49 protein-coding genes and 1 pseudogene (2 of these 50 cut by a window edge) are annotated in these 57671 nt (G+C 42.3%); 32 read left to right on the top strand and 18 right to left on the bottom strand.

The annotated features are described in order from the left end of the window. Positions 1-1261, top strand: the 3' portion of a protein-coding gene (rtcR, locus tag CDG60_RS11870; RefSeq protein ID WP_087512466.1) for an RNA repair transcriptional activator RtcR. Its footprint begins 338 nt before the window's first position; only the last 1261 of its 1599 coding nucleotides appear in the window; its start codon lies off the left edge, out of view; the stop codon is at positions 1259-1261. Between the two features lie 221 nt (positions 1262-1482). Here rtcR and CDG60_RS11865 read toward each other — a convergent pair whose 3' ends face one another. Further along, positions 1483-2829 carry a dicarboxylate/amino acid:cation symporter gene (locus tag CDG60_RS11865; protein WP_087512467.1) on the bottom strand — a complete coding sequence of 449 codons (1347 nt, stop codon included), beginning with the start codon at positions 2827-2829 and terminating at the stop codon, positions 1483-1485. 778 nt (positions 2830-3607) lie between these two features. Next, positions 3608-4240, bottom strand: a complete 633-nt coding sequence (locus tag CDG60_RS11860) for an alpha/beta hydrolase (RefSeq protein WP_087512468.1) — start codon at positions 4238-4240, stop codon at positions 3608-3610. Between the two features lie 123 nt (positions 4241-4363). On the opposite strand from CDG60_RS11860, the gene yaaA reads away from it, so the two are divergent. Further along, positions 4364-5143, top strand: a complete 780-nt coding sequence (gene yaaA / locus CDG60_RS11855; RefSeq protein WP_087512469.1) for a peroxide stress protein YaaA — start codon at positions 4364-4366, stop codon at positions 5141-5143. Between the two features lie 30 nt (positions 5144-5173). Next, a pseudogene (locus CDG60_RS11850) lies at positions 5174-5797 on the top strand (HD domain-containing protein). A 69-nt stretch (positions 5798-5866) separates the two neighbouring features. On the opposite strand, the gene CDG60_RS11845 reads toward CDG60_RS11850, so the two are convergent. The 6 genes from CDG60_RS11845 to CDG60_RS11820 form a co-directional block, all read right to left on the bottom strand. Further along, on the bottom strand, positions 5867-8821 hold the full coding sequence (locus CDG60_RS11845; protein WP_087512470.1) for a hypothetical protein: 2955 nt from the start codon (positions 8819-8821) through the stop codon (positions 5867-5869). 71 nt (positions 8822-8892) lie between these two features. Then, a complete protein-coding gene (locus tag CDG60_RS11840; protein ID WP_087512471.1) occupies positions 8893-10323 on the bottom strand; it encodes a cryptochrome/photolyase family protein in 1431 nt (476 codons plus the stop codon). 32 nt (positions 10324-10355) lie between these two features. Continuing rightward, the gene (locus CDG60_RS11835; protein ID WP_160117038.1) at positions 10356-11387 is read right to left on the bottom strand and encodes a hypothetical protein; all 1032 of its coding nucleotides are present in this window, start codon (positions 11385-11387) and stop codon (positions 10356-10358) included. An 82-nt stretch (positions 11388-11469) separates the two neighbouring features. Then, positions 11470-11952 carry a peptidylprolyl isomerase gene (slyD, locus tag CDG60_RS11830; protein ID WP_087512473.1) on the bottom strand — a complete coding sequence of 161 codons (483 nt, stop codon included), beginning with the start codon at positions 11950-11952 and terminating at the stop codon, positions 11470-11472. A gap of 135 nt (positions 11953-12087) precedes the next feature. Then, positions 12088-13374 (bottom strand): NAD(P)/FAD-dependent oxidoreductase, encoded by a 1287-nt coding sequence (locus CDG60_RS11825; protein ID WP_087512474.1) that lies wholly within the window; start codon positions 13372-13374, stop codon positions 12088-12090. 103 nt (positions 13375-13477) lie between these two features. Continuing rightward, positions 13478-14785, bottom strand: coding sequence for a D-alanyl-D-alanine carboxypeptidase PBP6B (locus CDG60_RS11820; protein ID WP_227542873.1), 1308 nt, complete (start codon positions 14783-14785; stop codon positions 13478-13480). A gap of 175 nt (positions 14786-14960) precedes the next feature. Between CDG60_RS11820 and CDG60_RS11815 the strand changes: the two genes are divergently transcribed. The 6 genes from CDG60_RS11815 to CDG60_RS11790 all read left to right on the top strand — a co-directional run bounded on the left by CDG60_RS11815 (position 14961) and on the right by CDG60_RS11790 (position 23582). Next, positions 14961-16664, top strand: coding sequence for a M61 family metallopeptidase (locus CDG60_RS11815; protein ID WP_087512476.1), 1704 nt, complete (start codon positions 14961-14963; stop codon positions 16662-16664). A gap of 529 nt (positions 16665-17193) precedes the next feature. Next, a complete protein-coding gene (locus CDG60_RS11810) occupies positions 17194-19425 on the top strand; it encodes an NADP-dependent isocitrate dehydrogenase (protein WP_087512477.1) in 2232 nt (743 codons plus the stop codon). A 469-nt stretch (positions 19426-19894) separates the two neighbouring features. Continuing rightward, entirely contained in the window at positions 19895-20884 is a 990-nt protein-coding gene (locus CDG60_RS11805; protein ID WP_087512478.1) for a putative oxygenase MesX, read from the top strand. Positions 20885-21002: 118 nt separating this feature from the next. After that, positions 21003-22031, top strand: coding sequence for a methionine synthase (locus tag CDG60_RS11800; RefSeq protein ID WP_087512479.1), 1029 nt, complete (start codon positions 21003-21005; stop codon positions 22029-22031). A 149-nt stretch (positions 22032-22180) separates the two neighbouring features. Next, entirely contained in the window at positions 22181-22675 is a 495-nt protein-coding gene (locus tag CDG60_RS11795; protein ID WP_087512480.1) for a flavin reductase, read from the top strand. 106 nt (positions 22676-22781) lie between these two features. Further along, complete coding sequence (locus tag CDG60_RS11790; protein ID WP_087512481.1) at positions 22782-23582, top strand: sulfite exporter TauE/SafE family protein; 801 nt, start codon at positions 22782-22784, stop codon at positions 23580-23582. 166 nt (positions 23583-23748) lie between these two features. Here the strand turns inward: CDG60_RS11790 and CDG60_RS11785 are convergent, their stop codons facing one another. Beyond that, the gene (locus tag CDG60_RS11785) at positions 23749-24537 is read right to left on the bottom strand and encodes a pseudouridine synthase (protein ID WP_087512482.1); all 789 of its coding nucleotides are present in this window, start codon (positions 24535-24537) and stop codon (positions 23749-23751) included. A 200-nt stretch (positions 24538-24737) separates the two neighbouring features. Here CDG60_RS11785 and icd point away from each other — a divergent pair, with 200 nt between their 5' ends. Then, complete coding sequence (icd, locus tag CDG60_RS11780) at positions 24738-25991, top strand: NADP-dependent isocitrate dehydrogenase (protein WP_087512483.1); 1254 nt, start codon at positions 24738-24740, stop codon at positions 25989-25991. A 168-nt stretch (positions 25992-26159) separates the two neighbouring features. Next, positions 26160-26468 (top strand): hypothetical protein, encoded by a 309-nt coding sequence (locus CDG60_RS11775; RefSeq protein WP_160117036.1) that lies wholly within the window; start codon positions 26160-26162, stop codon positions 26466-26468. Positions 26469-26522: 54 nt separating this feature from the next. Here CDG60_RS11775 and CDG60_RS11770 read toward each other — a convergent pair whose 3' ends face one another. Both CDG60_RS11770 and CDG60_RS11765 read right to left on the bottom strand, forming a co-directional pair. Then, the gene (locus CDG60_RS11770) at positions 26523-27701 is read right to left on the bottom strand and encodes a YbfB/YjiJ family MFS transporter (protein WP_087512485.1); all 1179 of its coding nucleotides are present in this window, start codon (positions 27699-27701) and stop codon (positions 26523-26525) included. 154 nt (positions 27702-27855) lie between these two features. Next, the gene (locus CDG60_RS11765; RefSeq protein ID WP_087512486.1) at positions 27856-28440 is read right to left on the bottom strand and encodes a flavin reductase family protein; all 585 of its coding nucleotides are present in this window, start codon (positions 28438-28440) and stop codon (positions 27856-27858) included. A gap of 213 nt (positions 28441-28653) precedes the next feature. Between CDG60_RS11765 and CDG60_RS11760 the strand changes: the two genes are divergently transcribed. The 4 genes from CDG60_RS11760 to CDG60_RS11745 all read left to right on the top strand — a co-directional run bounded on the left by CDG60_RS11760 (position 28654) and on the right by CDG60_RS11745 (position 35340). Next, positions 28654-30045, top strand: a complete 1392-nt coding sequence (locus tag CDG60_RS11760; RefSeq protein WP_087512487.1) for an L-cystine transporter — start codon at positions 28654-28656, stop codon at positions 30043-30045. Positions 30046-30248: 203 nt separating this feature from the next. Continuing rightward, a complete protein-coding gene (locus CDG60_RS11755; protein WP_087512488.1) occupies positions 30249-31073 on the top strand; it encodes a PhzF family protein in 825 nt (274 codons plus the stop codon). Positions 31074-31254: 181 nt separating this feature from the next. Further along, a complete protein-coding gene (locus tag CDG60_RS11750; RefSeq protein ID WP_087512570.1) occupies positions 31255-32451 on the top strand; it encodes a winged helix-turn-helix domain-containing protein in 1197 nt (398 codons plus the stop codon). Positions 32452-32559: 108 nt separating this feature from the next. Continuing rightward, positions 32560-35340 (top strand): M16 family metallopeptidase, encoded by a 2781-nt coding sequence (locus CDG60_RS11745; protein ID WP_087512489.1) that lies wholly within the window; start codon positions 32560-32562, stop codon positions 35338-35340. Positions 35341-35479: 139 nt separating this feature from the next. On the opposite strand, the gene CDG60_RS11740 is transcribed toward CDG60_RS11745, so the two are convergent. The 5 genes from CDG60_RS11740 to CDG60_RS11720 form a co-directional block, all read right to left on the bottom strand. After that, entirely contained in the window at positions 35480-36556 is a 1077-nt protein-coding gene (locus tag CDG60_RS11740) for an amidohydrolase family protein (protein WP_087512490.1), read from the bottom strand. Positions 36557-36700: 144 nt separating this feature from the next. After that, the gene (locus CDG60_RS11735) at positions 36701-37996 is read right to left on the bottom strand and encodes a Y-family DNA polymerase (protein WP_087512571.1); all 1296 of its coding nucleotides are present in this window, start codon (positions 37994-37996) and stop codon (positions 36701-36703) included. A 13-nt stretch (positions 37997-38009) separates the two neighbouring features. Next, positions 38010-38657 carry a LexA family protein gene (locus CDG60_RS11730; RefSeq protein WP_087512491.1) on the bottom strand — a complete coding sequence of 216 codons (648 nt, stop codon included), beginning with the start codon at positions 38655-38657 and terminating at the stop codon, positions 38010-38012. Between the two features lie 196 nt (positions 38658-38853). Beyond that, on the bottom strand, positions 38854-39249 hold the full coding sequence (locus tag CDG60_RS11725) for a DUF3144 domain-containing protein (RefSeq protein WP_087512492.1): 396 nt from the start codon (positions 39247-39249) through the stop codon (positions 38854-38856). Between the two features lie 56 nt (positions 39250-39305). Next, complete coding sequence (locus tag CDG60_RS11720; protein WP_087512493.1) at positions 39306-39650, bottom strand: DUF3144 domain-containing protein; 345 nt, start codon at positions 39648-39650, stop codon at positions 39306-39308. Between the two features lie 95 nt (positions 39651-39745). Between CDG60_RS11720 and CDG60_RS11715 the strand changes: the two genes are divergently transcribed. Then, complete coding sequence (locus tag CDG60_RS11715) at positions 39746-40378, top strand: hypothetical protein (protein ID WP_087512494.1); 633 nt, start codon at positions 39746-39748, stop codon at positions 40376-40378. Positions 40379-40721: 343 nt separating this feature from the next. Here the strand turns inward: CDG60_RS11715 and CDG60_RS11710 are convergent, their stop codons facing one another. After that, positions 40722-42185, bottom strand: a complete 1464-nt coding sequence (locus CDG60_RS11710; RefSeq protein ID WP_087512495.1) for a CYTH domain-containing protein — start codon at positions 42183-42185, stop codon at positions 40722-40724. A gap of 279 nt (positions 42186-42464) precedes the next feature. Here CDG60_RS11710 and CDG60_RS11705 point away from each other — a divergent pair, with 279 nt between their 5' ends. The 14 genes from CDG60_RS11705 to CDG60_RS11645 all read left to right on the top strand — a co-directional run bounded on the left by CDG60_RS11705 (position 42465) and on the right by CDG60_RS11645 (position 55623). Further along, positions 42465-42848 carry an Mpo1-like protein gene (locus CDG60_RS11705; RefSeq protein ID WP_087512496.1) on the top strand — a complete coding sequence of 128 codons (384 nt, stop codon included), beginning with the start codon at positions 42465-42467 and terminating at the stop codon, positions 42846-42848. Positions 42849-43235: 387 nt separating this feature from the next. Beyond that, positions 43236-44390 carry a helix-turn-helix domain-containing protein gene (locus CDG60_RS11700; RefSeq protein WP_087512497.1) on the top strand — a complete coding sequence of 385 codons (1155 nt, stop codon included), beginning with the start codon at positions 43236-43238 and terminating at the stop codon, positions 44388-44390. 88 nt (positions 44391-44478) lie between these two features. Next, positions 44479-45165, top strand: a complete 687-nt coding sequence (locus tag CDG60_RS11695) for a hypothetical protein (protein WP_087512498.1) — start codon at positions 44479-44481, stop codon at positions 45163-45165. 18 nt (positions 45166-45183) lie between these two features. After that, entirely contained in the window at positions 45184-45498 is a 315-nt protein-coding gene (locus tag CDG60_RS11690; protein WP_087512499.1) for a hypothetical protein, read from the top strand. Positions 45499-45540: 42 nt separating this feature from the next. Further along, positions 45541-45903, top strand: coding sequence for a hypothetical protein (locus tag CDG60_RS11685; RefSeq protein ID WP_087512500.1), 363 nt, complete (start codon positions 45541-45543; stop codon positions 45901-45903). A gap of 155 nt (positions 45904-46058) precedes the next feature. Beyond that, positions 46059-46208, top strand: a complete 150-nt coding sequence (locus tag CDG60_RS18205; RefSeq protein ID WP_160117034.1) for a hypothetical protein — start codon at positions 46059-46061, stop codon at positions 46206-46208. Positions 46209-46591: 383 nt separating this feature from the next. Continuing rightward, positions 46592-47464, top strand: a complete 873-nt coding sequence (locus CDG60_RS11680) for a hypothetical protein (RefSeq protein WP_087512501.1) — start codon at positions 46592-46594, stop codon at positions 47462-47464. Positions 47465-47698: 234 nt separating this feature from the next. Continuing rightward, positions 47699-48322 carry a thiamine phosphate synthase gene (thiE, locus tag CDG60_RS11675; protein ID WP_087512502.1) on the top strand — a complete coding sequence of 208 codons (624 nt, stop codon included), beginning with the start codon at positions 47699-47701 and terminating at the stop codon, positions 48320-48322. Between the two features lie 38 nt (positions 48323-48360). Beyond that, a complete protein-coding gene (gene hemL, locus CDG60_RS11670; RefSeq protein WP_087512503.1) occupies positions 48361-49656 on the top strand; it encodes a glutamate-1-semialdehyde 2,1-aminomutase in 1296 nt (431 codons plus the stop codon). A gap of 76 nt (positions 49657-49732) precedes the next feature. Next, positions 49733-50149, top strand: a complete 417-nt coding sequence (locus CDG60_RS11665; protein ID WP_087512504.1) for a GlcG/HbpS family heme-binding protein — start codon at positions 49733-49735, stop codon at positions 50147-50149. Between the two features lie 21 nt (positions 50150-50170). Next, complete coding sequence (locus CDG60_RS11660) at positions 50171-50875, top strand: phosphopantetheine-binding protein (protein WP_087512505.1); 705 nt, start codon at positions 50171-50173, stop codon at positions 50873-50875. Between the two features lie 132 nt (positions 50876-51007). Further along, a complete protein-coding gene (locus CDG60_RS11655; RefSeq protein WP_087512506.1) occupies positions 51008-51652 on the top strand; it encodes an RluA family pseudouridine synthase in 645 nt (214 codons plus the stop codon). Positions 51653-51795: 143 nt separating this feature from the next. Further along, on the top strand, positions 51796-54633 hold the full coding sequence (rapA, locus tag CDG60_RS11650) for an RNA polymerase-associated protein RapA (RefSeq protein ID WP_087512507.1): 2838 nt from the start codon (positions 51796-51798) through the stop codon (positions 54631-54633). Between the two features lie 168 nt (positions 54634-54801). Beyond that, positions 54802-55623 carry an alpha/beta fold hydrolase gene (locus tag CDG60_RS11645; protein ID WP_087512572.1) on the top strand — a complete coding sequence of 274 codons (822 nt, stop codon included), beginning with the start codon at positions 54802-54804 and terminating at the stop codon, positions 55621-55623. 24 nt (positions 55624-55647) lie between these two features. Here CDG60_RS11645 and fabR read toward each other — a convergent pair whose 3' ends face one another. Further along, a complete protein-coding gene (fabR, locus tag CDG60_RS11640) occupies positions 55648-56340 on the bottom strand; it encodes an HTH-type transcriptional repressor FabR (protein ID WP_087512508.1) in 693 nt (230 codons plus the stop codon). A 142-nt stretch (positions 56341-56482) separates the two neighbouring features. Between fabR and CDG60_RS11635 the strand changes: the two genes are divergently transcribed. After that, positions 56483-57547, top strand: coding sequence for a ferredoxin reductase (locus CDG60_RS11635; RefSeq protein ID WP_087512509.1), 1065 nt, complete (start codon positions 56483-56485; stop codon positions 57545-57547). A 14-nt stretch (positions 57548-57561) separates the two neighbouring features. After that, positions 57562-57671, top strand: partial view of a fatty acid desaturase family protein gene (locus tag CDG60_RS11630; protein WP_087512510.1) — the 5' portion only. It continues 985 nt past the right edge of the window; the window shows 110 of its 1095 coding nt (coding positions 1-110); its start codon is at positions 57562-57564; its stop codon lies off the right edge, out of view.

The following is a 57671-nucleotide window of genomic DNA, read 5'->3' as shown; positions in this document are numbered from 1 at the left end:
CATCACGACAGGTACTCACGTTGCACAGATTTGCTGGTATCTGTTGATAGATGCGCACTATCTGCCAGCAAAAATTATTCAGAGTTCACCAACAGGAAAACAGCAACCTGAAGGGGAATATCGCATTATTGATCTGGATTTATCGCGTTATGCCGCACTGACACAGCGTTTTGAGCATGAACAGTCGGAGAACTGGCAACAGCTTAAAGCCAATATCGCCACAAAAAATAAAGGCTTTAATCAGTTGATTCAGGAGGTGGAGCAGGTCGCTACCCGTTCCACAGCACCCATTTTAATCATGGGGGCAACAGGTGTCGGGAAGTCGCAGCTGGCAAAACAGATTTATCAGCTTAAAAAAGAAAAGTTTCATTTACCTGGTCGGTTTGTGGATGTGAACTGTGCCACCCTGGTCGGTGACAGTGCTATGTCAACTTTGTTTGGTCATGTGAAAGGGGCGTTTACGGGTGCTGTAAATGTACGGACTGGATATTTAAAATCTGCCGATGGCGGGATTTTATTTCTGGATGAAATAGGTGAGCTTGGGCTGGATGAGCAGGCCATGCTGCTGAAAGCACTGGAAGATAAATACTTTTTTCCTGTTGGTAGTGATGTGGAGGTTCAGGCAGATTTTCAGCTGATTGCGGGAACAAATAAGGATTTGCGTGAAGAAGTTCAGGCAGGGCGTTTCCGTGAGGATCTATGGGCGCGTTTAAATACGTGGACATTTTTTTTACCAAGTCTCAAAGACCGCCGTGAAGATATTGCACCAAATATCGAATTTGAATTACAGCGTTTCGCTATGCAGCAACAGCGTCAGTTACGTTTCCACAGTGATGCTCTTGAGGCATATCTACAGTTCGCACAGTCTTATGAGGCGACCTGGCAGGGTAATTTTCGTGACCTGACTGCGAGCGTCACCCGGATGGCAACTCTGGCAAACGGTGAGAGAATAGGGTTGAACGATGTTGATGCTGAAATCAGGCGTTTGCAGCAGATCTGGCAAACCCGTTATCAACAGAAATCACGGTCCATACTGGATGAAATTTTGAGTACTGAACAACTGGTACAGATAGATGAATTTGATCGGCTTCAACTGGAAGGGGTGGTGGAGATCTGTCGGCAGTCAAAATCTCTGGCTGATGCGGGACGGCGTTTATTTGCAGTTTCACGAGCTGAACGTCAGTCAACCAATGACAGTGATCGGGTAAAAAAGTATCTGGCGAAGTTTGGGTTGAGCTGGAATGATGTCAGTAAAAGTTAGTTGTGTATGAGGAGTTTTTCAATATGTCTGATGATGCTGTCTGCCGAAACCCATTTTTGAAAAATGACTGTGTCAGGGATTAAAGTCACGGTGATGGATGGATTGTTGACCTGAAATTATTTTATATTCTGAGTCTTTTCGTGGTTGATCTGAATAAAAAATACCGAACAAATGACTTCGTTCGGTATTTTTATAAATAATTTAAATGTCTGAATTAAAAATTAATCTACGGGATCATTTCTGTGTAATTCAACCATTTGCTCGTTATAGCCTGCTTTTGATGGATGCGCAAAAGCTTTAGCCAGCTGTTCCTGATCCAGGGCATTATCCCATTTAGCCACAACAAGTGTCGCACATGCATTACCAACAAGGTTAGTCAGAGCGCGACACTCAGACATAAAGCGGTCAATACCTAAAATCAATGCCATACCTGCTACAGGGACGGCTGGTACAACAGATAAGGTTGCTGCCAGTGTGATAAAGCCTGCACCGGTAACACCTGCCGCACCTTTTGAGCTGATCATGGCAACAAGCAGCAACAGAATCTGATCCTGAATACTTAAGTCAATATTACATGCCTGAGCGATGAACAATGCTGCCATGGTCATATAGATGTTGGTACCATCAAGGTTAAATGAGTAACCTGTAGGAATCACCAGACCGACAACTGATTTCTCACAGCCTGCTTTTTCCATCTTGCGCATTAAAGAAGGTAATGCTGCTTCAGAAGAACTTGTGCCCAGTACCAGCCACAGTTCATCTTTAATATAGCGAATCAGATCAGTGATTTTAAATCCGTTGTATCGTGCGACCGCACCTAAAACAACCAGGACGAACAGCAGGGCTGTAATGTAGAAAGTCATGATTAGTAATAAAAGATTACCAATGCTTCCAATACCATATTTACCAATCGTGAATGCCATTGCACCAAATGCACCGATTGGAGCAAATTTCATCAGCATACCCACCAGGTGGAATACGGGTGCGGTTAAATTATTAAGTAAATCTACAATTGGTTTGCCTTTTTCACCGATGGCTGCCAGTGATAAACCAAAAATAATGGCGACGAATAAGACCTGTAGGATATCGCCACTGGTTAATGGGCTGACCAGTGTTGTCGGTAAGATGTTCATGAAGAAGTCGACGATTGAAGAATCGTGTGCTTTTTGAGCGTATTCGGCAACTTTTTCGGTTTTAAGTGTGGCAGGGTCGATGTTTAAGCCGTGCCCTGGTTTGATAATATTGGCAACAATCATGCCGATAATGAGCGCGAGGGTAGAGAATGTCAGGAAGTAAAGCATTGCTTTCCCTGTAACACGACCCACTGTACCCATGTGCTTCATCCCTGATATGCCTGTAACAACGGTCAGGAAGATGACGGGAGCAATGATCATTTTGACAAGTTTAATAAATGCATCGCCCAGAGGCTTGAGACTGGCACCGATATCAGGCCAGAAGTGACCGAGCAGAATACCCATGACGATTGCAAAAATTACTTGAACATACAGAATTTGATAGAATTTTTGTTTCTTTGGTGGTTGGTGGTCATCCATCTGTGAGATTTCCATACTCAGTCCTTGACGTGAAGAAAATTTAATCATTTATTTAATAAATGACATTTTAAAACACATTTATTTTGAAAATAATAATTCTTGTTTTAACATGCTGATTTTAAATATTTAAGTTAAAATAACAAATACGTTGTTTGGATTAAAAATGATTGATCCTGTACAATTATCATTATAATAAATAATGGGTATATAAATTTTATTATTGTTATTGTCTTTTAAATATGTTTATGTTTTTTTTGAGATTTTTAAATGTGATGTATTTTGCAGAATATTTGTTCTGAGTGATTGGTTTTGGTTTGTGGTGCAAATTTAGGCTACAGGCGAAAGATTTTTAATTTGATTAATTTTTAACTTAGACATAAAAACGATTAATTGAAGAATATAAGTAAAAGTTATCTGCTTTAAAGCAGTAAATTTGAAATGCAGGTTCATTGTGTCGAAACTGCTGTTTAAAGCGCTTATTAATGTAAAAATCCAGCTTTTATTTTTCCTGTACAGATTTTTATTATGCGTATCTGTTTTGTGATGACTGATGCGATGATGTGTCTTAAGGGATGGGATTTGAGGTGCTGATATCCAGCTCTTTTTTATATCTGTTTTCAGTCTGAGAGATAAAATCCAATGGTGATTTTTATGTTTATCAATATGACAGTATCGTCCGGGTTGCTTTGACTGACTGATCAGAAAATGATTTTGAACCTGAAGCAGGTGGTTTTTATTATATTACTAAGGTTGATCGTATGTGATGAACCTTAGTTTAGTATGGTTTTATCAGTTAAGGCACAAGCAGAAAGCGGGAAATTGCAATTCTGAGCTGTTTTAAATAACCGGTAAAGAAATGATTTGCACCAGGTAGCACTGTGATGATGTGGCGCTGGGGTTTAGCCCACTCCACCAGGTCGGACAGTCTGGTGGTTGGATCGGCTTCACCATGAACGAATAAAATGTCGCCTTTGATCGCAGGTGTTTCATAGTGACGGATGCCATCAACCGTTGCTGTCGGTAAGCCACACAGGATGACCTGTTTGGGTTGAATCTCATCCGGAAGTGCATGATAAGCCTTAGCCATCACGTGTGCGCCAAAGCTGAAACCACCAACATAGAGGGGTAGACCTTTGTGTAATAGACGGGTGTACTTAATGACCTCTAATATGTCATCAGTTTCACCGAAGCCTTCATCATGAATGCCTTCGCACTGACCTGAACCTCGGAAACTTGGACGATAAACCACGCAATCCTGTTCAACAAGAATCTGTGCAAGGAGTGCAGGAACTTTATGTTGTGGCGTACCGCCTTGTAGAGGGTGCGGATGACAAACGACAGCAAATCCTTTTACTTCGCCCTGTGGGTAATCAATAAAAACTTCAATTTTGCCCACCGGACCTTGTATGAACAATTGTTCGGACATAATTTAACCGATAATTTACAGGGAGCAGTATAGTTTACCGATTATGGTCACAGAAAACACGAATTGGAGTTAATATATTCCGACTGTTATAGTTTGATTAATTATTTTTTGATCAGGAAGCCCATGCTCGCCTTAATTTCCCCTGCTAAGACGCTCGATTACGAAACCGCATTACCGACTGATGTGCATACTTTACCAAGACTGCTGGATCAATCTCAACAGCTTATAGACCTAAGTCGTAAACTTTCAGCTTCAGATATTGCAAAACTGATGACCGTCAGTGAAAAAATCGCCAGTCTGAATGTGGAGCGTTTCCGTGACTGGAACTCAGATTTCAGTTTTGCCAATGCCCGTCAGGCAATTTTTGCATTTAAAGGTGATGTTTATACGGGTCTGGATGCCTACAGTCTGTCAGAAGATGAACTGAAATTTGCACAGGACCATTTACGCAGCTTATCGGGTCTGTATGGTTTGTTGCGTCCACTGGATCTGATGATGCCGTATCGCCTGGAAATGGGCATTCGTCTGAAAAATGCCCGTGGCACAAACCTGTATGATTTCTGGGAAGACCGCATTACCCAGCTGATTAATCAGGATCTGGAACAGACAGGCTCAAAAGTACTGGTGAATATTGCATCTGATGAATACTATAAGTCGGTAAAAGAAGCAAAAATTAATGCTGAAATTATCAAACCGGTATTTCTGGATCAGAAAAATGGCAAATATAAAGTCATCAGTTTTTATGCCAAAAAAGCCCGTGGCTTGATGGCACGTTACATTATCAAGAACAGACCTGAAAAAGCAGAAGATTTAAAATCATTCAATACTGACGGTTATTATTTTGATGCAGAAAGTTCGCTGAAAGGTGAACTGGTGTTCAAACGTGATGAGCAGGCAGCTTAACTGAATATAGTTAAATCAGGATGGTGTCCAGTGCAAAATTTTTCTGATCAGTTTTTGCAATACTGGGCACAGTTTTCTGCTCAGACAGAACTGGACAATTATCACTCCTAGCAATTATCTCAGTTACTTCTGAATGTCTATACTGAGCCACAGCGGTATTATCATACTGTGCAGCATATTGTGGAATGTCTTGAATTATTCCATCAGGTGAAAGATCAATTAGATGACCCTGTTGCTGTGGAACTGGCTATCTGGTTTCATGATGTGGTTTATGATCCTGAAGCATCTGATAATGAAGAACAAAGTGCAAAGCTCATGCAAAAGCATTGTGCTGGCTTTGTGGAAAAAGGAAAGCTGGAAAAAGTGTATCAATGGATTGTTGCCACCAAAGCACATCAACCATCAGAAGATCATGATTTAAATTATTTACTGGATATGGATCTGGCTATTCTGGGGAGCGCAGCACCACGCTTTGCCGAATATGAACGTCAGATTCAACAGGAATACGCCTGGGTCGAACCTGAATTATATAAAGTTAAAAGAGCAGAAGTATTGCAACATTTTTATCAGATGAGACCTCTGTATCAGACGGAATATTTTCAGATATTGCTGGAGCAGACTGCAAAATCGAATCTGAGTCAGGCAGTCTGGTGAGTCGTATTCTTTAAAAAACAGTGTTCGGTTATACAGGGTTCGATTTGGAACCCTGTATATTGTGGTTGATTATTTGATCAGAGCGATCAGCAGCAACAGTACAATGGCACCGATCAGAATACGGATCATCCATTGAGTCCAGTCCAGTTGCTTCTGGTTTTTACGTCGTGCAGATGCCTGATTTTTTGGATCTGTTTTTGCCGTTTTCTGTCGGGTCGCATGTTCATAATGAGTCTTCAGTTGCTGTAACCAGTGCTCAACTTCAGGATCATCATGGTCCAGATTATTTTCAGAATCCAGGTAGTACCTGAGCGCATTTCTGAATAATGTTTCACTTTTCTTTGTTTTTGCCAGTTCTGCCATATGATAAAAGGCAAGTTTACTGTTACTTTCAACATGAATCCCTTTTTCATAAAAACTAGCCATAAGTTGCAGTGCTTCAGGTTCGTTATAAATGGCCTGGGTTTTTATGCTTTCTATAGCATTGAGTTTTTCCTGGTCTGAACTGTCAGGATTATCCAAAATCTGTACAGACCGCTGTGTAATGGAAACAGTATTTCGGGTTGTATTTTCAATTTTCAGTTCTGCAGGTGTATCCTGGACAAGGCTCAGACTTGAAGTGTCTGGGGTATTTGTCTGGCTGTGGTGCGCTGTATAAGGGGTTGCACTGTCTGTATCAAAAATCTGAGAAAGTAATGGACGTAAAAAAGCACCGAATTCTCTGACATTGGACGATACCCGTGCATGCAGCTGCGTTACATTCAGCGCATAACCTGTCCCATGCGATTTTTCACCTTCTTTAATCCACTGTTCAACAAAATTCTCCTGCCAGAACAGGTAAGGAAGCACGGTGGCTTCACCTGCATATTGTTCATCATCACAGATCAGGACAGGGAAGCAGGGCAGGCTCAGCATACCGTCAGGAAGATGCAGCCTCCAGAACCAGATACTCGAAATTTTAAGCGGAACACGGCATAAACTTTGTGGATAGTCGAAATTGACAACACGGGTTTTTTCATTGGAAATATGTTGTGCATACTGGAGCTGGTCTGGCTCCAGAGATGTTGTTTCTTTCAGGCTGAACAGCTGACGGGCATATTTGATCAGATCTTCAGGAGAAGTCAGACCGGCAGGATCAAATACAATTTCACCTGGACAGTGTGGACCATGTGGTTCAAACATCAGTTTATTTGCCTGAACCAGTGCAGCCCAGACCACTCTGCCTTTTTTGTACATTGCAGGCATGGCTTTAATCTGTTTATACAGTTCATCTTTCTGCATCCACTCAGGTGGCAGAACCTGTAGGTATGCTCTGAAATCTTCAGGTAAATCATGAATAAGCTGCTGAATATTCAGGTCAAAGAAAGTTGATGATTCACTGTTCTGAGTCTGATCCTGAATCTGAGGTGTTGGTTCCGCCTGTGCTTTCAGAATATGGATAAATTTATCCTGAATCATTTTTAAATGGCTGTGCGTTGCTTCAGCTGATGAAGGAGCGGTGATGAGTTTTTCTTCAAAATACTGTTGCCACAGGCTGTCCTGACTGATCGGATCGGTAAACTGGAATGCCTGTTTATAGAACTGAGCCAGTCCTGTATCCAGAATGGTTTCGGGCAGGTCACAGGGCAGGTAGCGAACCGCAGAAAATATTTTAAAGGGCTGCGTTTCAGTTTTTTTCTGATAGGGAATAACTAAGGTTAAATCCAATGGATGCTGATCATAGACACGGATTTTTAAATACACGGCATCCGTGCGACCGGTCGGTAAATAAGCATGTATATCTTCACAGTACAGCTGAAATGGATGTCCAGCTGGGTTGCTGTCCAGTTTTGACAATGCTTCCTGTTGTGGGTTGTCATACATCAGATGAACCAGGGAGATTTTTTCCTGGTCAGGAACCAGCATGGTGGGTTGCAGGGACGTATCCTGCACCATACTGGTTGAATATGCCGCAAGAAAACCTGCCTGAGTAAATGCCTGATCCAGTATTTCTGGTAGAGGTAAATGAAAATCCTGAGTCAGTGATGATGGAAAATAATGTACCGCTGAATCAATATCTTTACAGACGTTCTGAATGTATTCAACACAGTCAGGCTGTTCCCCTGATGAGTCAAACAGGCAACCAGTGATGATGGTCATTGGAAACAGCAGTTTACTGTCTATAACCGCGACCTGATCCAGTTCAAAGCGATAGCTCTGTTGCGGGTCATCTGCAAAATTCTGTTTATAGGCTTCGAAATCATACCATTTCAGTGATGACATGCTGTGCCGTGTAATGACAGCGCCGAGATAGTAGCTCATGGCCACCAGGAAATTTAATTTTTCTTTATGCTGCATGAAATCTGAATAGTTCTGTTCGGTCAGATTTTCTTCAGAACGGATACATTTCAGTAAAACGTCCAGTTCAGCAATACTCTGAATGGAAAAATCAAATGCGATCTGGTCTGTTGCCTGCCGATAATAATTTCCGCCTGGAATATATTTTTTATGCTGCAGCGCCTCAATGTAAGTCGCATACCATTCATTAATATTACGGGTGGTCTGGCTGACAGTCTGGCAGCGTTCTTTGACATAACTGAGCAGGGTGCGTTTTGCATCAGAACCTTCATGCAGCAGTTCGGCAATAATACTGAAGGGTAAACATACCTGTTTGCGGATCATGGCAACCATGGAGCTGAAAAAATCCAATGGTAAACCGTAGTCAGACGGTAGAATCTTGATTGCCTCGTGGTAGTTATACCATTCGGTTTCAGTGTTGGTTCGCTGGTTGATGACATCACATATAAATGCCGCGATGGTCATGAGGAAATTCAGTCCTTCAGGCCGTTCGACTATATCGTTGGGACGTATTCCCTGACGATGCAGCTGGACCAGAAGCTGATTCAGTTCTTCCAGGTTTGCATCACTGTCATCTGCCCCAATTTTGAAAAGCTCTTCTGAATAGAGCAAACCATTTTCAGGCAATGTTTTCAGTTTAAAATGCTGAAGAAGCTCCATTACCTGCTGTTGTGTCTGTCTTGTCATGATCTTGTTATCATAAAGTTTTTTCAGGATTAAGGAAATTTAACACAGACAGATGAATCTGAGTAATCAATTTAACTGATTCCTTTAAAAGCTTCTATGGCACGAAGACGACTGCTTTTTAAATTCACAATGGGTTTGGGGTAGTTCAGCTTCAGGTCTGCATTTTTGGCATAGGGTTCATGGATGGTTTTTGCATCCAGATGGGCAAGTTCGGGTACCCAGTGCCTGATGTATTCTCCTGTCGGATCGAACTTCTGTGACTGACTGACAGGATTGAAAATACGGAAATAAGGTACAGAATCTGTCCCTGTGGATGCACACCATTGCCAGCCGCCGTTATTGGCAGCCAGATCGCCATCAATCAGATGCTGCATAAACCACTGTTCGCCCAGTCGCCAGTCGATCAGCAGGTTTTTACAGAGAAACATGGCTACAATCATGCGTGCTCGGTTGTGCATCCAGCCTGTTGCGAGCAGCTGGCGCATTCCTGCATCAACCACAGGGATACCGGTCTGACCCTGTTGCCAGGCTTTTAAGTCTTCAGGTGCATTTCGCCATGCAATCTTCACAGTAGCGGCTTTAAAGGGTAAATGCTTTGAAATGTACGGGAAATCAAAAAGTATGTGCGTGTAAAATTCCCGCCATAACAGTTCATCCAGCCAGCTTTGCTGACCTGTACTATCAATATGGAAATGACCTTGCTGCTGACGGAACAGTGCCTGAATACACTGACGGATCGAAAGAATGCCTGTGTTTAAGTAGGCTGAAAGCTGGCTTGTGCCGTCTATATGGGGAAAGTCGCGAGCTGTTGCATAATCTGAAAGGCGGTCTGTTATAAATTCATCCAGCTGATGCAGTGCATGCTGTTCACCAGTTTGCCACTCCAGGTCAGTTGTGGATTGCCAATCAGGATAAAACTGCTGTATCTGTGGAATCTGTTCATGATCTGAAATTTCAGTTGCCAGTTTCTGCTGAATGGAGGGAGTGGGGTAACACTGTGGCACTGAGATACTTAACTGGTCATAACAGTATTTTTTAAAAGCACCAAAGATCTGATAGGGTTTCTGGCTTTGATTCCGGATGGAGCCAACAGGGAACAGTGTCCGGTCATGATGAAGGATCAGATCTTTGCCATGCTGGTTCAGTAATTTCTGCACCTGGAAGTCGCGGCTCAGTTCATTGATACCGCATTCAATACTGGCATGAATATGCTGAGCATTGAGTTGATGGGAAAGTTTCAGTAGTTCTTGTGCGATGTTTTTCCAGAGTGGAACAGTTTTAATAACCAGTTGAATATTCAGCTCACTCAGCTGTTTTTTCAGTACTGAAAGCTGTCGCAGATAAAAATCCAGTTTTACTGGAGCATCATGATGCAGCTTCCACTGCTTAGGGGAGAGAATAACCACGGCAGTACAGTACCCACTGTTACAGGCATGCCATAAAGCAGTGTGATCAGATACCCGCAGATCCTGTCTGAACCATACCAGCGTATTTTGAGTCATATGATTACAGTCATTTGAGGTTCACATTTTAATTATTCACTTTTTAGGTTCTGTATGGAAATATTTCGCATGAAACGGGTCTCTTTCTGATCATATTTCGGCTGTTTTAACTGTTTCTGGATCAGCTGTAAAATTAAAGGGTCCCATTCTTTTGAGCGTTGATCTTTTTCTTTCCAGTGATAAGGCTCCCATTTTTTTTCTGCTGAAATCCGATTTGACTCTTTCTCCAGATTTTGCATAAACGTAAGAACAAAATGAGTTCCTCGCCATTCATTGTCCAGGAAAACTTTGGACCCTCCTACATATCTGCGTTTAAGCATATCTTCTGGTATTTCCAGGATATCACTGTCATTAATCAGAAATAACCTTCGCCAGATATGTGTATATGCTTTTCCAAAAATATCCTGATTAATTTCAGTTCTTGTCTGGGGGAGTGGTGGTAAACGTTTTGTATTGTTGGTGATGTCAATTTTCATTGCACGATCAGCCCAGTTGGCAAGGCTTTCCAGATACCAGGAGTTTTTAAACTGAGCATATCCATATTGATAAAGATGAAAGAGTTCATGAGTAACTGTTGCCCATGAGCCTGGAAAGCCTTCTAAATTGTTGGAGATGACGATGCTTATCGAACATGGCATGTCTTTTGAATTGATAGATAGATTGGGATAACGGGCAGCCCGCTCAAAAGCGACGCCATTACCTCCAGTTTTCTGTAGAAATATTGCGATGGACTCGGCACTGTTTTGATAGCGAGGTGAGTCGAGCGGTGATCGGAAGCCTGCAAGCTTGAACATATCTCGACTGTTCATGGCTTGTATTGCTATATTTTCAACATAATCAGGAATTTTATTGTTATTAATATCCGCGGTTTGGGGGAGGTTTTGTGTACTAGATTCAAGATCTGAATAATAGACACGGAACTCATCCAGCTGGTAGACCTTATTGAATTCTTTAGCCCATTTGGGGGAAGAGACTGAACACTTATATTGTGGTTTTTTTTCTGCACAGGCAACAGTCGAAACAGCACTTAACAGGGTCAGCAGTATTATTCTGGTTTTATTCATTTTAATTGTTCCGTCAGTATTATTGTTATTGTAATAAAAAAGGCAAAGTAAAAACTTTGCCTTTTTGTGATCAGAACTGATCTTAGTGGTGATGACCACCTGCACCGTGAACATGACCATGATCAAGTTCTTCCTGAGATGCTTCACGAATTTCTACGATTTCAACTTCAAAAGTCAGATCCTGACCAGCAAGCGGGAAGTTTGCATCAACAATAATGTTGTCGCCTTCAACTGCTTTAACAGTTACGATCTGAACGCCATCATCAGTCTGAGCCTGGAACTGCATGCCTGCCTGAATGTTATCAACACCCTGGAACATTTGTTTAGGTACTTCCTGAACCATGTCTGGGTTATATTCGCCGTAACCTTCAGCAGCTGGTACATTTACAGTGAATTTATCACCAACAGCTTTACCTTCAAGCGCTTTTTCAAGACCTGGGATGATGTTGCCTGCACCGTGCAAATATGCAAGTGGTTCACCCTGAGATTGATCCAGCGTTTCACCCTCAGCATTAGTCAATGTGTAGTGGAAAGAAACCACGTGGTTATTTGCAATAGCAGTCATGTTATTGATCCATTCAAATTTTTAAGGCTATATCATAAAGTGAAATGCAGTTTTTGTAGACTAATAATTTCCATAAAAAGCGCATTTCGGTTTTTAATGACGATTTTTTAATTAATAAGGGCACTTTATTAAATTTCAATGTAATTTAATTTTAGGCGTGATTTTTCGTGTAACAAAATCTTTTGCAGTCAGTAAACCTGCATGTGCATAACCATAAATTGTTGCCTGATGAATGCGGTAAAGGGAAACATACATAGATTTTGCAATAAAGCCCTGGACATTAACCTGTCCCATCAGTTCGCCGACTGCTTTATTTTTACTGAGCGAAACCAGTGAGCCTTTGTCAGAAAACAGGAACATTGGCTGACTGCGACCATTAATACGGGCTTTCATGGCATCTACAAGAAAGGCTGCCTGCTGGCTTGCAACCTGTGCCCTTGGTCCCAGAGCTGGTTCACGCGCATCCAGGATACAGTTGGCACAGTCACCAAATGCAAAAATGTCAGGATTGGATTTTGTCTGCAGCGTAGCATAGACATCCAGGCGTCCCATACGGTCTTTGCTGAAGCCTTCAAGTGATGAAATGACAGCAGGGGTTTTAATGCCTGCAGCCCATATTTTCAGATTTGCCTGAATGCTGGAGCCATCAGTAAACCAGACTTTTTCTGCATCCACTTTTTCGACTCGTTTCGCAGTCAGGACATTGATTTTCATACGTTGCAGCTGACTTTGGGCATGATCTGCAATTTTTTCTGACAGGGCTGGAAGAATCCGGTCTGCACCTTCAATCAGTGAGATGACAGCATTTTCAGGATTAATTTTATTTAATCCGTAACGGTAGAAATTCTGTTTGGCTTCAACCAGTTCAGCAGCCAGTTCGACACCGGTTGCACCAGCGCCAATGATGGCAATATTCAGTTGCTGTTCTGTCTGCTGATTTTGTGCATCCAGGTATAAATGCAGCAGATCCTGCTGAAAAATCTCAGCCTGCTGTCTGCTGTCGAGGAAATGACAGTGTTCCTGGACACCTGGGGTATTAAAGTCATTGGAAACAGAACCTACCGCCAGGATCAGTGTGTCGTATTGCAGAATCTGCTGTTCAGAGGCGGTTTCATATTTAGAGGTTCGGGACTTGCTGAGAACAATCTGTTTATCCTGTGCATTCAGTGTTTCAAAACGTCCCAGTATGAACTCATAATGATGTTTTGCTGCATGTGCATAGTAATTGGTTTCTTCTTCACCAGGATTCATAGTACCCGCCGCAATTTCATGCAGCAGTGGTTTCCAGATATGAGTCAGATTCTGATCGACAAGAATAATTCTGGCTTTTGCGGATTTACCTAAGGTATCTCCAAGCTGAGTGGCGAGTTCGAGTCCACCTGCACCACCACCCACGATGATAATCTGATGTAATTGATTCATTTTTTGCCTGTTTTTATTTAATCAAAAAAAGAAGATGGACATGATAGTCCATCTTCTTTGCCAGGCATTTTATAAAATTGTAATCCAGAGCAGAATGATCTGATTAATTTAATGGATAAATCTTAACTTCTGCATGATCACTGGATAAAAAGCTGAACAGCCGTTTAAACCACTGGATGAACTGATGAAAAGCACCGGCTTCTTCAATTTTCACATCATCTTCAATATCAATGGTCTGAATCAGTCTGTTGTCCTGATAAACCTGAACAGTTGCCAGTTTCATGACTTTTGCAAGTGGTGCAGTCAGGGACTGTTCATTTACCGCGACATTCATGTGGGTCTGGGTTGAGCTGAGGGGCTCAATGGTCTGTACAGCAGCGCCGTTGTTAATTACGATACGTTGGCTAATCTGATCAAAAGTTTGCAGGTCAACCGGCACACTCTGATTGTATAAAGAAGTCGTGATAATCTGTGGTTTACGTGTTTCAACACGGAACATTTTCAGGGTGGATCTGATGACCGGTAACTCCGCAATCAGCTGTTTATCCTTAATGGCAACTTCGTTGCGGGTGTAGTGATAGGCAAGATTCATTAACGCACTTGCGACTTCGGCACGTTTTAACGCGCTGTGTGTTCCCATAACAACAACGACCAGGCGTCTTTCAGGTGTATCAGGATTACTGGTTGGGCGGTTTGCAGTCAGTGCAAGGTTGTAGCCGGCTGCTTTGGTAAACCCTGTTTTCAGACCATCGACAGTGGGATCTTTTTTTAACAGAAGATTGGTTGCGTGGTGAAAATGCTGATTATAGGAAAAACTTTGCTGCTTGGAGTAATACAGGTAATCAGGTGTATGGTTCACCAGAGCCTGTCCAAGATGAGCAATATCGGATGCAGATGAATAATGCTCAGGCATGGTGATGCCCGCTGGATTCTGAAAATGTGTGTCTTTCATTCCCAGTGCCTGAGCTTCAGCATTCATGCGTTTTACAAATTCGGGAATACTTCCTGAAATGCGTTCCGCCAGGGTTACGGCTGCATCATTTGCAGACATCACAATTAAGCCTGCAAGCAGCTGGTCAACTGAAATCTGTTCACCTGGTTTTAAGTACATCTGAGACTCATCCCACATGACAGTATTCACCACTGGTGTTGCGGTCAGTACATCCGCTTTGTTGAGGCGACCCGCCTGAATTTCTTTCAGAGCAATGTAAGCCACCATCATTTTTGTCAGTGAGGCAGGAGCGCGCTGAACATGGCTGTTATGTTCCGAAATGACCTGTCCGGACTCAGTGTCCAGTATGGTCCATGCTTCAGCTTCAACACTTTCAGGTGAAATATTCAGTAAGGAGGCATGCGCAATTGTAGAAAAACAAAGGCAGATAAATGCAAGTAATGAAATGATGCGTTTCAAAGAGATTCCCAGTACCAATCCGTCGGTAAAAATGATAAAAAACTCAGGCATGCTATGCCTTTTTTTATGGCTTGGCTAGTCAGATTTACAGTCATTCACAACTGTACCGCAATAGTTGATAAAAAAATGTTAAGCTGATATTCAGTTTCTACTTTTTAATTCTATTTTGTCCATTATGTTGCATTATCAGATTGAATTTGACGATTACCGTCAGCACCTTGTTCACGTCACTTTACGCTTTCTTGCAGACCCTGTACAGATTCTGACTTTACCGACCTGGATTCCTGGCAGTTATCTGGTGCGTGAATTTTCAAAGCATATTGAACGTGTAAAAGCATCTGATGAAGCAGGGCGTGAACTGAATATTCAGAAATTTGAAAAGAATAAATGGCGTCTGTTCAACACTGACCATGAACTGATTACTGTTGAATATGATGTTTATGCCTATGATCTGTCTGTTCGTGGTGCTTATGTGGATCAAACGAGGCTGTATATCAATCCGGCCTGTCTGTGCATCGGGCTTGAGGGGCAGGAACATAAGGAAGTGGAACTGGAAGTTTTCCTTCCTGATGAGCTGAAACATTTCCAGCTGGCGACAGGTCTGCCATCAAAAAGTCTGGTGAAAGGGCGTTATACCCTGAAAGCTGAAAATTATGCGCAGTTGATTGATTCACCGTTTGAACTGGCGGATCAGACCCGTTTCAGTTTTGAGGCAAACGGTATTCCACATGAGTTTGTGGTATCAGGTAAACATGCTATGAATGCTGCACGTATGCAGCAGGATATTGAAAAAATCTGTGCAACTGAAATTACGATGTTTGGTTCTGCACCGTTTGAAAACTATACATTTATGACCATGGCTACTGCTGACAGCTATGGTGGACTTGAGCATCCAAACAGTACAAGCCTGATTACACCACGTGATGATCTACCTAAGATGGATGAACCTGCTGAACCAACGGTAGCTTATCAGCGTTTTCTGGGTTTATGCAGTCATGAATATTTTCACTCCTGGCTGGTCAAATTTATCCGACCTGAAAACTTTGCCAGTTACGATCTGAATAAGGAGGGCTACACCTCTTTATTATGGATCTTTGAAGGATTCACTTCTTATTATGATGATCTGATTCTGTTGCGCAGTGGCGTTATCTCTCAGGATGCTTATCTGAAACTGTTGAAAGCACAGATTGACCGTTATCTGCAGAATCCTGGACGTTTTGTACAGTCAGTGTCTGAGTCAAGTTTTGATGCGTGGATTAAGTTTTACCGTCAGGATGAAAACTCGGTTAATGCAGGAACCAGTTATTACAACAAAGGCTGTCTGGTCGCCTTATGTCTGGATCTAGGCTTACGTTTACGGGGTTCCAGTCTGGATGCACTGATGCGTAAACTTTATGACAATGCGCAGCAGGGTATACAGGTCAATGAACGGACGGTCTTTGAACTGTGTAATGAGTTGACCGGTGATAACTGGGTTGAACAGATCAATCATCTGATCAATACAACGGACGAACTTCCTCTGGATCAGTTATTCCCTGAATTTGGCATTAATTATGTACTGAAAACAGATAAATCGCTGGCTTTTGGGATTAAAGCAACAGATAAGCCTGAAGGTGTACTGATTCAGTCAGCACGTCGTGATGGTGCAGCAGCTCAGGCTGGACTTTCTGCAAATGACGTTATTATTGCAATAGATGGCTTGAAAGCGACGGCTAAGCTGCTGGAAAAATATTCAAAACAGGAAGGCATGTTTACAGTGCTGGCATTCCGCCGTGATGAACTGATGAGCTTTGAAGTACAGGCTGCTGGTACTGAGCTTGCAGAAGTGGAACTGAGTGTGCAGGATCAGGCGAAAGCAACAGGCTGGTTACAGGCTTAACCTGAAGCTCGACTTTGCTGGGTAAAAAGGGTACTTGATGTACCCTTTTTTATGCTCAGTAATCAGAATCTGAGTCACTTACTGCTTTGGAATATTCCTGTGATTCATCTGAGCTGTATCACGACAGTTCTGACATGGCCTTGGGTTTAAATGGCACGCAGCTATAAAGGAAGTAAATGTTGAACACTGTAAATGAGATAAAAAAATAAAATATAATTCTGCTGAAATAATATCGGGTGTTCAGTCCTGAAAAATCAGGCTCAGTGCATCACTGACGAGTTTTATGCAATGAAGATGTAATATGAAACAGTGATTCTGCAATTGATAAATGGTCATTATTTGGGTAAAGTTCATCCAGGAAAAATTGACAAGCATCATTTTTCTACGAAATGTCGTTATCACGTGATATTACGTTGACTGTAATGCGATGAACACCGATACTTTCAATGTTTTTATTTAAGCAAACCGGTTCGCAGACTAAGCCAAAAGCTAGGGTCTGACAAACGTAATTCAAAGCAAGGGGCTATATATGGCTGGTGGAAAGTCAACTATCATTTACACATTGACCGACGAGGCGCCTCTGCTGGCGACTTACTCGCTACTGCCGATCATTGAGACCTTTACTAAGCCAGCTGGCGTAGAGATTATCAAGACTGATATCTCTGTAGCAGCCCGTGTACTCGCAGAATTCTCAGAATATTTAACTGATGAACAAAAGGTTACTGACAACCTTGCGGAGTTGGGTCGCCTTACTCAGGATCCAGACACTAACATCATCAAGCTTCCAAATATCAGTGCTTCTGTGGCTCAGCTGACAGCATGTATCAAGGAACTTCAGTCAAAAGGATATGCAATTCCTGACTATCCTGAAAATCCATCTACTGATGAAGAAAAGGCAATTAAAGCACGTTACAGCAAGTGTCTTGGTTCCGCAGTGAACCCTGTATTGCGTGAAGGTAACTCTGACCGTCGTGCACCTGCAGCAGTGAAAAACTATGCGAAAAAACATCCGCACTCTATGAGTGAATGGAAACAGTGGTCACAGACTCACGTTTCCCACATGGATGAAGGTGACTTCTATCATGGTGAAAAGTCGATGACTTTGGACCGTGCACGTAATGTGAAAATGGAACTCATTACCAAGTCAGGTGAAACTGTTGTTCTTAAGCCAAAAGTTGCGCTTCAGGACGGCGAAATCATCGACTCTATGTTCATGAGCAAAAAAGCACTTTGCGATTTCTATGAAAAAGAACTCGATGACTGTAAAGAAGCGGGCATTCTGTTCTCTTTACACGTTAAAGCAACCATGATGAAAGTTTCACACCCGATTGTATTCGGTCACTGTGTGAAAATTTACTATAAAGAAGCGTTCGAAAAACACGCTGCATTATTTGCTGAATTAGGTATTAACGTAAATAACGGTATGGCTGGTCTTTATGAAAAGATCGAAACTTTACCGACTTCTTTACGTGAAGAAATCATCGAAGATCTTCATGCATGTCAGGAACACCGTCCTGCACTGGCAATGGTTGATTCAGCGAAAGGCATCACAAACTTCCATTCGCCAAACGACGTGATTGTAGATGCTTCTATGCCTGCAATGATCCGTGGTGGTGGTAAAATGTGGGGTGCTGACGGCAAACCTTATGACTGTAAAGCTGTAATGCCTGAGTCTACATTTGCCCGTATTTACCAGGAAATGATCAATTTCTGTAAGTGGAACGGTAACTTTGACCCACGTACAATGGGTACAGTGCCAAACGTAGGTCTGATGGCTCAGAAAGCTGAAGAATACGGTTCTCACGACAAGACTTTTGAAGCGCCAGCTGCTGGTGTTGCCAACATCACTGACCTTGAAACAGGTGAAGTGCTGATGTCACAGAACGTGGAAGAAGGCGATATCTGGCGTATGTGTCAGGTGAAAGACGCACCGATCCGTGACTGGGTGAAACTGGCTGTAACACGTGCACGTAACTCAGGTATGCCAGCAATTTTCTGGCTTGACCCGTACCGTCCACACGAAAATGAACTGATCAAAAAAGTTCAGAAATACCTGAAAGATCACGATACAGCAGGTCTGGACATTCAGATTATGTCTCAGGTCCGTGCTATGCGTTACACACTTGAGCGTGTTGCGCGTGGTCTAGATACGATTTCTGTAACGGGTAACATTTTACGTGATTACCTGACTGACCTGTTCCCAATTATGGAACTGGGTACTTCTGCTAAAATGCTGTCTATCGTTCCGTTAATGGCGGGCGGTGGTATGTACGAAACTGGTGCTGGTGGTTCAGCGCCTAAACACGTACAGCAGCTTGTAGAAGAAAACCACTTACGTTGGGATTCTTTAGGTGAGTTCCTGGCTTTAGCTGCTTCTTTAGAAGAAATGGGTATTAAAGAAGACAATGCCCGTGCAAAACTTCTGGCGAAAACGTTAGATCAGGCTACAGATAAACTGCTTGATAACGACAAGTCTCCATCACGCCGTACAGGTGAACTGGATAACCGTGGCAGCCACTTCTATCTGGCTAAATTCTGGGCTGAAGCTTTGGCTACTCAGGATGAAGATGCTGATCTTAAAGCAAAATTTGCACCACTTGCGAAAGCACTGGATGAAAATGAAGACAAGATCATCGCAGAACTTGCACAAGTGCAGGGTCAGGCTGTAGATATCGGCGGTTACTATGCTGTTGATACTGCAAAAGTTGATGCTGTGATGCGTCCAAGTGCGACTTTGAATGCTGCACTTCAGACTATCTGAATGAAAATGAACTGATCACTTGATCAGTGAATTAAAAAGCCGATGCAAATGCATCGGCTTTTTTTATTGTACCTGGGTTAAAAAGAAAACATAAATAAAAATAATAGAGCGAATATCCGATAGAAAATTACTTATTTACATCGGATTTACAGACGGGTTTCAGCACCGGATATCAGATATTTTTGTACATTCTGCATGTCTGACGCATTCGGATTTCATCTGTTGAGTATGAAAATATTTTTCAGAATGATCCGGAGCACTGCTGATTTTTGGATTAAATCAGTATTTTTTCAGAATACTGTTGTTGAGGTTTTAATAATATTTTTAATAAATACAATAATTTATAATTAAAGTGAATTTAACTCATTTTTCAATTAGATAAAATCATTTTTATTCATCTTTGGTTCTGGGTATAAATATCTCCATTGAAAACATTTAGATTTATCTTAGAAATTAGGTGGCATTTCCCATGAGTAACGCATTTGCATGTTCGATTAAACGTATCCGTTTTGATGAAAACTATCAGCCTGCGGACAACACCCGCCAGACGACAAATTTTGCCAACCTGGCGCGTGGTGAGTCCCGTCAGGAAAACTTACGCAATACACTGCGAATGATCAACAACCGTTTCAATAGCCTGGCGCATTTTGATAATCCTAAAGCGGATCGTTATTCACTTGAAATTGATATCATTTCTGCTGAGATTGATATCGAAGGAAATGGTCAGACTTTTCCATTTATTGAAATGTTGAAAAGCACGATTACTGACCATAAAACCAATGAACGTTTTGAAGGCATGATCGGTAACAGTTTTTCTTCTTATGTGCGTGATTATGACTTCAGTGTTGTATTGCCATCTTTAGGTTGTAAAACCAATGAAAAACCAGAAGATTTTGGTGACCTGCATGGCAAGCTGTATCAGCATCTGGTTCATTCAGATGTATTTAAAGCGGAGTTCAGCAAGCAACCTGTGATCTGTCTGAGCGTTTCAACATCGAAGACGTATTTCCGTACTGCAAATGTACATCCTGTGCTTGGGGTGGAATATACCAATGATGAATATTCACGTACTGATGATTATTTTGCAAAAATGGGTTTAGCAGTCCGTTATTTCAAACCTGAAAATGGTACTGCACCGTTAGCATTCTATTTCAGCGGCGATTTACTGCGTGATTACACCGATTTCGAACTGATCAGTGCCATCAGCACAATGGAAACATTCCAGAAAGTGTATCGTCCTGAGATTTATAACACGAACTCAACCGCAGGTCTGGTGTATCAGCCAAGCCTTGAATATCCAGATTATTCGTTGACACAAATTGTGTATGACCGTGTTGAACGTGGGCAATTGGCAGTTAAACAGGGCAAATGGACTGAAGAAAACTTCATCAATAAATATGGTGAAGTACTTACGAAATGGGCTGAAAACTTCACTGCGAAAAATGGTGCTGCGGCTTAATTATAGAAAATCTCCCCTAACCCCCTCTTTTTCAAAGAGGGGAATATGTTCCGCAAGGGGAGGATTTAATTGCGACAGAATTACTGAAATAAACAAATTTAGAGATAGAAGATTAGACATGGCGATTTTACTCCCAACCTCAACAGCAGGCAGCTTACCAAAACCTTCATGGCTTGCAGAGCCTGAAAAACTTTGGTCGCCGTGGAAATTGCAGGACCAGGAACTTGTAGATGGTAAACTGGATGCACTGCGTTTGTCATTACATGAGCAACAACAGGCGGGTATTGATATTGTCAGCGATGGTGAACAAACCCGTCAGCATTTCGTAACAACCTTTATTGAGCATTTAGACGGTGTGGATTTTGAAAAACGAGAAACGGTGAAAATTCGTGATCGTTATGATGCAAGCGTACCTTCTGTGGTTGGTGCAGTTTCACGTCAAAAGCCTGTATTTGTTGAAGATGCAAAGTTCTTACGTTCATTGACTGATCAACCGATTAAATGGGCGTTGCCTGGTCCAATGACCATGATCGATACTTTATATGACGGTCATTATAAAAGTCGTGAAAAACTGGCTTGGGAATTTGCTAAAATTCTGAATCAGGAAGCTCGTGAGTTAGAAGCAGCCGGTGTAGATATTATTCAGTTTGATGAGCCTGCATTTAACGTGTTCTTCGATGAAGTGAATGACTGGGGTGTGGCGACTTTAGAACGTGCGCTTGAAGGTCTGAAATGTGAAACTGCGGTACACATTTGCTATGGTTACGGCATCAAAGCCAATACCGACTGGAAAAAGACTTTAGGTTCAGAATGGCGTCAATACGAAGAGGCATTCCCGAAACTGCAACAGTCTAAAATCGATATAGTATCACTTGAATGTCAAAACTCACGTGTACCGATGGATCTGATTGAGCTGATTCGTGGTAAAAAAGTCATGGTGGGTGCGATTGATGTAGCGACCAATGTGATTGAAACACCTGAACAAGTGGCTGATACACTGCGCAAAGCGTTACAGTTTGTCGATGCGGATAAACTTTATCCTTCAACCAACTGTGGTATGGCGCCACTTGGTCGTGAAATTGCACGTGGTAAATTGAAAGCGCTTAGTGCAGGTGCAGAGATTATCCGTCAGGAATTAACTCGTTAATTCAACATTTAAATCATTTATTGAAATCACATTCAAAGTTCCTTTTTCTACAAAGAAGAGGGAGCTTCCGATACACAGTTAGATCTAAACAGCACAGTATTTCAGAACTTTATTCAAATACAGCGTTTTAGGCGAATAGGAACACGGTCATGGTTGATGCAACAGACTTTAAAAATGCAATGTCTTCGTTAACGAGTGCGGTCAATGTTGTGACCACCGTTGGTGAATCAGGTTTTCATGGCTTTACAGCCTCTGCTGTGTGCAGTGTAACTGACACACCACCGACATTATTGGTCTGTATGAATAAATCATCACGTTCTCATACGCATTTTGTTGAAAATAAAGTTTTGACTGTGAATGTTTTAGGTGCTCAACATGAGCAACTTTCTAATGCATTTGCATCGTCTAAACTCAGTTCAGATGAGCGTTTTGCACTTGGAGAATGGTCTGAACTTGAAACAGGTTCACCTGTGCTGGCTGATGCTTTGGTCAGTTTTGATTGTAAAATTTCAGATATTCAGGAAGTGGGAACACATACCATTTTTATCTGCCCAATTGTTGCAATCCAAAAGAACCAGGAAGATCAAGCTTTGGTTTATTTTAACCGTGCTTATCACCAGGTTGGTGAAACAGAAATCGCTTAAATCCAGGGTTTGTCATTCGTCCGTGTATTTTCAAATCATATACGCTGTGTGTGCAGACCCTGACGCTCCAAAATTTTATTACCTCAATCTATAAAGTCAGTAATCCGTGGAACTCATCATTTTTTTAATCATCGGCGCATTTGCAGGATTTGCAGCTGGGCTGTTTGGCGTGGGTGGTGGTACCATCATTGTCCCGCTTCTATATATCGTCTTTAGCCAGATGGGCTATGATCCTGATGTTGTCATGCATCTGGCATTGGGTACTTCACTTGCAACGATCATTGTCACTTCAATCAGCTCTTTAATGGCACATCAAAAGAAAGATGGCATTATCTGGTCGGTATTTAGAAATCTGGCACCAGGTATGGCATTGGGCTGTTTCTTTGGGGCTGGTATTGCAGGCTGGTTATCTGGACTTCATCTGCAAATGATTGTTGGCGTATTCTTGCTTTGGGTGGCGTACACCATGTTTATGGGCTCGAAAAAGGTCGTGGATAATACTAAAACATTACCGTCGACACCGGCACAAATTGGTGCAGGAGCGGGGATAGGTATTGCTTCCGCAATCTTTGGTATTGGTGGCGGGAGTATCACTGTGCCATATCTCACGCATTATGGCGTGGTCATGCAAAAAGCAGTCGGAACTTCAGCTGCATGTGGATTACCGATTGCGATAGCCGGTGCATTAGGATTCATGCTTTTTGGAATGAATGCGCAGGTGAATGTGCCTAATACCATTGGTTTTATTCATGTTTATGCTTTTTTAGGCATCAGTGTCATGAGTTTCTTTACTGCAAAATTCGGTGCAAAAGCTGCGCATGCATTATCACCAGCAGTGTTAAAAAAATGTTTTGCAGTTTTATTGCTCTGTGTAGGCAGTTTCCTTTTAGTAAAAGGGTTTATTTAAGCTGAGTCTGGCTGATTTTCCATTCACCCAGAATTTAGAGTGATCTGAGTTCTGATTCGGAATGGATATTTTTCCTGTGATATTCAGGTTCTTAAAAAGAGCAGAGTGAATTAAAAAAAGCCTCCAGAATGGAGGCTTTTTTAATGGTCTTTATCAATACTGGCTTTTAACGACCGTTACGTCCGCGACCACGTGGAGCTTTGGTATTTGGACGGGTCGTACCGTTGGTTTTACGCTTCGGTTTTTCACTTTCGTCCATTTGCCAGATACGTTTGGTTCCTGATTTTTTCACAGAACCATCTTTATTTTTACGCACCATTGGCTTGCCGCCAGTACCGCCTGGTTTTTTCACATAAGAACGTGAGCGATACGGTTCTTCGGCGGGCACATTCTGGAAGTCAGGATATAACAGCGGTTCGATATCTTTGGTCTCGCCAGGCTGTAAACCCATCTGCACCAGGTCAATGGCACCGATACGTGTACGGATTAAACGTAAAGTTGGAAAACCGACTGCTGACGTCATACGGCGAACCTGACGGTTACGACCTTCACAGATGGAAATTTCCACCCATGATGTCGGAATGCTGGCACGGAAACGTACAGGAGGATCGCGGTCCCATAACCATTCAGGCTGTTCAACTTTTTCTGCTTTGGCAGGCAGAGTCATACCATCTTTGAGCTCCACGCCTTTACGCAGCTGCTCAAGCGCTTCTTCAGTGATATCGCCATCCAGCTGAACCAGATAAGTTTTAAACTTCTTGTTGGCAGGATTGGTAATATACTGGTTCAAACCACCGTGATCGGTCAGAAACACCAGACCTTCAGAGTCCATATCAAGTCGACCAGCCAGACGTAAAGTTGAGTCATCCACGAAGTCAGACATGGTCATGTGTGCTTCGTCTTTACGAAACTGGGAGAGGACGCCATATGGTTTATTGAGAATAACGATTTTCATAAAAGAACTGGCTTCTGTAATTACATAAAATAGCGATTGATTAAGTTTCATTTAACAAAGAAATGTGGCTATTCTTTGTATAAATCTCAAACAATACTGGAATTCGATTAGACTATTATGCGTTAAGAAGCGTTGAATGTATTGTCAAATTGGCAATTTTTTTGGATCAGCCAGCTATAATAAAAGGGAGAACCTGCAAAATGGGTTATCAGAAGATCACAGTGCCTGCGGATGGCGGCAAAATTACAGTAAATGCAGATTTATCATTAAATGTTCCAAATCACCCGATTATTCCTTTTATTGAAGGGGATGGCATTGGTGTGGACATTACACCTGCGATGAAATCGGTGGTGGATGCGGCTGTTTTAAAAGCCTACAGTGGCAAACGGTCTATTGAATGGATGGAAGTATACTGCGGTGAAAAAGCAGACAAAATTTATGGCACGTATATGCCAGAAGAAACTTTTGAAGCACTGCGTGAATTTGTGGTGTCCATCAAAGGTCCTTTGACCACACCTGTCGGTGGTGGTATCCGCTCTTTAAACGTCGCTTTACGTCAGGAACTGGATCTGTATGTCTGTGTGCGCCCAGTGCGCTGGTTTGAAGGTGTCCCATCTCCTGTGCGTCATCCTGAACTGACTGACATGGTCATTTTCCGTGAAAATTCAGAAGATATTTATGCAGGGATTGAATGGAAAGCGGACTCCCCTGAAGCCAGAAAAGTCATTAAGTTTTTAAAAGAAGAAATGGGTGTTAGTAAAATCCGTTTTGAAGATAACTGTGGTATCGGGATTAAGCCTGTGTCCAAAGAAGGTACACAGCGTCTGGTGCGTAAAGCGATTCAGTTTGCGATTGATAATGATAAGCCGAGTGTGACCCTGGTACACAAAGGCAACATTATGAAATATACCGAAGGTGCATTCAAAGAGTGGGGCTATGAGCTTGCAGTTGAACGTTTCGGTGGTGAACTGATTGATGGTGGTCCCTGGGTAAAAATTAAAAACCCAAAAACCGGTAAAGACATTGTGATTAAAGATGTGATTGCGGATGCCTTTTTACAGCAGATCCTCATGCGTCCTGCGGATTATTCTGTGATCGCAACTTTAAACCTGAACGGTGACTATGTTTCCGATGCACTGGCGGCTGAAGTCGGTGGGATCGGGATTGCACCTGGTGCAAACATTGGCGGGGCAATTGCTGTTTATGAAGCAACACATGGCACAGCACCTAAATATGCCGGTCAGGACAAAGTAAACCCAGGTTCCATTATTCTTTCAGCAGAAATGATGCTGCGTGATATGGGATGGATTGAAGCGGCTGATCTGATTATTAAAGGTATCTCAGGGGCGATTGCAGCGAAAACTGTAACCTATGACTTTGAGCGTTTAATGGAAAATGCCACACTGTTGCGCTGTTCAGAATTTGGCAATGCGATCATTCAGCATATGGACTGAATCTGAACTTCTAAAAAAGCCCGCACTGTTTGCGGGTTTTTTTATCAATGTAGATCATGCAGGATTCAGACAGCTGAAGCTAAGTTTAAAAGCTGAAAATAAGTCTGCACGATGGATAGTTTTTTTATTCATGGGCTGATATTTTATATGTTTTGGGGATATTACAGAATGAAAAGAATATTGACTCTCATCATGGCTCTAGGCTTGGGCAGTCCTGTGTTTGCTCAGGATATTTATAAGTGTACTTCCAGTGGGGAAACAGGCTATCAGTCGAAACCCTGCAAAGAAAAGGGTGAGCTTATTTCAGGTTTAAGGCATCACAAAACACAGTCTCCTGCAACAGCGTATACACTGGCAGATGAACAGCAGGAAGCTGAACCTTATACATCAAATGCTGTTCCAGACACAGCGGAAGGGAAAAAGAAAAGCCTTGCCATTGCACAGGACGCCTATCGGATGACCAAAGAGCGTAACTGACATCTCTGTAGCTGGAATGATCAAGGCATTTTAAAAATGCCTTTTTGATTCGGTTTAATGCTGATGCAGAGGCTTAGGTGGTGATTTACGCAGATAAACAAAAAGTACAACTGTTCCCGCCAGTAACACAAACCCTGCCAGTTCAAACTGCTGATGATAGGATACTCCAGCCTTTTGCAGGGTGCTGAATGTCAATCCACCAATCAGCTGGGTAATGGCAAAGCACAGCGTGGCAATACTCCACAGTTTTTTATAAGCATGGGTATAAATCTGCAATATCGTATATGAGGTCAGGAAAACGACAGCAGGATTCAGCAGACCTGTAAGGAATGAGGAGACAAAAGTCAGTGCTGGATAAGCATCCATAACAGCAATAAATATCGCTCCGACATAAAAAGAATACAGTACTTTCAGGGCGTTGAAATTCCCCAGTTTCCTGGACAGCATATAGGCTGTCACAGCCCCCAGTGCACTGCCGCTGCCATACAGAATCCAGTTGAAATTGATGACGTTCAGTCCCAGGTGCAGGGTGTTGCTGAGATAGTCAATCCAGAACAGAGAATGCGGTACATACGAAAAAGCACTGCATGCATATACCGTCAGCAGACACAGATACAGTCCCTGAACGGGTACAGATTCTGTCTGAGGAACTGTCTGAGCTGACAGATGTGATCTGAACTGCTGGAGCAGTATGCATAGAATGGCACACATGATGGCTGAAAAGCCAAAAAGAATGAGCCATGCACTGCTGGTGCTGATTCTGTCTAGATAGGGCATAAACAGTGTCGCCAGCAGAACCCCGATGCCGATACCACTGAAACCAATGAAATTGATGCTCAAGCGGTCTTTGAGATCACAGCACTGAGCCACCACACTTGGTGACAGGATCATGAGCAAGCCACCGCTGATCCCTGAAATGACACGCCAGAAAATATACCAGCTGCCATGAAAACCTGAAAAAGCACAGCTCAGCAGACTGATACTACCCAGAATGGCTGCACTTTGAATAAAAAACGTCATACGGCTGTTCTGTGGCAGTTTCATTGCCCAGAACGCTCCAATCAGATAACCCAGCAGATTTGCACTGCTCAGAATACTGGCAAAGCTGCTTGTCCACTCATAGGCAGCCCGTGTGGATGGCAGTAATGCAGTATAGGAAAAACGCAGAATACCAATCCCCAGGCACATACTGAGACACAGAAAAAGACTGAGTTTTACTTTGCTGGAGAGCATCCTGTTCTCACTATGGAATCATTTCTTGATGTTTAATTCACCTTAAGCGGGTTGGGAATAGATGACAAGTGAAATATATTTAGACTTTAGCCTGTATATTTTAAGCATACGGATACTTGATCAGTTCATTGTTTTACACACTGAAACTGAAAAATCAGACATCAACCGATGCTGCATTTACTGCATCGCCAATCGTGTAGTAATGTCCACCTGCAACATGATGCAGACTTTTCCATTCAGGGGCAGCTTCATGATAGTACCAATGCCCATTTCTGAAAACACGGTCATCTGCATAAGCTGCAACTACTTTTCCAATAAATAAATCATGAGCCTGCTGATTATGCGGTTCTGGAATCAGTTCGCAGATCAGCCATGCAGAGCAGCCTTCAACCAAAGGGACACTGAAATCATCTATCTGAAACAGAGGAGTATTGCAGTGCTCAAGTTTAAGCGGGTCTTCATGCTGACTGATGGAGCCGAGAGCCTGAACCAGCTGCAGTTGTTTCAGCGTCGGAACCTGTAGCACAAAAAATCCTGATTTTTCGATCAGCTGGCGGGTTTTTGTGGCTTTATCCAGCACGACGGAAACTTTGGCAGGTACCAGTTCCAAGGCGCATGCCCAGGCAGCAGTCATTACATTGATGTCATCCTGAAACTGAGCAGAAACCAGGACGGTCGGTCCATGATTGATCAGGCGATATGCTTTGGCGAGTTCAACCGTCTGTATGTGCGTATTCAATCTGGTCAGTCCTTTTATTCATCACCTGTGAGGAGATGTTTAGCAGAATTTTAAAATAGCTTAGAAGATTTTAAGATATATGGAATAAATAACTGTTTTATTGACGATAATTGCAACATTATGCAGTCAGAATAAAATCATTAAAAATGCTGAGAGATTCATCCAACATAGCATCTGACATATAATAAATGCAATAAAACAGCAGGATTCACAATGACTTTTCCCTTAATACTGAACATTGTCCTATTTACAGGCTTTATTTTTCTACTGATGCAGACCCGTAAAACGGACTGGAGTCTGGCTAAAAAAGTACTGGCAGGTTTATGTCTTGGGGTGATTTTTGGTCTGGGTTTACATTTTGCCTACGGCGCAGGTTCTGACATTCTGAAAGAGTCCATTCAATGGTTCAACCTCGTAGGTAATGGTTATGTCAAACTGTTACAGATGGTGGTGATGCCTCTGGTCTTTATTTCCATTTTGAGTGCCGTGATTAAACTGCACAATGCTTCATCACTGGGGAAAATCAGCGCCATTACGATCAGTACACTGTTGCTGACGACAGCCATTGCTGCTTTTGTTGGTGTGATAGTGACCAGTCTTTTTGGACTGTCCGCAGCGGGTCTGGTTCAGGGCGTACAGGAAACAGCACGGCTGGATAAGCTGAATACTGACTATATAGGAAAAGTGACGGACTTAAGTGTGCCCGATATCGTTCTGTCCTTTATTCCAAGTAATCCTTTTGCGGAGTTGACCGGTGCAAACCCAACCTCCATTATCAGTGTAGTGATCTTTGCTACATTTTTAGGAATTGCAGGGATTCATTTAATCCGTGACGATGCTGTGAAAGGTCAGCGGATTGTGACTGCGATTGAAACTTTGCAGGCATGGGTGATGAAACTGGTCCGTCTGGTGATGACCCTGACACCTTATGGTGTTTTTGCGCTGATCACTAAAGTCGTCGCAAGTTCCAACGCCGCAGATATTATCAATCTGGGCGGATTCCTTGTTGCATCCTATCTTGGACTGGCGATCATGTTTGCTGTACATGCACTGGTGCTGGCGTTGACCGGTGTCAATCCTGTACGGTTTTTTAAGAAAGTACTGCCTGTGCTGACTTTTGCATTTACCAGCCGTTCCAGTGCTGCCAGTATTCCTCTAAGTATTGAAGCACAGACCACACGACTTGGAATTCCAGAAACAATTGCCAGTTTTGCAGCATCTTTTGGAACCACGATTGGTCAGAACGGATGTGCCGGTCTGTATCCCGCTATGCTGGCGGTGATGGTTGCACCTACTGTCGGTATCAACCCTCTGGATCCTGTCTGGATTGTGACCCTGGTCTGTGTGGTGACGCTCAGTTCAATTGGGGTTGCAGGTGTGGGCGGTGGTGCAACTTTTGCTGCATTAATTGTTTTACCTGTCATGGGCTTACCGGTCACCCTGGTTGCACTGCTGATTTCAATTGAGCCTTTAATTGATATGGGACGTACTGCGCTGAATGTGGATGGTTCCATGACCGCAGGAATGGTTACAAGTCAGTTGCTGGGGCAGACCAATCAGGAAATTTTACAGTCCGATGAAGCTGTTGAGCTGAAACATAGCTGATACCATCCTTATGTGTCTGGAGGATTCAGGCACTGTGCCTGTGACAAATCCAGTGTGTAAAAACACTGGATTTTTATTTTGTGAAATTTATTTTATTAGTCCATTAATCCGAGTAGGGATCTGTATCTGTTTTATCTTTTGAACTGTATCTGTATTCATTTTTAAGATGCCTTATGATGTGAGTATAGACAGGAGAATCCCTTATGAAAATGTACCAGGTGGACGCGTTCACACAGCAGTTATTTAAAGGAAATCCGGCGGCAGTTCTGGTGCTGGATGAATGGCTCGATGATGTGCTGATGCAGAATATCGCACTGGAAAATAATCTGGCTGAAACTGCTTTTGTAAAACGTGTGGATGATGAAAACTATGAGATCCGCTGGTTTACCCCAAAAGTTGAAGTGGATTTCTGTGGTCATGCAACACTGGCATCTGCATTCGTTCTGTTTAAAGATTTTACCAGGGCGAAAAGTATTCAGTTTCATGTTAAAAAACTGGGGATATTTACGATTACTCAGGCAGAAGATGGCAAAATTCAGATGAATTTCCCTGTCCGAAAACCGGTACAGGTTACCGATTATCCTGAACTTTTAAATAAAGTCATTAATAAACCGTTTAAAGCCGTGTATTTAAACCCACAGGCTTATATTCTGGAGCTTGAGTCTGAGCAGGATGTGATCGATGCACAGCCTGACTTGGTTGCCATTGCCGAGATTGCACAACATCATCATGTCAGTACTGCCATTACAGCAACGGATCTGGATATTACGGTTACCGCAGCTTCTGATGACTATGATTATGTTGCGCGTTACTTTGCACCGCATAAAGGAATTAATGAAGACCCTGTTACTGGTTCCATGCATACCGGTCTTGCTCCTCTCTGGGCAGAGAAACTGGGTAAAAATGTACTGGTGGGTTATCAGGCTTCAGAGCGCGGTGGTAAGTTGTACTGTGAAATTCAGTCAGCCGAAAGAATTGAAATTTCGGGCTATGCAAAACTGTATATGCAGGCTGAAATTGAAGTGTAATTTACGATTTCAGACAGTCTGAATATACGAAATGCTCTGATGCTGACAGCAGATCAGGGCATTTTTTTATGTTTTTTGTCCATTGGAACAGGATAGAATTGAGCCAGAGAATGATCAGAAAAAAGGTTTGGCTGATGAGTTTTATTAATCACTTTATACATGAAGTTTCAATAGAATAATGATGAAAACGACACTTAGACAGCTGGCACTGACCAGACAACTGCTTTCCACGCAGCAGAACATTGCCACCGGGCTTGCAGGAACATTGCAGACCATACAGCAGTTGGGTTATGTGCAGATTGATACCATTTCAGTGGTCGAGCGGGCACATCATCACGTGCTGTGGAACAGAGTGCCTGGATATGAACATGGACACCTGAATCAGCTGGTTCAGCAGAAAAAGATTTTTGAATACTGGTTTCATGCCGCGGCTTATCTGCCTGTAGAGGACTATCGTTTTGCACTGCCCCAGATGCTTGAGGTCAGAAAGGGCACAACCCGCTATTTTGGGCGGGGCGATGCTGGTCTGATGCGGGAAATTCTGGCAAAAATACAGGCTGAAGGAAAAATCAGTTCCAGACAGATTGATGCAAAGCATAAAAATAAACAGGGGACATGGTGGAATTCTGGACCTGCCCGCAGGGCTTTTGAACATCTGTTTATGCAGGGTGACTTAATGATCTGCGAACGTCAGGGTATGGAAAAGTTCTATGACCTGTCTGAACGCTGTTTACCTGAAGGGCTGAATTTAAATATGCCCAGTATGGATGAATATGCAGAATACCTGTTTAAAACTGTTCAGCGCGCCCATGGCGTGTTCAGCTGGAAACAGTTGATACATTTAAAGTCAGGACAGCCCATTCGTGATGCCATGCGTCAGTTGATTCATGAAAAACTGAGTACCGGGGAAATTCAGGAAATCCAGCTGGATCGTGGGCAAAAGCTCTATGTTGATGCGGTGGGGATGGAACAGATGGCTGAACGGAGAAACAGCAGCCCTCAACGGGGTGAATACACGGATGTCAAAATTCTTTCTCCTTTTGATAACCTGATTATTCACAGAGAACGATTAAACACCCTGTTTGATTTTGATTATAAAATGGAATGTTATGTTCCTGCTGATAAAAGGATTTTTGGCTATTTCAGTTTGCCTGTTTTAGCTGAGAATGAACTGGTGGGCAGAATGGACTGTAAAGCCCATCGTGCAGAAAAACGGCTGGAAGTGATCAGTCTGCATCTGCAGACAGAAATCAGACAGCATGATGTTTTCTGGTCACAACTGGCAGAGGCACTAACAAAATTTGCAGTATTCAACCAGTGTACTCAGGTTGATGCTCAGCATATTGCTGGACTGGCACAACATCTGTACAGATCATGATGAAATAAACAGCAATATTTTCAAAAATTTACTATATCTTTACCGCAGTATTTTTTAAGATGAGAGCGGTATAAAACCTTAAAATCATTTATAAATTCTGGACAGATTATGTTGATGCAGATGAAAAAACTTACCTTGTCACTTTGTTTAATCGGTTTCAGTGCGGGGGCTTTTGCACAGACGGTATTACTTAAATCTGAACATAATATTGAAGAATATAAACTCGATAATGGTTTTCGGGTTCTACTTGCACCGAATGACAAAGAAAATAAAGTCTTTGTAAATACCGTTTATATGACGGGTTCGCTGAATGACCCTCAGGGCAAGGGTGGTCTGGCACATCTGCTTGAACATCTGGCATTTAAGGGCACACAGAATGTAAAAGGTGAAGAATTTCAGCGCAGACTGGATCAGTACACCTTAATGACCAATGCCAGTACAGATTATTATTCCACTAAATATATGAATATTGTACGCCCAGAAAAAAATGCACTGAATGAAGTCATCTATCTGGAAGCAGAGCGGATGGACAAACTGGTGTTGCAGGAAAAATTTGTCCCTTCAGAAATTAACATTGTCATGCGTGAGCGTGAAGTCCGTATGGATCAGCCTTTTGCTGTCATGATGGATCAGATGTGGAAATCTGCTTACGGCAATCAGTATATGGGACGTTTGCCTATTGGTGATCTGGCAGAACTGAAATCCATAAAAATGGATGAGCTGAATCAGTTCTATAAAGCCTGGTATGCACCAAACAATGCTGTGATGGTGATCTCAGGTAAGTTTGATAAAGCTGAAGTACTGAAACAGATTGATAAAAATTTCAGTAAGATTCCTGCGAGAAAAATGCCTGCACAGGCTCAGGTACCTGTACTGGATTCAGCAAAAATACAGAACCGTAATTTTGTGGTTCAAAAAGGCAGTGATCTGGCAAAATTCAATATCTATCTGAATGGAAAGAATGAAAAGATCAGAACCGTACTGTCTCTTGCACCTCCTTTATACAGTATGCAACCCAGCGGGCATCTTTATCAGAGCATAGTCGAAACAGGGACTGCAACAGCTGTTCAGTCTACAACATGGCTGGATCGTGATTTCAACCTGGTGTTTATGGGGGCTGTATATGCACCTGATCATCAGGCAGATAAAGTTCAGACAGGTCTGATTAATGGTGTGGAAAAAACAGCACCTTTCAATGAAACTGAGCTGAAACGTGTACAGTATATGGTACAGAACCAGGCTGAAAGTATTCAGACCAATGCTGCGGCACTGGGGTCACGGTTATCTGATTATTATGTGTCTTATCAGGGCGACTGGACGCAGTATTTTAAAGATCTGGAACGGATTCAGAAACTGAATGTGGCTGAAGTCAACAGTACCCTGAAAGACTTTCTAATCCCTGCACACCGTATTTCAGGGGATATAAAACCGACACCTGAAGATCAGAAAAAAGCACTTCAGCAGGAGAAAAAGGAGCAGGCACAGACGCTTGATCAGAAAATTGAACAGGCTGAACCTTTAAAGAATGTCAGTGAATATAAAAAGGAAGTCCGTCAGTATCTGGTCAGATCAGGTCAGCAACTTGAAAAAAATGAACAGAAAATTCAGCGTGGGCAGTTAAAAAATGGTCTGAAATATGCACTGTTCCCTGTGGCAACCCAGGATGATAAAACTTATGCCACGATCAATGTAGATTTTGGAACGGCTGAAAGCCTGTTCAATAAAGATGAAATTATTGATTTTACATCTTACCTTCTGCTTCGTGCATCAGATAAATACAGCCTGCAGAATATTGCAGATAAGTCCATTGAAGCAGGTGGCGGGGCAGTTGCTTCTGCGGCAGGTAATGGTATGAATATTCAGATCGTTGCAAAAAAAGAAAAATTTCCTGAATTTTTTCAGTACATCGTGGATGTTATGAAAAATCCTGCTTTTGAACAGAGTCAGTTTGATCTGATCAAATCTCAAACTCTGGCGACACTGAACCGCCCATATACTGAACCTGAAACTGTAGCTGCTTTAACCATAGCAAGGCTGATTGAAGTCTATCAGCCTGGTGATCTACGTTATCATTTTGAACCTGACTTTGCGGTTAAGCAGGTCAAGGCAGCATCCCGTGATCAGGTTGTGGAGCTATATAAAAAGTTCTTTGCCATGAACAACGCACAGGTTGCGCTGACAGGTGATTTTAAATCTGATGAAATGCTGAAACTGCTTCAGAAGAATTTTGAAGGATGGAACTCAGAGCAGCCTTACCAGCGTTTAAATTCTGAATTCAGGTCTTATTCTGCGCAGAAAGTTCATGCATTGTCTGAACAGCGTGAATTTGGCAGTTATCAGGCACTGCAGACTTTCCCAATGGGGGCTGATCATCCCGATACTCCTGCAATGATGGTGTTCAGTTATATCCTGGGGAACTCTCAGCTTTCTTCACGTCTTGCGCAGGAATTAAGAGAGAAAAATGCATTGGTGTACGGTTTTGGCAGCAGCATTCAGCTGGATGACTGGAGTGATTCAGGTGCTTTAACCATTAATGCAAATTACACAGCAGGCAAGTCGGCTGAAGTCTCACAGTCAGTGCATAAAGTGCTAGAAAAACTGCTGAAATCAGGTGTCACCGAACAGGAAGTGGAAGCAGCAAAAGCCAGTATTATGAAAAAGCGTGTAACCTCGCTTGAAGATGAACGTAATATTCATAAGATGCTTGCACCACAGCTGGAACGGAATCGTGATCTTCTGTTCAGAAAAAAACGTGATCAGGCTATTTCTAAACTGACAAAAGCAGATGTGGATACTGTGATTAAAAAGTATATTCAGCCGGATCATCTTGTGGAAGTCATGGCAGATCAGTATGGGCAGCCACAGGATAGTACTGCGGTCAAAAAATAAGTGAATTCAGACTAAAAAGCCGCTGATAACAGCGGCTTTTTTTATATATATCTTATTTATGAATGTCTTAAGAAAGTGAATCAGATTTAAGTGAAACAGGCAGTCTCTATTTCTAAGAGATGACCTGTACAGCACTGATTCAGTAGGGCGTATCCAGTCGATAAAACTGTCTCGCATTATGATGAAATACCCGTTCCAGGGTTTCATGGTCATAACCCGCCACAATGTCACTGAATGCATCAATGATATTGACCAGTGAGGTGCTGACACTGTCCATTGGAAAGTTGGAAGCAAACATCACCCGATAAGAACCAAAGCTGTCCAGTGCATGGGTAATCAGTGGAGCAACCAGATCAATGATCTGCTGTTTTGATGCCTGCTGTTTTTTCTTATGGAACTGATGTCCAAGTACCGGCATGAACAGACCTGACATTTTAGTATAGACATTTGGACAGGTTGCCAGTTCTGCAATGTTGTCCTGCCACTGATAGAAAATATTTTCCCGGGCAGTCTGAGTTAAACCTGTGGATTGCCCCACCTTGCCAAACAGCCCTGCAGGCGTCCCAAAGTGGTCGAGTACAATTGAAGTTTCAGGGAATTTTTTTGCCAGTTCTATAACATCTGCGATCTGAGTGGAATATATCCAGGCATCAAAACTCAGATGGTGCTGTGCGATCTGTTCAAAACCTTTTAAAAACTTTTTACTGGTATACAAATGTGGGTCATCTGCCCAGGCATGAATCCCTTTATCTTCATGATGTGCTGCCATACGACGGATGCCACGCACTTTTTTTGAAGCCTGTTGATGCAGTTTCAGAATTTTTTTAAAATTACTGTCTGTCGGATCTGCTGTGGCAACAATTGCTCCTAGTTTTACGGTGTCAGCATTGAAAGCTAATGATTCAATAAATTCGGTTTCACCGACTACGCCTTTGCCTTTATGGTTTGCCCAGCTGGCTTCTACATGGACGACCTGTTCAACCGCATAATGCCCCGTATCTTTTTTATAATCCTGCGGTAAATAAGGACGGGTAATATGCGTTGTCAGTCCAACCGTATCCAGCAGATCGCGCGGTTTGACCAGACGCACCATTTTATCCAGTAAAAAAGGGTGCTTGCCCAGCAGTTTTACTGCCAGTGCTGCTGCATGTGGTGTGTTATAGGGATCCCATTGGTGAATATGTGGGTCAATCAATGCAAATCCTAAATTTTGCATAATTATTCTGCCGTTGTTATATCTTTGTTTCCATTCAAATATAAACTGGATAGAAAGGGAAGATGGTTCAGACTGAAAACACAAGAATAAAACAATTTCTGTTCTGGTTAATTGGGCTGAAAACAATATCAACAGAATGCTGTATCAGTGATAAATGGCAGGTAAGCCCTCAAGGCTGAAATAGTCAGGTGAGAGATGATGCTGTGACATCGACCAATCGCGGTCAGGCAGCTGTGTTGCACCAATCGCCAGTCCCTGTTGTCCATAGCGTTTTTTGACCTGATCCATAACACACTGCAGTTTTTCAAATTTTTCCAGCTGCTCGTGATCTGCCCACAGGTCATGTATATGCGTGGCTTTATTTTCAAGTCCAGTCAGAATGACACCACATTTTTTAAAGGCTATACCTGATTTAAACAATTCGGACATACGTGACATCAGTACCTGATTCATCTGCAATGCAGAGTCTGTTGGAGTTGCAAAATTAATCGTAATCGATTGGTGGTAATACTGTGTCCGACCAGGAAAAGTACCTGACTGTACGAAAGCAATCAGACCGTTGCATAGCGATTGCTGTCTGCGCAAACCCGTAACCGCAATCTGTAGAAAATGACTCATGGCTTCAGATAATGAGTCCAGGTCACTGATACGCTGACCAAAGGAGCGGGAAGAGATAATCTGCTTTTTGGATGTGATGATCTGTTCGAGTTCCAGGCAGGAAACACCCGTCAGCTCCAGTACACTTCGTTTCATGACAACCGAAAACATTTTTTCTATAAATGCAGGATCAGCCGTTGCCAGATCAAATACAGAATGAATGTTCAGAGCATGAAGCCGTTTACAGTTTTTACGGCCCACACCCCAGACTTCAGCCACATCAATCTTCTGAAACAGCATTTCCTTACTGCACAGATCCATTTGTGCAAGATTACAGACACCTGCCATATAGGCATTTTTTTTAGCCAGATGATTGGCAAGTTTAGCTTCAGTTTTACTGCGACCAATACCGATACATACAGGAATGCCCAGCCATTGTTCAATACGCTGTCTGATCTGCTGGGAAAAATCTGAAAGATCATGCTGCTGAAACGGACTGAGATTGAGAAAACCTTCATCAATGGAGTAAAACTCGTGATTCAGCGGGCTGACAGAACTTTTTAAAATATTGTGAAAACGCCGTGATATTTCATTATAAAGCTTATAGTTACTGGAACGTACCTGAATCTTATGCTGTTGCACAAGGGACTGAATCTGATAAAACGGAACAGCCATTTTAATGCCTAGCTGCTTGGCTTCTTCTGAGCGTGAAATGACACAGCCATCGTTGTTGGACAGCACAATAACAGGCACATGATTCAGCTGTGGATCAAATGCCCGTTCACAGCTTACATAGCAGTTATTCATGTCCACCAGTGCATAAATCTGATCCTGATTTTTCATAAAAAGCACCAGATCAGGCAAGCATTTTTTTCAGGTTCCAGGTCACGACCGCAAGAACACTGAAAGTCTGACCGGGTTTCAGACAAATATTGTCATATTCAGGGCTTTCAGCTTTCAGCCAGCGTTCAGGAATGTCCTGTCCATCTTCGCCAAACTCTTCCTCCAGTTCTGCCCGGGACATCTGAGCTGAAACCATCAGACGTTTAATGGTCAGTTCATGCTGATCAATCAGAGCAACCACTATACTGCGGTGACGGGGCTCCAGACTGCGATCAATGACTACAATATCACCGTACTCAAGTCCGGCATTGACCATGGATGTGGTTTTAATGACATTCAGAAAAGTCGCTTCAGGATTGCTGATCAGAATGTCATTTAAATCAATAACTTTATCAATATCATTGACGGACGGTGCTGGAAAACCTGCCGGAATGGATTCTAAGGTCACTGGTAAGGGGCAGGTGCGCTGAGGGTAGACTTTTTGCAGTTCAGCATTAATGATGGATGATGCCTTTGATGTTGAAACCGTATGTTGTAAAGGTGCGAGAGCATTTTCAAGCAGAGCATTCAATGTTGGACTGGGTTTTCCATGCTCACCCATCAGCTGTTGCAGTCTGGCAAAAGCGGCATCAGAAAAATATATGGGAATTTTTTTGGACATGTCTGCTCCTACGCAACAAGGCGTGTTTGAAGAAATACAGTATTCAGAGCATAAATAAACAGGGAAACGGCTGCAACGGGGCAGGTGTGAAATCCGACAGGATTGCGTCAGACTGGGACGTAGTCATATTTAAAAAATCAGACAGGCAAATAAAAAAAGCCCCGAAGGACTTTTTAAAATACATTAAATAAAGAACTTAATGTTCATGCTTGTGATCATGTTTATGCGCATGAAATTCTTCATTTTTACGGAAGCGCAGATAGTTTTCAAACTGGTCACAGTATTCATCATAGTTATCTTCCAGCATCATCTGGAACTGCTGAAGAATATAGGACATGACCTGATCTTTGGCATCACGCATTTCATTACCGTCTTTAAAGTTATTGGCAGCGACCCATGTATTGAAACGGGCTGTACCAAACAGCATGGCAGCACTGACCTGACCACGTAATTCTTCAGGTTTTGTCTGTTGCCCTTTAGGCGGTCGGCAGAACTCATTAGCATGTTTAATAAATTCGTCAGCACGCTCAAAAAATACAGCATTTAAGGCTTCTTCTTCGGTGACATCTGTAGCTTCAATTTTCTGAGACATGACTTTTATTCCACAACTTAAACTTCAATAGACGGCTATTATAGGCAATTGAATACTTAAACGAAACGCTTAACTTCTTCTGCTTCGACATTCATATATTCTTCGAAATTGGATGCATATTCTTCAAAATTGTCTTCCAGCATCATTTTGTACTGATCCAGGAAATACTGAAGAATCAGCTCTTTATTGTTTCGCATATCATCAGCATTGCTGTAACCACAGGCAGTCAGCCAGGTGCTGAAACGGGCATTGGCGTACATAAATGAAGCGCTGACTTTTGCTGCCTGAGTTTCAAATTCAGATTCTGAGACAGAGTTGCATTGTTTATTTGCCAAAGAGATAAACTCATCAGCACGTTCATAAAACTGATCATCTTCAGGTAATTGATTTTCTTCAGACATTTGACTTCCATGAAAGAACTTGTGTGTAATTCTGAAGTATAGCATACTCAAAATAGCCTAAGCATTTTAAAACTGCCGTTAAATAAGGAATTCTCATGCAGGACGCCATTGCCATACAAAGCCTGAAAAGTGATATCGCTTTACTGAAGCAGAATATCTGGCCACCGGCGAACCTGGCAAATGTTGAGGGATTACCCATTTACTATGGATCCAGACAGCAGGTTGAGACGTACTATCAGCAGTGGAGTGGGCTGATCGAGCGGGCACAGGAACTATGCCTGCCGTTTATGCAGGATGAATTACCTGATGCTGTACATTTACCCAGCCATCTGAATTTACCTTTGTTTTATTTTCATGTGGATCGGGTTCGGATCAATAAAACCAGAGCAAAAGAATCCAAAACTTTTCGTGGTATTGCAAGCCTGGTGGAAAAATGTGGACAGTTCGATACCACTGAAATGACGGCTATGGCACACTGGTTAAACAGTGATGATACTGCGGCACTGGTGGCACATCGTGAATTTATTGATTTACGGACCTATGTTTTTCAGCATGGTGCAAGTGAATACACACGCACACGGTTTTATGTCAATGGACTGGTGTTAAGTACGGAATCACATTTCGAACTGGTGGATGCCCGGGATAAACCACGAAAGCAGCGCAATGACAGTTACAGTGATCCGCTGGCTGATAACGGTACATGGAAAGTGTTTGGGAAATACCGTTGATATAACCGACTCCAATAGAAATTTAGGGAAATATTTTTGTTTTTCACGGCTTACTTTCCGTGGATACTCCTTATGCCATGAAGAAAAGTACTGATCTGTCTGAAGTAAGCTCAACCAGGATTCAGATGACAGTGCTGTCGTTGCGGGAAAACCTGTACACACTGGTAACAGCTTTTGAACCGGATAGACTGAGGATGCATTTACTGGATCACACAATATGCAAAACAGTTTTAGAGATGAAATCCTGGATTTTGACCAGTTGCTGATTGAACAAAGGCTGTCAGATCAGGGACAGCCTTTGTAAAATGAATGGATAATAAAAGAAATACTGAGGTTTCAGTTTTTATTTCAGGAACTTACGGCTGACCAGGAACTGTTCTGTCGCTTCAAGCAGTTTTTCGGCATAGACTTCCTGCTTGGCGGTTAACCAACCCAGTGCAAACCAGTCACTGGCTTCCAGTTCAGTTTCCTGTAAGTAAGAAGATGAAGATGCCAGGACCTGATACTGTTCACAGGCTGCCTGTGCGTCATTTAACGATTTACCGTACTTCTGCAGGTTTTTCACATCATAAATACTGGTCAGAAGTGGAAAACTGAATTTCAGTTCATTCAGGCGTAATGCCAGCGCTTCCAGACTTTCCAGATCAGACAGGTCGGCACTGTTCAGACATTCCTGTAACTGCTTGTACTGATTTTGCAGTGTATTCTGAGCAAACCATTTCAGGTCATGACTCTGTACTTTAGTGGAACTGCTCAGACTGAACATCAGCAGCTCAAGATAATGCTGAACATTCTGTGTCGATTTCACCAGGTTAATCAGCTTTTCCTGAGCATATAAAATATCTTTATTCAGGCTTTCTGCAGTCTTTGGATTTTGCAATAAAGCGCCTAGAGTACGTTGCATATGTTCAAAATGTGCAAGATTTTTAAAATGGCTTTCAAATGCTGACAGTTGATGTGCCCATTTATCGGTTTTGGTATCGGTCCAGTCTTTGAACAGCGCTAGACTCAGGTGCAGATGATGCAGTGCAGTCTGTGCCTGTTCAATATGCTCTTTTTCTGCGACCTGAGCGGAAATGGCTGCAATATTGGGCAATAAATGCTGAAGATGACTGGCAATAAAAGAACGGAGGTTTTTATCAGCAGAGTCTTTTTTATTGAACTGCAGCTCTTTGGCGGTACTTGCAGGGCTGACGTTTTTATTGCTGACGAGTAAATTGCCAAATTCTGCTTTGCTGCGGACATCCAGCCATAGCTGATATTTTTTAACCCATTCGAAACTGAAAGCCAGTAAAGACTGAACAGAGCCACTTTTCAGTTCAAACTCAACTTCGTGAATATCCTGTTGAGCTGATGCTGTACGGACCTCACCAATATCCACACAGACTTCAATTTCAGCATCTTCAAACTGAATGATACGGCTGGTACGCTGAATATCTGTTTCGAACTGGAGTGTAAGCTGATCCAGTTCATTACCCAGCGCATTTTTTAAAATACTCAGGGCTTCGGGGTTTTGTTGATATACCGAAAGATCCAGTTCTGGAGCCTGTTCCAGTTCACCCAGACTGTGATTATCTTCAAAACGCTGAACATGGCTCTGGGGTGTCGCAGCTTTCAGTGTCTGTACCCACTGCGTACCTTCAAGACGCTGACGTAACGCAGCTTTGTGCTGTGCCAGCAGTTTGCTTTCAGTATCGAAATAACGGGCCTGGAGCTGAATGACATCAGATTTTTTAGGGTCTACGGCTTTGAGTAAGGCACTGCGACGGGCTTCTGGAATCTGAAATTTCAATTCAACTTCAAGCATGGGGTTTTCCTGATTGTTATATTAAGGCAAGCAATTCGATAAACAGTGAATCGTGCAAAGAGTCCGTATTGTAGCCCAAAAGCCATACTTGAACAGAGGCAGACTGGCTGTTTTGGTTAATCTCTGTGACATCATTGAAAGAGGCCTCAAATGGACTGTTATTTTTTATCAAACTGGCATATTGTAAGTGTGAATAATGATCAGAAAATTGATGATCCATGGCCAGGCGATGTATAACAGGTTTGGCTGAGACAAAGAAAAACAGAAGGATGCTAGCAAATGAATGCCCAGGTACAGCCCAGACGGGAAGTTGAAGATATCCCAGGATTTCAGTTACCCATTAAAAACTACTCAGAGTTTTACAGATTTTATCTGACTGAACATCGCAATATCATGAGTCGCCGTTTACATGCAGCAGGCAGCAGTGTGGGTATTTATTTTTTCACTAAAGCCATTCGACAGCGTAAACCCAAATATTTTGTCTATGGACTGGTTTCAGGCTATGCCTGTGCCTGGGTAGGGCATTTCGTCTTCGAAAAAAATAAACCTGCCAGTTTTAAACAGCCTTTATACAGTTTCATTTCAGACTGGCGGATGCTGTCAGACATCGTGCGCGGTAATTTAAGCCTGCGTGACCGTAAATTTGATAAAATAGACAGTTAATCTGAGCTGTATTTTACTGAACTTCATAAAATGGATGATTCAAAATCATCCATTTTTTATTCTGAATCTGCACGGTTCAGCGTAGCAACAGCATGAATGTTTTTAAGAAGCGGAGATGTTATATTTTTTCAGTGCGTATTATTTACTGAAGATTATTCTGATTTATACTTTTTATGAAAAAAATGTGATTGAAATACTTTAAAAAAATCCTAAGGAAAAATATTTATAAAGAAACAGAAAAATCTGTAGAAATGACCTGAAAACAAAATGTTTTATTAATCGTTATAAAGGTAGCAATATTTATTTTTTATTGAATTTTATATTTGGGTGAATGTGTATGGAAAAGTTATTCTTATCACATTAACTTCATAAAAAGAAAAATAATTCATGGAAAATTACGAGATACATTATGAGGAACTGGTCGATCTGATTTATAAAATTCCATTACAGTATGATGGCTGGGGGAGTTTTTGTAAGAAATTATCAACCGTTATAAACTGTTCCAGTGTTCACGTTTTAGCTCGGGATCTGGAGTTTCAGGTGTATTCATTCAGTAGAACTGTGAAGCGGTTTATCAGTGGAAAGGATGCAGCTCAGGTTGAAGTTTTATATCTGCATTTTCCTGTTCAGGAATGGAAGGGGGTATTGAATACATCCCGTCAGGGCTGGTATCAGTGTCATCATGATATTTCAGATGATATTTTAAAAAAGCCTGATTTATCCCACGATATATTACTTCCAGATCAGATACGTTATACAGCTGCACATGAAATAATCAGGGATGATAAATTATGTATGCTGATTGCAATACAGACCTCAGCACAAAGACAGCCACTGGTTTCCGATGAATTGATTTTTCTTGATAAATTATTGATTCATTTAAGAAGAGTGGTAAAAATACAACGTAATATTTATGAGCATTCAACACAATCCATTATTGGCTTTGAACTGATAGATAAGTTGTCGCAACCGGTTATTCTGCTGAGTTTATCAGGTACAGTTCTGCACCATAATCATGCAGCAGAAAGAGTTACTGGAAAAAATAAAATTATTGCAGTTCAGAATGAGTTGATATGTCTGCCTGAACCTTATCAGACAATGCTGATCCAGAATATTAACCAGCTGGAAAGACAGTTTAAAAATGAAAGAACTTTAAAAAACAATAAGCTGAATAATAGCTGTATTAAAATCAAACATGCAGATGGAAACATTCTTTATCTCTTTGTTACTTTACTGGTTTCTGAAAATGAAATGAAAATGTCCGGTATTCTTCCTGCTGTTATGCTGACACTTTATGATTCAGGTTATTCATCAGCCATAGATCTGCATCTGTTACATCTTTCATTTCATCTGACTCCAGCGGAGACAAAAGTTGCCCTGCTGTTACTGGAAGGTTATTTACCCAAAGAAATTGCTCAGAAAAATCATGTCACAGAAGATACGGTAAGAAAGCAGATTCGTGCTATTTATAAAAAAACGTCAACAAACAGGCAGTCAGAGCTTGTTCGGCTGCTGCTGAATATGCCTGAGTATAGAATTTAGTTTTAAAGAATTTATACCCAGTTCAGGGAATGGATTATTGCTTTCAGAAATTTCAGAATATCTATAAAAGAAAAAGGAAATCCTGAAAATGAATCATAAAATAATCAAAATATGCACATTGACCATATTGCTGAGCGCATGTGCCGGAGTACCGACCAAACCTGTTGCTGGATTAAACCAAAGTCTGACATCTGATGGTCAGTTACAGTCACGACAGGGAGATTATGTAGTACGTATCAGCAAAATGAGCTCACGTTCAACAGAATACAAAGACATCTCAAAATATGGCTTACCGATCAGGGTAACTGTCGCTAATTTAAGTAAAAAACCACTGAAATTTGGTCCTGAAAATGTTCAGTTAACAAAGAATGGACAGCCTGTCTCAGCGCTGACGGTTGAAAGTTTAAATAAAATTCAGCAGAAAAAGGACCGGAAGGATGCAATCTGGGCGGGTGTTGTTGGAACACTTGCAATTGGTACCAGTATTTTAGGTGCATTATCTGGAGATACATCATTAGCACAGACTTCTCAGCAACAGGCAAGTGAATCGATAAATTCAGCCTTTGAAACTTACAGTCAGTCGACTCAGTATACATCCAGTACGATGGATGCTTTAAGTCATCAGGTTACATCCAATGTACTCAATACGACGGTTTTAAAACCGAAGCAGGTGATTGATGGACTCGTTTTCTTTGAAAAGGTAAAAGAGACAGATCCGCTGGTTTTGATTATCGACACCAATGGAATGCAACATAAAGTGGATTTTCAGAAGTAAAATCAAGGAAGAAAAATCATGAAAAAATGGTTGTGGATGATGATTTTTCTGTTAAATGCATACAGTGCCCCATTGTATGCAGCTACGAATTCAGCAATGTCGGATATGGATATTGATGACTTGCTGAATCGTGCACAGGGCGAAGGAAACAGAAATATTTCAAAAGTAAATAAAGAAGTCAGAAGCAGGCTGAATTCAGCAAAGGACATCTATCATGAGCATGCGCAGAAATCTGCTGAAAAGCTGATGCAGAATCAGGCGTTTTCAGGCGCAGGAAACAGGGGGGCTGGTTCAGGGCTCAAAAGTCTGGCTTTAAATAGTGCACTTGTCTAGGAGACAAGCTGTAATGGGACCTACAGTAAACTTGGCTCAATCATGAAAGCTTATACTGACCCCGAATTAAAGGATTTACGAAACTCGATCCTCAGTACGAAAGTACAGGATGTGATTTCTAAAGTAAAAACCTCCACTGCAAATAAAGAGCAGGCTATCAAACAGGCTCTGCTTGATGCTGAAAATTATGATAAGACAGCAAAAGATGCAGCAGGAACAGCTTCACAGTCATGGGGTGGACCTGGCGAAGATCCTGCTGTATTACTCAATTCAGGTCGTTTGCCTGTGAATCACTCCTGTGCGGTCAATTCCATGCCATATAAGGCTATTTGCGCATCTGTTGCAAATCAATGGGGAGGTTTGACATCCAGATTTACTGCTGAATTACTGAAAAAATGCTGGTAAAAATATCTGCAAACAGAGTATCAGATGCAAAACTGGGTTCTGTTGTGAAGCAGACTGATTCATTCTTTTGAAAAAATTGCACAATATGATAAAAAAAAGACAAATGAATGTTTAAGGGTATTGCAAAATTAGAGTGAATATTCTAATAATTACTTATGTCGAATCAACCATCTGGCAATGGTTTAACCACGGCAACTCTTTATCTTTCCATGCCTGAGGGTAACATTCCTCAGGCTTTTTTTATTTCTGGAAACTGGATTGTTCAGAAAGTAGATGAAATATCTGCTGAAGTGCATCTGGATTGAAAAATGATTGCATTGAATGAATAGGTTGATCCATTATGCTCTGCAAGCCTCCCCAAATGCTTTTTTGAACGCAGAACATAATGGATCATGTTTGGTCATACCTAAATTATTATTATATTTTGTAGGCATGGTTCTCTTTACAGACTATTACTTTTATAACTCTATTGTTGTTATCAAGTAACTTTATTAAATACTCCTGTTAAAAAATGATCTATCACTGAAATCTGGTATTTTTCAGTTTTTTAAATTTACTTCACTAATTGTTCAGAATTAATTGCAGGTATATGTATTCTGGTCACCTGTCTATACCTGGTTTATGGAATAGACTGCAAAAAAAATATGTCTAACACTATGCAGACTATAAAAAAATACTGGAAGTCATCATGAAATTAAAATTAATCGCGATTTTGTGCAGTGGAATTTTTTTAATGACTGGGTGCGGTGGTGGATCGGACAGTCAAAGTTCAGCAGATCAGGGAACACCTGGTGGAAATAATCAAAATAATGAAAGTTCGGAAGCACAGGTACTGGCTAAAGTTGAAACAAGCAGCGGGATTGCACTTCGGGAAACCCTGATGGAGGGAATCGTGGATACCCTTGTATACGGTATGGACGAAATAGGTGAGTCTATACCCTGTAAAACGGGTTCATGGAAACAGACAGGAACTGTAATTACACTGGATAAATGTACAGGTATTTTTGAGAGTGAGGCCAGTGCAGTTGCAAATGGCAGTATTGATGTGAGTGCGGGTTATAATTTTCAGGATTTAAACCTGGCTTTTCCTGACGGCACCACGCAGATCATTAAAGGGAAATTACTGAGCACAGACAGTGAAATACTGACGCAGTTTAAATCAGATCAGATCGATATCCTGGTAAAAGAGCCGAATGGTAAAGGTGGTTTTCAGAGTGTCAGTTATGTACTGAGTGATTATCAGCTGGACTGGACTCCTCAGGGTGCTGCGGATATTAAAAATCAGGTCAAAGGAAAAGTGAAATCCACAGGGCGTGAAGGTGGGGATATTAATATCGCATTTGATAATTCAGCAACGCCTTATCTGTTCAAAACTGATGCAGAGGGTGAAGTGGTGGGTTATCCGTACAGTGGAGTGTTGAATATTCAGGATCTGACTGACAGTACCAGTACGATCAGTATTTCATATCTGGATGCTCAAAACGCAATATTTAAAGCAATTGTAAAAAATAAACTTTTATTTGATAAGACTGCTACATGGGAGAGTTTACTGGAGTTATGAGTAAGGAAGTTGATTGTTTGATTGCGGCCGTATGTAAATACGGCTTTTTTTTATCTGTGGAAAATATGCCATAGCGTCGGATTCACTGATCAGGCTGTTGTCTGGGCTTGATGCGATTGAATGATTCTGAAGTTTTATGGATAGGAAGAATTAAATACATATTTATGGTTCGGTGATGAACCGTCGGGTGGAATCGGGTTAAAATCAGGTTTTGTTTTGACAGCGGTTTAAAATATGCGTGGTCTGTATCTGATTACTAATGATGATCCTATCGAACTTTTACTGGCAAAGCTCGAAGGTGCTATGGCGACTTATGATGTTGCGGTATTACAGTACCGTCGTAAAAAAGTGGCTAAAGAAGATCAGGCTTATGAAATTGAATACATGAAGTCAATGTGTGCGCAATATAAAGTGCCTTTCGTCATTAATGATGATCTTGAAACTGCCGTGAAGTACGGTGTGGGTGTACATCTGGGGCAGGGTGATGGTTCTGTTGCAGAAGCAGTCCAGCGCTTACCTAAAGGTGTCCTGATTGGACGCAGCTGTAATAACTCGATTGAACTTGCAGAACAGGCTGTTGCCGATGGCGCAAATTATGTGGCTTTTGGCGCAATTTTTGCCACAGAAACGAAACCTGAAGCTGGAAATATCGGGCTTGAAACTTTAAAACAGGCAAAAGAAAAATTTGATGTTCCAGTCTGTGCGATCGGTGGCTTAACTGTTGAAAATTCAGCAGAAGTGATTGACGCAGGTGCAGACTTTTGTGCAGTAATTAGTGATATATTAGGTCGCTCTTTATCAGGTGTAACTGTCCGAACTCAGGAATGGGCAGAGTTGTTTTCCGCTCATAAAGCCTGAGTTATTTTGTGATTTGAATTATTAAGCCGAGAATTTTCATGACTTTATCTGCCAAGCAGGAACAATTGTTTAAACAAGCCAGTAAACATATTCCAGGAGGAGTAAATTCTCCTGTAAGAGCATTTAACGGTGTTGGTGGAACTCCCGTATTTATTGAAAAGGCGAAAGGTGCTTATCTATATGATGTAGATGGTAAGCGCTATGTGGATTATGTCGGTTCATGGGGACCGATGATTCTTGGGCATGCACATCCTGAAATTGTAAAAGCTGTTCAGGAAGCTGCTGTGGATGGTTTAAGTTTTGGCGCACCGACGGTCCATGAGACCACACTGGCAGATATTATCTGTGAAGTGATGCCATCCATTGAACTGGTTCGTATGACCAACTCCGGTACAGAAGCAACTATGACTGCAATCCGTCTGGCTCGTGGCTATACCGGTCGTGACATGATTGTAAAATTTGAAGGCTGTTACCATGGTCATTCAGATTCACTGCTGGTGAAAGCAGGATCGGGTATGCTGACGATGGGCGAACCGACATCCAAAGGTGTTCCTGCCGATTTTGCCAAACATACTCTGACTTTGCCGTATAACGATATTGAGGCAGTAAAAGCCTGTTTTGCCAAGTTTGGTGCAGAGATTGCAGGTGTGATTGTTGAACCTGTTGCAGGGAATATGAACCTGGTTAAACCCCTCCCTGGTTTCCTTGAAACCATTCGTGAACAGTGTGATGAGCATGGTTCAGTCTTTATTATTGATGAAGTGATGACGGGTTTCCGTGTGGCTTTGGGTGGTGCGCAGGCTTATTACAACGTAAAGCCGGATCTGACCACTTTAGGTAAAATTATTGGTGCGGGACTTCCTGTTGGAGCGTTTGGCGGTAAGCGTGAAATTATGGAATGCATTGCACCTTTAGGCGGTGTATATCAGGCAGGAACGCTGTCAGGTAACCCACTGGCAATGCGTGCCGGTATCAAAATGTTTGAAATGTTACGTCAGCCAGGTTTCCATGAACAGTTGTCTGCCCGTCTGGACAGCTTGCTGAAAGGTCTTCAGGCTGCGGCGGATGAAGCAGGTATTCCATTCTTTACTCAGCAGGCTGGTGGTCTGTTTGGTCTTTATTTTACAGATCAGACTGAAATCAGCAGTTTTGATCATATTCTGAAGTGTGATGTGGATGCTTTCCGTAAATTTTTCCACGGTATGCTGAAACGTGGGGTCAACCTGGCTCCGTCTGCATTTGAAGCTGGATTTATTTCAGCAGCACATACAGAAGAAGACATTCAGTTCACAATTCAGGCAGCTAAAGAGACTTTTGCTGAAATGAAAGTCTAAGCGCTCAAAAATTCGATTAAACTAAGCCTGTGGCATCTGCTGCGGGCTTTTCTATTGGATTGAGGAATATGTTGTGATGAAGACTAAACACTATCTGACCCTGGAAGATGCTGAATTTTTATTGACGCGTGCTCACCAGTTTGCAGTAGATAAAGAATTTAATGTCAGTATTGCAGTCGTGGACGATACGGGCAGTCTCATGGCAATGAAAAGAATGGATGGTGCATCACCGATGACAGCGGGTCTGAGTATTGAAAAAGCTCGATGTTCAGCTGCGAGCCGTCGTCCATCGGGAATGTTTGAAGAACTGGTCAGAGATGGTCAGTTGGGGTTCTTAACGGTCAACAGTGTTTCAGGTATGCTGGAAGGTGGAGAACCTATCCTTTATAAAGAGCAGCTGGTTGGAGCTGTGGGTGTTTCTGGTGTCAAATCTGAGCAGGATGCAGAGATTGCCCGTCATGCCATTCAGGTTTTCCTGGCTTTAGCTGATTAATCCGGTACAGGTTCAGTCAGTATGCTGTATACAATGCCCAAAAAGATTCAGCTCAGCCCATCTTTGGCAAAATGGACTTTACTCTCTGAGGAAAGTGTACTGCTGGTCGCAGGGCTGAATGAACTGCGTCTTTTGTCGGACTGGGAACAGTCGGAACTGAATCACAACATGCTGCATACACTCAAAAGAGCAAAAGCACTTGAAATTCCAGTGGTTGATTATTCATATCAGCAGGATATTCAAGGTCTGATGCAGCTGGGTGAACAGATGACTCAGCGTAAGCAGCTTATTATTTCAGGACTGATCAGTCCTCAGCTTAAACCGTTGCTGTCACATCTGAAAAGCATTACGGATAAAGTCTGCCTCGTGGATGATGCAATTCAGCTGGCAAATCAGGAACAGCATATTCAATGGGTTGAAAATATGACCCAGCAGCATATTCATCACATGAACAGTCATACTGTTGCCAGACTGTGGTCTTTGTCAGCACCGAAAGAAAAAATTCTTTCTTATAAAGGGATTCTGCTGGCTGTGGCTGAACAGCTGGATATGGAGCCACTGGAAATTGATCCAGAAACTGATTTACGTCAGTATGGACTGGATTCTGTAGCGATGGTCAGTCTGATCGGTTTATGGCGTGCCAATGGCGCGGGAATCAGCTATGAAGACTTTGAACAGAACAATTCACTGAGACAACTTTTCCATCTTTTGAAAGCTGAGTTTTAATTTTCAGCAAATTGAAATTATTTTTTGTCAGAATCGGAAAATCCGTCGGGAAAAGAAGCATTGTGCATTGTAATTCTGTGTCAGGCTTTCTATCATTGCCGCCTTGTTTTTATGATCAGCCTGGATTGAACTTTGAGTAATTTTCTAACTGAACATCTGATTCATCGTGATAAAGATTTCATGGTTATTCACAAACCAGCAGGAATACTTACTGTTCCAGGTAAAACTGAAGACTTAAAGGACTGCGTGATTTCAAGGCTTCTGAAAACAGAACCCAGAACACTTCTGATTCACCGTCTTGACCGTGATACTTCTGGCATTCTTGTATTTGCATTGTCCAGAACAGGTCAGAATAGTATTTCAAGACAGTTCCAGGAAAGACAGACATCCAAAACTTATCAGGCACTGGTTGCAGGCAGACTTGAAGGTGAGGGTGAGATCAGTGTTCCTGTAGTGTACGATCCTGCTCATCCTCCTTTACATATTGCCGACCCTGAACACAACAAAACTGCACTGACTTTGTGGAAAGCAGTGGAGCATTCTGAAATTCAGGGACAGCCAGTCACCCGGGTGGAACTGACACCTGTTACCGGCAGATCGCATCAGTTAAGGGTTCATATGCAGTACCTGGGACACCCAATTATTGGGGACACGCTGTATGCAACTGAGGAACAGCAGTCACTGGCAGAAAGACTCTGTCTGCATGCTGCTTATCTGAGTTTCAGTCATCCTGTCAGTGGTGAAAAGGTTGAATTTCACTGCGCAGTCCCTTTTTAAATGAATCTTCATGAATACTTACTAATATTGCTCACTTTTTAGTGGGCTTTGTGTCAAAATACATTGCTTAAAGACGGGATTATTTGATCAAATACCGAACAGGTATATGGCTCAGAAATCGCAGTCCTAACTTCTGAAAAAAGGTGGAAAAATTGCAGCAGTTTGCTATTGGTCAACGTTGGTTATCTGATACAGAAACAGAGCTTGGTCTGGGAGTTCTTATTGATGTAGATGAACGATCGGTCAGCATTTTATTCCCCAAAAGTGATGAAACCCGTGTCTATGCACGGAACAATGCACCTTTGTCACGCATTATATTTAATGTGAATGATGAAGTTCAGGATCAGGAAGGTAACAAGTGGACCGTAGAGTCACTTGAAGACCGTCATGGTGTAGTCCGTTATAACGTTTTCCGTAAACTTGAAGATGGTACGGATGAGCGAAAATCCTTAAATGAAACCCGAATTGGCGCAACCATTCAGCTGGCAAAACCGCTGGACAGACTGCTTGCAAGCCAGGTCGACTATAAAGAATGGTATGACCTGCGTATTGAAGCACTGATGATGCAGGCGGGCATGAAAGTCAGTCCTTTACGTGGTCTGATCGGTTCCCGTGTAGGACTGATCCCGCACCAGCTGTATATTGCCCATGAAGTGGGACAGCGTTTTGCTCCCCGTGTTCTTTTAGCTGATGAAGTCGGTCTGGGTAAAACCATTGAAGCGGGTCTGATTATTCATCAGCAGCTCAAGACAGGTCGTTCAGAGCGTATTCTGATTCTGGTTCCTGACTCACTTCAGTATCAGTGGATGATTGAAATGCGTCGTCGTTTCAACCTGAATTTCTCACTGTTTGATCTGACACGTACAGCATCCATTAAAGAGCATGATCCAGAACAGAATCCATTCCTGACAGAGCAGTGCATTATTGCGTCTGTGGATCTGATGATTGACCATGATGATCTGCGTGAGCAGGCGATTGCTGCCGGTTTTGATCTACTCGTTGTGGATGAAGCACATCATCTGATGTGGAGTGAAGAAGAAGGTGGTAATGACCGTTATGATCTGGTGGAGGAGTTTGCACAGCAGACAGCAGGTGTACTGTTACTGACTGCAACACCTGAACAGTTGGGTGTGGAAAGTCATTTTGCCCGTTTACGTTTACTTGATCCACAGCGTTTCAGTTCACTTGACCGCTTCCTGGATGAAGAAGAACAGTATCAGCATACTGCAAAAATCGCAGAAGTACTGATGTCAGATTTCCCGCTTGAAGAAGAACATCTGAATGCGGTTGAAACATTACTGGGACATCGTATCAGCGATGAACCAGAACAGCGTTACCGTGCGATTCATGAACTGCTTGACCGTCATGGCACAGGTCGTATTCTGTTCCGTAATACACGTGAGGCGATTCAGGGCTTCCCTGGACGTGACTGCCTGCCGGCACCGTTGCCAGCGCCAGAAAACTGGTCTAAAGATGGCAAACTGCGTGAACAGATGTGGCCGGAAGAAGCCCAGCTGGATGGTGCCTGGATGGAATCAGATCCTCGTGTCATGTGGCTCATGGAGCGATTGCGTACAGATTTAAAACATAAAAAAGTCCTGCTGATTGCACGCAGTGGTCCTGTTGTGGAAGCACTTGAAAATGTATTGCGTATACATGCCGGTATCCGTACTGCCATGTTCCATGAGGGCATGAGCCTGCTTGAGCGTGATCAGGCAGCAGCTTATTTTGCTGAAGACTCTTATGGCGCACAGATTTTATTATGTTCAGAAATTGGTTCTGAGGGACGGAACTTCCAGTTTGCCTCTGATCTGATTCTGTTTGATTTACCTGCTAACCCAGATGTGCTTGAACAGCGTATCGGACGTCTTGACCGTATTGGTCAGGAAAACCGTATTCAGATTCATGTGCCATATCTGACTGGAACCGCTCAGGAGCGTATGTTCCGCTGGTATAACGAAGCCCTGAACATTTTCAGTAATATTTCACCTGCTGCACAGACCTTACAGGAAAACTTTATTGTTGATCTGAAAGACTGTCTGCTGTCAGATCAGGGTCAGAAATTTGAAGATCTGCTTGAAGCAGTCAGTGTTCAGCGTGAAGCACTGGAAACAGAACTTCAGGCGGGGCGTGACCGTCTGCTTGAATATAATTCATGCCGTCCAGTTGTGGCACAGGAAATTGTGCAGGCAATGGAAAGCTATGATGATAACTCTACATTGCCAATGTTCATGAAGCGTTTTATGGCTTCCACCAATATTGATTTTGATGAGCAAAGCAACGGTACAGTCATCATTAAACCAACTGATCAGATGCAGGTTCAGGGACTGACACTGGATGAAGACGGTATGACCGTGACCTTCTACCGTGATCAGGCTCAGACACGTGAAGATGCACAGTATCTGACTCTTGAACATCCATTCACTGAGAGTGTAATGGAAATGATCAGTACTCAGTCATTCGGCAGTACCAACGTCGCACTGCTGAAATCTGGTGCACTGAAGCAGGGTACTATCCTGATGGAAGTCTGGTTCAAGGTGGATGTGGTTGCACCTAAAGCGCTCAATTTACCGTCCAGTCTGCCTCAGCAGCTGATTCGGGTGTTACTGAGTGAAACAGGGCAGGATCTTTCTGCGAAAATTAATCCTGAGATTCTGAAACCTTATCTGCATCATCTGGATGGCAACAGTTGCCGTCAGGTGGTAAAAGCACGCCGTGAAGTGATTGAACAGCGTTATTCGCAGGCACTGGATATTGCAAAAGGTTCATTACCTGAACTGACACAGCAGGCTAAAGAAGTCTACGGTTCTAAATGGCAGTATGAAATTGACCGTTTAAGCTATCTGAAGCAGTTCAATCCAAGTATCCGTGAAGATGAAATTGCCCGCTTACAGAAATTCCAGAAAGAAGGTCTGAACCTGCTGGATGGTTTATCTGTAACACCAGAAGCGATTCAGATTCTGGTTGTAGTAAAGCCTTAAAACGCGAATATATAAGAAAGCTCCTGAGGGAGCTTTTTTTTGTGTCAGCACTTTTAAAGTGACAGAACGGTATGACTTCTTCTACATAAAAATATCAGTCAAAGGCAATTACAGTTGGGGAGAACTGTATTAACGTATGTTGATTCAACATGGAAAATGGCATTCATCATGATTCTGGACAACACTGAAAAATTAGCACTGCATTTTACGCATGCCAATGGTATTCCATCTGCAAGCTATCAAAAATTTTTTCAGAGTTTTGGTCACAATTATGAACTGAAAGCGATTCCCCTGATTGGCATGAGTCCTGATTTTCCTGTGACCTATACATGGGAGCATCTGGTCAATCAGGTGATTGAAGATATTGAACAGCAGTTCCCAAAGCAGAAGGTGATTGGCTTAGGGCATTCTTTTGGTTCTTTAGTGACTTTAATGGCAGCTTATAAACGCCCTGATCTGTTTTCACAGCTGGTGATTATGGATCCACCTTTTGTGATTGGTTCAAAATCTGCCCTGTTCGAAGCAATGCAAAAACTGAAACTCAAAGCTGTAGATAAAATTACGCCAGCAGCGATTACCCTAAAACGCAATGATCACTGGTCAGATCTGGAAACGGCATATACCTCATTACGGAATAACCGTTTATTTAAAAACTTTGATCAGCAGTGTTTTGATGATTATTTTGCTCATGGTATTCGGGCAGATGAACAGCGAGGCGGTGTAACGCTCAGCATTCCTAAACAGGTTGAGGCAGATATCTTTCGTACTGTGCCTGCCTGGTGGTGGAGAACTCCAAGACAGGCACCGGATGTGCCCGTGCATTTAATTACAGCGACACATAGTCATTTTTATAAGCAGGGTTTACCGCAGGGTATGAAAAAAACCTATGGTATTGAGTTCAGCGTGGTAGATGGCAGTCATATGTTTCCACTGGAACAGCCTGAAATGACGGCACAGAAAGTCAAAAGTATTATCGAAATGAACGCTTAAGGTTTAACTTAATTTTGATCAGGCTTACTGAAACTGAGCCTCATCCAGATGACGCGCGCCTTCTAAAATCATACGGATCATAATCATGGTCTGTTCTGCAACTTCAGTACGTTCAGCCACAGGGACATCAATCACCTTTGCACCCATGTTGAAAACCAGTTGAGTAATGGCTTTTGCAACCAGTTCAGGATGGGCAATTTTGCTGTTGTTCAGTCGTTCCAGTCGAATCAGATCATCCTGAAGCTCCTGCTGAAAATAATTGAGCTGACGTTCAACTGCCTGTTTATATGATCGTGATCCAGTAAATCCTTCACGCAGCAGCAGACTCAGATTGCCTTCATCGGCATCCAGCTGTTCTATAAAAACTTCTACAGAACTGCGGATAATACTGTTCTGGCGGGAAGCTTTAATACGTGCTTCATGCAGAATCTGACGTAAAACAATACCAGCCCGATCTATCAGTTCAATAGCAAGTTCATCTATATCTTTGAAATGTCGATAAAAACTGTTTGGAGCAATTCCTGCCTCACGTGCAACTTCCCGCAGACTCAGAGATGAAATACTTTTTTGAGGTCCAATTAAATTCAGTGCAGCCTGAAACAGTTCTTCTTTTGTAATGGTTGCTTTGCGCCCAACGGTACGTACCGTCACAGGTTCTCTGTGCGTCTGCTGTTCAGCAACAGTGTCAATATTTGTATTAATCGAAGACTGAATCATATTTTTCAATGGATTAGAGACATTTCCGCATTATAGCCCGAGCAGACACAGTTGTGAAACGAATGGATACAATACGAATATATATACAAATATATATACATGTGTATAATAATTAAAAATCAACAGCAACGTGGTCCGTGCTATGCAGATGACTGAAAAAAGAAGCTCATTGTTTAAAGAGTTTGCCGAAGGGGTGATAGACCGTCATACCGTTAATTTCTGGTTGCAGAAATTAAATCCTGTGTGGTCTGTTCACCAGGCTTTAGGAAAAATTGTGCAGATTCATCAGGCAGCTGCCGATACAGTGAGTCTGACGTTGCAGACAAACCGTCATTTTCAGGCAGGACAGGCAGGACAGCATCACCCGGTCTTTGTCAGCATTGAAGGTGTGCGTTATGAACGTAATTACAGTCTGACTCAGCTCGATGCACATCACGTATTGCTGACCGTAAAAAAAACTGACAAAGGAAAAGTCAGTCACTGGCTGACTGAACAGGCAAAAACCGGTGATATTCTTGAGTTCGGACAGCCTTATGGTGATATGACATTACAGCAGGCAGGAACAGATTCAGTACTGTTGCTGGCAGCCGGCAGTGGAATCACTCCTATGTACAGTCTGCTGAATGACCTGCACCAGAAAAAACAGCTTTCTCAAAAGAAAATAAAACTGCTGTACTGGGTGAAACATTATGCAGATGTGGCTTTTAAACAGCAGTTTGAGCAATGGGCAGAGCAGTATTCAGATTTCAGCTGTGAGTTTTTCTACACCCAGGAAGGGGATTCACGGATCAATGAAACACATCACGCTGCGGCGGGTGACATGCAGTCAGGTACAGTGTTTGCCTGCGGACCATCAGGGTTTTCAGCAGAAGTTGAAAAACTGTTTACTCACGCTGCACGACTGAAAACAGAATCATTCAGTTTAAGTCAGTTTGACGGCGGTGAGACAGGTTTTGTCAATGTGACGCTGACCCGTTCAGACAGAACAGTAGCGATACCTAAAGGACAGTCCATTCTGGTTGGTCTGGAACAGCAGAATATTAAACCCGCACACGGATGCCGTATGGGCGTCTGTCATAAGTGTGTCTGCTCGAAAGTTCAGGGAACAACCCAGGACATAGCAAACGGTAAGCATCACCATGAACCTGGCAGTGCTTTAAAAATTTGTGTCAATTCAGCTCAGACTGACCTCGTCATTGATCTTTAAGAGAGATATACATCATGAATATGCCTGTAAAATTTCAATATTTTAAAAATCCGAAAAACAGAGAGCTGACGCAGACTGAACTGGATGCACTGGCAAAAGAACTAGATGCCATCAAGCAGGAAGT

This window comes from Acinetobacter chinensis (genome assembly GCF_002165375.2).
GTDB classification, from domain to species: domain Bacteria; phylum Pseudomonadota; class Gammaproteobacteria; order Pseudomonadales; family Moraxellaceae; genus Acinetobacter; species Acinetobacter chinensis.
Note: the sequence above shows the minus strand (reverse complement) of the source record. Positions and strands in the feature narration are given on the sequence as shown.

What these genes read in the sequence shown, in the direction of transcription:
- CDG60_RS11810 (WP_087512477.1), top strand. Translation starts at nt 17,194, where the DNA reads ATGGCTGGTGGAAAGTCAACTATCATTTACACATTGACCGACGAGGCG.
- CDG60_RS11735 (WP_087512571.1), bottom strand. Translation starts at nt 37,996, where the DNA reads ATGAAAAATCAGGATCAGATTTATGCACTGGTGGACATGAATAACTGC.
- CDG60_RS11725 (WP_087512492.1), bottom strand. Translation starts at nt 39,249, where the DNA reads ATGTCTCAGAAAATTGAAGCTACAGATGTCACCGAAGAAGAAGCCTTA.
- CDG60_RS11660 (WP_087512505.1), top strand. Translation starts at nt 50,171, where the DNA reads ATGCTGTATACAATGCCCAAAAAGATTCAGCTCAGCCCATCTTTGGCA.
- CDG60_RS11805 (WP_087512478.1), top strand. Translation starts at nt 19,895, where the DNA reads ATGAGTAACGCATTTGCATGTTCGATTAAACGTATCCGTTTTGATGAA.
- CDG60_RS11740 (WP_087512490.1), bottom strand. Translation starts at nt 36,556, where the DNA reads ATGCAAAATTTAGGATTTGCATTGATTGACCCACATATTCACCAATGG.
- CDG60_RS11750 (WP_087512570.1), top strand. Translation starts at nt 31,255, where the DNA reads ATGAAAACGACACTTAGACAGCTGGCACTGACCAGACAACTGCTTTCC.
- slyD (WP_087512473.1), bottom strand. Translation starts at nt 11,952, where the DNA reads ATGACTGCTATTGCAAATAACCACGTGGTTTCTTTCCACTACACATTG.
- thiE (WP_087512502.1), top strand. Translation starts at nt 47,699, where the DNA reads ATGCGTGGTCTGTATCTGATTACTAATGATGATCCTATCGAACTTTTA.
- CDG60_RS11710 (WP_087512495.1), bottom strand. Translation starts at nt 42,185, where the DNA reads ATGCTTGAAGTTGAATTGAAATTTCAGATTCCAGAAGCCCGTCGCAGT.
- hemL (WP_087512503.1), top strand. Translation starts at nt 48,361, where the DNA reads ATGACTTTATCTGCCAAGCAGGAACAATTGTTTAAACAAGCCAGTAAA.
- CDG60_RS11865 (WP_087512467.1), bottom strand. Translation starts at nt 2,829, where the DNA reads ATGGAAATCTCACAGATGGATGACCACCAACCACCAAAGAAACAAAAA.
- CDG60_RS11840 (WP_087512471.1), bottom strand. Translation starts at nt 10,323, where the DNA reads ATGACTCAAAATACGCTGGTATGGTTCAGACAGGATCTGCGGGTATCT.
- CDG60_RS11815 (WP_087512476.1), top strand. Translation starts at nt 14,961, where the DNA reads ATGTTGCATTATCAGATTGAATTTGACGATTACCGTCAGCACCTTGTT.
- CDG60_RS11845 (WP_087512470.1), bottom strand. Translation starts at nt 8,821, where the DNA reads ATGACAAGACAGACACAACAGCAGGTAATGGAGCTTCTTCAGCATTTT.
- CDG60_RS11635 (WP_087512509.1), top strand. Translation starts at nt 56,483, where the DNA reads ATGCAGATGACTGAAAAAAGAAGCTCATTGTTTAAAGAGTTTGCCGAA.
- CDG60_RS11775 (WP_160117036.1), top strand. Translation starts at nt 26,160, where the DNA reads ATGAAAAGAATATTGACTCTCATCATGGCTCTAGGCTTGGGCAGTCCT.
- CDG60_RS11835 (WP_160117038.1), bottom strand. Translation starts at nt 11,387, where the DNA reads ATGAATAAAACCAGAATAATACTGCTGACCCTGTTAAGTGCTGTTTCG.
- CDG60_RS11730 (WP_087512491.1), bottom strand. Translation starts at nt 38,657, where the DNA reads ATGTCCAAAAAAATTCCCATATATTTTTCTGATGCCGCTTTTGCCAGA.
- CDG60_RS11800 (WP_087512479.1), top strand. Translation starts at nt 21,003, where the DNA reads ATGGCGATTTTACTCCCAACCTCAACAGCAGGCAGCTTACCAAAACCT.
- CDG60_RS11825 (WP_087512474.1), bottom strand. Translation starts at nt 13,374, where the DNA reads ATGAATCAATTACATCAGATTATCATCGTGGGTGGTGGTGCAGGTGGA.
- CDG60_RS11755 (WP_087512488.1), top strand. Translation starts at nt 30,249, where the DNA reads ATGAAAATGTACCAGGTGGACGCGTTCACACAGCAGTTATTTAAAGGA.
- CDG60_RS11705 (WP_087512496.1), top strand. Translation starts at nt 42,465, where the DNA reads ATGAATGCCCAGGTACAGCCCAGACGGGAAGTTGAAGATATCCCAGGA.
- CDG60_RS11685 (WP_087512500.1), top strand. Translation starts at nt 45,541, where the DNA reads ATGAAAGCTTATACTGACCCCGAATTAAAGGATTTACGAAACTCGATC.
- CDG60_RS11700 (WP_087512497.1), top strand. Translation starts at nt 43,236, where the DNA reads ATGGAAAATTACGAGATACATTATGAGGAACTGGTCGATCTGATTTAT.
- CDG60_RS11695 (WP_087512498.1), top strand. Translation starts at nt 44,479, where the DNA reads ATGAATCATAAAATAATCAAAATATGCACATTGACCATATTGCTGAGC.
- CDG60_RS11680 (WP_087512501.1), top strand. Translation starts at nt 46,592, where the DNA reads ATGAAATTAAAATTAATCGCGATTTTGTGCAGTGGAATTTTTTTAATG.
- CDG60_RS11860 (WP_087512468.1), bottom strand. Translation starts at nt 4,240, where the DNA reads ATGTCCGAACAATTGTTCATACAAGGTCCGGTGGGCAAAATTGAAGTT.
- CDG60_RS11785 (WP_087512482.1), bottom strand. Translation starts at nt 24,537, where the DNA reads ATGAAAATCGTTATTCTCAATAAACCATATGGCGTCCTCTCCCAGTTT.
- CDG60_RS11795 (WP_087512480.1), top strand. Translation starts at nt 22,181, where the DNA reads ATGGTTGATGCAACAGACTTTAAAAATGCAATGTCTTCGTTAACGAGT.
- CDG60_RS11760 (WP_087512487.1), top strand. Translation starts at nt 28,654, where the DNA reads ATGACTTTTCCCTTAATACTGAACATTGTCCTATTTACAGGCTTTATT.
- CDG60_RS11745 (WP_087512489.1), top strand. Translation starts at nt 32,560, where the DNA reads ATGTTGATGCAGATGAAAAAACTTACCTTGTCACTTTGTTTAATCGGT.
- CDG60_RS11645 (WP_087512572.1), top strand. Translation starts at nt 54,802, where the DNA reads ATGATTCTGGACAACACTGAAAAATTAGCACTGCATTTTACGCATGCC.
- yaaA (WP_087512469.1), top strand. Translation starts at nt 4,364, where the DNA reads ATGCTCGCCTTAATTTCCCCTGCTAAGACGCTCGATTACGAAACCGCA.
- CDG60_RS11715 (WP_087512494.1), top strand. Translation starts at nt 39,746, where the DNA reads ATGCAGGACGCCATTGCCATACAAAGCCTGAAAAGTGATATCGCTTTA.
- fabR (WP_087512508.1), bottom strand. Translation starts at nt 56,340, where the DNA reads ATGATTCAGTCTTCGATTAATACAAATATTGACACTGTTGCTGAACAG.
- CDG60_RS11770 (WP_087512485.1), bottom strand. Translation starts at nt 27,701, where the DNA reads ATGCTCTCCAGCAAAGTAAAACTCAGTCTTTTTCTGTGTCTCAGTATG.
- CDG60_RS18205 (WP_160117034.1), top strand. Translation starts at nt 46,059, where the DNA reads ATGTCGAATCAACCATCTGGCAATGGTTTAACCACGGCAACTCTTTAT.
- icd (WP_087512483.1), top strand. Translation starts at nt 24,738, where the DNA reads ATGGGTTATCAGAAGATCACAGTGCCTGCGGATGGCGGCAAAATTACA.
- CDG60_RS11720 (WP_087512493.1), bottom strand. Translation starts at nt 39,650, where the DNA reads ATGTCTGAAGAAAATCAATTACCTGAAGATGATCAGTTTTATGAACGT.
- CDG60_RS11690 (WP_087512499.1), top strand. Translation starts at nt 45,184, where the DNA reads ATGAAAAAATGGTTGTGGATGATGATTTTTCTGTTAAATGCATACAGT.
- CDG60_RS11665 (WP_087512504.1), top strand. Translation starts at nt 49,733, where the DNA reads ATGAAGACTAAACACTATCTGACCCTGGAAGATGCTGAATTTTTATTG.